The sequence below is a fragment of the Brasilonema angustatum genome (assembly GCF_059505445.1).
In genome coordinates this window covers 1-57,671 of the sequence record NZ_JCACKO010000155.1, presented here as the reverse complement: position 1 = coordinate 57,671, position 57,671 = coordinate 1, and the positions used below count along the sequence as shown (strand labels likewise).

51 protein-coding genes, 1 pseudogene and 2 CRISPR repeat arrays (1 of these 54 running past the window's edge) are annotated in these 57,671 nt (G+C 41.7%); of the genes and pseudogenes, 29 read left to right on the top strand and 23 right to left on the bottom strand.

What is annotated here, in order from left to right:
• From cas5d to AC5JM2_RS34410, 7 genes are all read left to right on the top strand, one after another.
• Positions 1-303, top strand: partial view of a type I-D CRISPR-associated protein Cas5/Csc1 gene (gene cas5d / locus AC5JM2_RS34440; RefSeq protein WP_495840477.1) — the 3' end only. Its footprint begins 465 nt before the window's first position; 303 of the gene's 768 nt are visible here — the last part of the coding sequence; its start codon lies beyond the left edge, outside the window; it ends in the stop codon at positions 301-303.
• Complete coding sequence (cas3, locus tag AC5JM2_RS34435; protein WP_495840475.1) at positions 296-2,581, top strand: type I-D CRISPR-associated helicase Cas3'; 2,286 nt, start codon at positions 296-298, stop codon at positions 2,579-2,581. The genes cas5d and cas3 overlap by 8 nt, the downstream gene beginning before the upstream one ends.
• Positions 2,582-2,593: 12 nt before the next feature.
• Entirely contained in the window at positions 2,594-3,475 is an 882-nt protein-coding gene (gene cas6, locus AC5JM2_RS34430; protein WP_495840473.1) for a CRISPR-associated endoribonuclease Cas6, read from the top strand.
• Positions 3,468-4,061: a CRISPR-associated protein Cas4 gene (gene cas4, locus AC5JM2_RS34425; RefSeq protein ID WP_495840471.1), complete on the top strand. Its 594-nt coding sequence runs from the start codon at positions 3,468-3,470 to the stop codon at positions 4,059-4,061. Before cas6 ends, cas4 begins: the two co-directional genes overlap by 8 nt.
• Positions 4,062-4,167: 106 nt before the next feature.
• A complete protein-coding gene (cas1d, locus tag AC5JM2_RS34420) occupies positions 4,168-5,172 on the top strand; it encodes a type I-D CRISPR-associated endonuclease Cas1d (RefSeq protein ID WP_495840560.1) in 1,005 nt (334 codons plus the stop codon).
• 21 nt (positions 5,173-5,193) lie between these two features.
• Positions 5,194-5,481: a CRISPR-associated endonuclease Cas2 gene (cas2, locus tag AC5JM2_RS34415; RefSeq protein WP_495840469.1), complete on the top strand. Its 288-nt coding sequence runs from the start codon at positions 5,194-5,196 to the stop codon at positions 5,479-5,481.
• A 211-nt stretch (positions 5,482-5,692) separates the two neighbouring features.
• A CRISPR array of direct repeats spans positions 5,693-7,548; the repeat unit is 37 nt; unit sequence GTTGAAATTTCTCTTACTCCCTATTAGGGATTGAAAC.
• A 224-nt stretch (positions 7,549-7,772) separates the two neighbouring features.
• Positions 7,773-8,021 carry a hypothetical protein gene (locus AC5JM2_RS34410; RefSeq protein ID WP_495840467.1) on the top strand — a complete coding sequence of 83 codons (249 nt, stop codon included), beginning with the start codon at positions 7,773-7,775 and terminating at the stop codon, positions 8,019-8,021.
• Between the two features lie 284 nt (positions 8,022-8,305).
• Here the strand turns inward: AC5JM2_RS34410 and AC5JM2_RS34405 are convergent, their stop codons facing one another.
• The 6 genes from AC5JM2_RS34405 to AC5JM2_RS34380 form a co-directional block, all read right to left on the bottom strand.
• Positions 8,306-9,292 (bottom strand): SGNH/GDSL hydrolase family protein, encoded by a 987-nt coding sequence (locus AC5JM2_RS34405; protein ID WP_495840465.1) that lies wholly within the window; start codon positions 9,290-9,292, stop codon positions 8,306-8,308.
• 561 nt (positions 9,293-9,853) lie between these two features.
• Positions 9,854-10,762, bottom strand: coding sequence for a DNA-methyltransferase (locus AC5JM2_RS34400; RefSeq protein WP_495840463.1), 909 nt, complete (start codon positions 10,760-10,762; stop codon positions 9,854-9,856).
• Between the two features lie 102 nt (positions 10,763-10,864).
• Positions 10,865-11,305, bottom strand: coding sequence for a cyanase (cynS, locus tag AC5JM2_RS34395; RefSeq protein WP_495840461.1), 441 nt, complete (start codon positions 11,303-11,305; stop codon positions 10,865-10,867).
• A 227-nt stretch (positions 11,306-11,532) separates the two neighbouring features.
• Complete coding sequence (gene glyA / locus AC5JM2_RS34390; RefSeq protein ID WP_495840459.1) at positions 11,533-12,816, bottom strand: serine hydroxymethyltransferase; 1,284 nt, start codon at positions 12,814-12,816, stop codon at positions 11,533-11,535.
• Positions 12,817-13,093: 277 nt separating this feature from the next.
• Complete coding sequence (locus AC5JM2_RS34385; RefSeq protein WP_495840457.1) at positions 13,094-15,826, bottom strand: TonB-dependent siderophore receptor; 2,733 nt, start codon at positions 15,824-15,826, stop codon at positions 13,094-13,096.
• Between the two features lie 283 nt (positions 15,827-16,109).
• Positions 16,110-17,111: a helix-turn-helix transcriptional regulator gene (locus AC5JM2_RS34380; protein WP_495840455.1), complete on the bottom strand. Its 1,002-nt coding sequence runs from the start codon at positions 17,109-17,111 to the stop codon at positions 16,110-16,112.
• 432 nt (positions 17,112-17,543) lie between these two features.
• On the opposite strand from AC5JM2_RS34380, the gene AC5JM2_RS34375 reads away from it, so the two are divergent.
• Together AC5JM2_RS34375 and AC5JM2_RS34370 are read left to right on the top strand one after the other, a co-directional pair.
• Positions 17,544-17,741 carry a hypothetical protein gene (locus AC5JM2_RS34375; RefSeq protein ID WP_495840453.1) on the top strand — a complete coding sequence of 66 codons (198 nt, stop codon included), beginning with the start codon at positions 17,544-17,546 and terminating at the stop codon, positions 17,739-17,741.
• A gap of 100 nt (positions 17,742-17,841) precedes the next feature.
• Positions 17,842-18,321 carry a Tic20 family protein gene (locus AC5JM2_RS34370; RefSeq protein ID WP_495840451.1) on the top strand — a complete coding sequence of 160 codons (480 nt, stop codon included), beginning with the start codon at positions 17,842-17,844 and terminating at the stop codon, positions 18,319-18,321.
• Between the two features lie 12 nt (positions 18,322-18,333).
• Here AC5JM2_RS34370 and AC5JM2_RS34365 read toward each other — a convergent pair whose 3' ends face one another.
• Positions 18,334-19,011: a response regulator transcription factor gene (locus AC5JM2_RS34365; protein ID WP_495840449.1), complete on the bottom strand. Its 678-nt coding sequence runs from the start codon at positions 19,009-19,011 to the stop codon at positions 18,334-18,336.
• A gap of 352 nt (positions 19,012-19,363) precedes the next feature.
• On the opposite strand from AC5JM2_RS34365, the gene AC5JM2_RS34360 reads away from it, so the two are divergent.
• A complete protein-coding gene (locus AC5JM2_RS34360; RefSeq protein ID WP_495840447.1) occupies positions 19,364-19,756 on the top strand; it encodes a hypothetical protein in 393 nt (130 codons plus the stop codon).
• Between the two features lie 399 nt (positions 19,757-20,155).
• Positions 20,156-20,818: an ABC transporter ATP-binding protein gene (locus AC5JM2_RS34355; RefSeq protein ID WP_495840558.1), complete on the top strand. Its 663-nt coding sequence runs from the start codon at positions 20,156-20,158 to the stop codon at positions 20,816-20,818.
• 347 nt (positions 20,819-21,165) lie between these two features.
• Here AC5JM2_RS34355 and AC5JM2_RS34350 read toward each other — a convergent pair whose 3' ends face one another.
• Positions 21,166-21,945 carry a fumarylacetoacetate hydrolase family protein gene (locus AC5JM2_RS34350; protein WP_495840556.1) on the bottom strand — a complete coding sequence of 260 codons (780 nt, stop codon included), beginning with the start codon at positions 21,943-21,945 and terminating at the stop codon, positions 21,166-21,168.
• A gap of 528 nt (positions 21,946-22,473) precedes the next feature.
• On the opposite strand from AC5JM2_RS34350, the gene rpsF reads away from it, so the two are divergent.
• The 3 genes from rpsF to AC5JM2_RS34335 all read left to right on the top strand — a co-directional run bounded on the left by rpsF (position 22,474) and on the right by AC5JM2_RS34335 (position 24,411).
• Positions 22,474-22,800 (top strand): 30S ribosomal protein S6, encoded by a 327-nt coding sequence (rpsF, locus tag AC5JM2_RS34345; protein WP_495840446.1) that lies wholly within the window; start codon positions 22,474-22,476, stop codon positions 22,798-22,800.
• 296 nt (positions 22,801-23,096) lie between these two features.
• Positions 23,097-23,651 (top strand): Npun_F5560 family protein, encoded by a 555-nt coding sequence (locus AC5JM2_RS34340; protein ID WP_495840444.1) that lies wholly within the window; start codon positions 23,097-23,099, stop codon positions 23,649-23,651.
• Positions 23,644-24,411 (top strand): hypothetical protein, encoded by a 768-nt coding sequence (locus tag AC5JM2_RS34335; RefSeq protein ID WP_495840442.1) that lies wholly within the window; start codon positions 23,644-23,646, stop codon positions 24,409-24,411. Before AC5JM2_RS34340 ends, AC5JM2_RS34335 begins: the two co-directional genes overlap by 8 nt.
• On the opposite strand, the gene AC5JM2_RS34330 is transcribed toward AC5JM2_RS34335, so the two are convergent.
• Entirely contained in the window at positions 24,398-24,751 is a 354-nt protein-coding gene (locus AC5JM2_RS34330) for an STAS domain-containing protein (protein ID WP_495840440.1), read from the bottom strand. The two genes, AC5JM2_RS34335 and AC5JM2_RS34330, sit on opposite strands and share 14 nt — an antisense overlap.
• A 456-nt stretch (positions 24,752-25,207) precedes the next feature.
• Here AC5JM2_RS34330 and AC5JM2_RS34325 point away from each other — a divergent pair, with 456 nt between their 5' ends.
• Positions 25,208-25,840: a DedA family protein gene (locus AC5JM2_RS34325; RefSeq protein ID WP_495840438.1), complete on the top strand. Its 633-nt coding sequence runs from the start codon at positions 25,208-25,210 to the stop codon at positions 25,838-25,840.
• Positions 25,841-26,340: 500 nt separating this feature from the next.
• Here the strand turns inward: AC5JM2_RS34325 and AC5JM2_RS34320 are convergent, their stop codons facing one another.
• Complete coding sequence (locus tag AC5JM2_RS34320; RefSeq protein ID WP_495840436.1) at positions 26,341-28,617, bottom strand: hybrid sensor histidine kinase/response regulator; 2,277 nt, start codon at positions 28,615-28,617, stop codon at positions 26,341-26,343.
• Positions 28,618-29,041: 424 nt separating this feature from the next.
• Between AC5JM2_RS34320 and AC5JM2_RS34315 the strand changes: the two genes are divergently transcribed.
• Positions 29,042-30,016 (top strand): cysteine synthase A, encoded by a 975-nt coding sequence (locus tag AC5JM2_RS34315; protein ID WP_495840434.1) that lies wholly within the window; start codon positions 29,042-29,044, stop codon positions 30,014-30,016.
• Between the two features lie 697 nt (positions 30,017-30,713).
• On the opposite strand, the gene trmB is transcribed toward AC5JM2_RS34315, so the two are convergent.
• Both trmB and AC5JM2_RS34305 read right to left on the bottom strand, forming a co-directional pair.
• The gene (trmB, locus tag AC5JM2_RS34310; protein WP_495840432.1) at positions 30,714-31,352 is read right to left on the bottom strand and encodes a tRNA (guanosine(46)-N7)-methyltransferase TrmB; all 639 of its coding nucleotides are present in this window, start codon (positions 31,350-31,352) and stop codon (positions 30,714-30,716) included.
• 62 nt (positions 31,353-31,414) lie between these two features.
• Entirely contained in the window at positions 31,415-32,122 is a 708-nt protein-coding gene (locus AC5JM2_RS34305; protein ID WP_495840430.1) for a PadR family transcriptional regulator, read from the bottom strand.
• A gap of 279 nt (positions 32,123-32,401) precedes the next feature.
• On the opposite strand from AC5JM2_RS34305, the gene AC5JM2_RS34300 reads away from it, so the two are divergent.
• Complete coding sequence (locus tag AC5JM2_RS34300; protein ID WP_495840428.1) at positions 32,402-33,502, top strand: metallophosphoesterase family protein; 1,101 nt, start codon at positions 32,402-32,404, stop codon at positions 33,500-33,502.
• Positions 33,503-33,519: 17 nt separating this feature from the next.
• On the opposite strand, the gene AC5JM2_RS34295 is transcribed toward AC5JM2_RS34300, so the two are convergent.
• Positions 33,520-34,746: an FIST signal transduction protein gene (locus tag AC5JM2_RS34295; protein ID WP_495840426.1), complete on the bottom strand. Its 1,227-nt coding sequence runs from the start codon at positions 34,744-34,746 to the stop codon at positions 33,520-33,522.
• 364 nt (positions 34,747-35,110) lie between these two features.
• On the opposite strand from AC5JM2_RS34295, the gene AC5JM2_RS34290 reads away from it, so the two are divergent.
• From AC5JM2_RS34290 to guaA, 4 genes are all read left to right on the top strand, one after another.
• Entirely contained in the window at positions 35,111-35,335 is a 225-nt protein-coding gene (locus AC5JM2_RS34290) for a Calvin cycle protein CP12 (protein WP_495840424.1), read from the top strand.
• Between the two features lie 293 nt (positions 35,336-35,628).
• Positions 35,629-36,225: a DUF3177 family protein gene (locus tag AC5JM2_RS34285; protein WP_495840423.1), complete on the top strand. Its 597-nt coding sequence runs from the start codon at positions 35,629-35,631 to the stop codon at positions 36,223-36,225.
• 123 nt (positions 36,226-36,348) lie between these two features.
• A complete protein-coding gene (locus tag AC5JM2_RS34280; RefSeq protein ID WP_169266246.1) occupies positions 36,349-36,648 on the top strand; it encodes a DUF7734 family protein in 300 nt (99 codons plus the stop codon).
• A gap of 250 nt (positions 36,649-36,898) precedes the next feature.
• Positions 36,899-38,521 carry a glutamine-hydrolyzing GMP synthase gene (gene guaA, locus AC5JM2_RS34275; protein WP_495840421.1) on the top strand — a complete coding sequence of 541 codons (1,623 nt, stop codon included), beginning with the start codon at positions 36,899-36,901 and terminating at the stop codon, positions 38,519-38,521.
• A 125-nt stretch (positions 38,522-38,646) separates the two neighbouring features.
• On the opposite strand, the gene cdf31 is transcribed toward guaA, so the two are convergent.
• Positions 38,647-39,537: a CDF family zinc efflux transporter Cdf31 gene (gene cdf31, locus AC5JM2_RS34270; protein ID WP_495840419.1), complete on the bottom strand. Its 891-nt coding sequence runs from the start codon at positions 39,535-39,537 to the stop codon at positions 38,647-38,649.
• 220 nt (positions 39,538-39,757) lie between these two features.
• A CRISPR array of direct repeats spans positions 39,758-41,161; the repeat unit is 37 nt; unit sequence GTTTCAATCCCTAATAGGGAGTAAGAGAAATTTCAAC.
• A gap of 211 nt (positions 41,162-41,372) precedes the next feature.
• A pseudogene (locus AC5JM2_RS34265) lies at positions 41,373-41,519 on the bottom strand (CRISPR-associated endonuclease Cas2); the annotation flags it as partial.
• A 74-nt stretch (positions 41,520-41,593) separates the two neighbouring features.
• Between AC5JM2_RS34265 and AC5JM2_RS34260 the strand changes: the two are divergent.
• A complete protein-coding gene (locus tag AC5JM2_RS34260; protein WP_495840417.1) occupies positions 41,594-41,944 on the top strand; it encodes a hypothetical protein in 351 nt (116 codons plus the stop codon).
• A 334-nt stretch (positions 41,945-42,278) separates the two neighbouring features.
• Here the strand turns inward: AC5JM2_RS34260 and AC5JM2_RS34255 are convergent, their stop codons facing one another.
• The 4 genes from AC5JM2_RS34255 to AC5JM2_RS34240 all read right to left on the bottom strand — a co-directional run bounded on the left by AC5JM2_RS34255 (position 42,279) and on the right by AC5JM2_RS34240 (position 45,758).
• Positions 42,279-42,515: a DUF4327 family protein gene (locus AC5JM2_RS34255; protein WP_041040790.1), complete on the bottom strand. Its 237-nt coding sequence runs from the start codon at positions 42,513-42,515 to the stop codon at positions 42,279-42,281.
• Between the two features lie 312 nt (positions 42,516-42,827).
• Complete coding sequence (locus tag AC5JM2_RS34250) at positions 42,828-44,423, bottom strand: glycoside hydrolase family 3 N-terminal domain-containing protein (protein ID WP_495840414.1); 1,596 nt, start codon at positions 44,421-44,423, stop codon at positions 42,828-42,830.
• Positions 44,424-45,063: 640 nt separating this feature from the next.
• Positions 45,064-45,465 (bottom strand): 30S ribosome-binding factor RbfA, encoded by a 402-nt coding sequence (rbfA, locus tag AC5JM2_RS34245; RefSeq protein WP_495840413.1) that lies wholly within the window; start codon positions 45,463-45,465, stop codon positions 45,064-45,066.
• Between the two features lie 86 nt (positions 45,466-45,551).
• Complete coding sequence (locus AC5JM2_RS34240) at positions 45,552-45,758, bottom strand: DUF751 family protein (RefSeq protein WP_495840411.1); 207 nt, start codon at positions 45,756-45,758, stop codon at positions 45,552-45,554.
• Positions 45,759-46,133: 375 nt separating this feature from the next.
• Between AC5JM2_RS34240 and AC5JM2_RS34235 the strand changes: the two genes are divergently transcribed.
• Positions 46,134-46,967 (top strand): DNA adenine methylase, encoded by an 834-nt coding sequence (locus tag AC5JM2_RS34235; protein ID WP_495840408.1) that lies wholly within the window; start codon positions 46,134-46,136, stop codon positions 46,965-46,967.
• A 7-nt stretch (positions 46,968-46,974) separates the two neighbouring features.
• Here AC5JM2_RS34235 and AC5JM2_RS34230 read toward each other — a convergent pair whose 3' ends face one another.
• Positions 46,975-47,457 carry a PD-(D/E)XK nuclease superfamily protein gene (locus AC5JM2_RS34230; RefSeq protein ID WP_495840407.1) on the bottom strand — a complete coding sequence of 161 codons (483 nt, stop codon included), beginning with the start codon at positions 47,455-47,457 and terminating at the stop codon, positions 46,975-46,977.
• Between the two features lie 292 nt (positions 47,458-47,749).
• Positions 47,750-48,967 carry a HetZ-related protein gene (locus AC5JM2_RS34225; protein ID WP_495840405.1) on the bottom strand — a complete coding sequence of 406 codons (1,218 nt, stop codon included), beginning with the start codon at positions 48,965-48,967 and terminating at the stop codon, positions 47,750-47,752.
• Positions 48,968-49,050: 83 nt separating this feature from the next.
• Between AC5JM2_RS34225 and AC5JM2_RS34220 the strand changes: the two genes are divergently transcribed.
• Entirely contained in the window at positions 49,051-49,281 is a 231-nt protein-coding gene (locus AC5JM2_RS34220) for a hypothetical protein (protein ID WP_495840404.1), read from the top strand.
• Between the two features lie 70 nt (positions 49,282-49,351).
• On the opposite strand, the gene AC5JM2_RS34215 is transcribed toward AC5JM2_RS34220, so the two are convergent.
• Entirely contained in the window at positions 49,352-50,014 is a 663-nt protein-coding gene (locus tag AC5JM2_RS34215; RefSeq protein ID WP_495840402.1) for an L-threonylcarbamoyladenylate synthase, read from the bottom strand.
• 234 nt (positions 50,015-50,248) lie between these two features.
• On the opposite strand from AC5JM2_RS34215, the gene larC reads away from it, so the two are divergent.
• Positions 50,249-51,610 carry a nickel pincer cofactor biosynthesis protein LarC gene (gene larC, locus AC5JM2_RS34210; protein WP_495840400.1) on the top strand — a complete coding sequence of 454 codons (1,362 nt, stop codon included), beginning with the start codon at positions 50,249-50,251 and terminating at the stop codon, positions 51,608-51,610.
• A gap of 99 nt (positions 51,611-51,709) precedes the next feature.
• Here larC and AC5JM2_RS34205 read toward each other — a convergent pair whose 3' ends face one another.
• Positions 51,710-52,402, bottom strand: a complete 693-nt coding sequence (locus AC5JM2_RS34205; protein ID WP_495840398.1) for a DUF6658 family protein — start codon at positions 52,400-52,402, stop codon at positions 51,710-51,712.
• A 969-nt stretch (positions 52,403-53,371) separates the two neighbouring features.
• Here AC5JM2_RS34205 and AC5JM2_RS34200 point away from each other — a divergent pair.
• From AC5JM2_RS34200 to AC5JM2_RS34185, 4 genes are all read left to right on the top strand, one after another.
• The gene (locus tag AC5JM2_RS34200; protein WP_495840397.1) at positions 53,372-54,286 is read left to right on the top strand and encodes a lysylphosphatidylglycerol synthase transmembrane domain-containing protein; all 915 of its coding nucleotides are present in this window, start codon (positions 53,372-53,374) and stop codon (positions 54,284-54,286) included.
• Between the two features lie 982 nt (positions 54,287-55,268).
• A complete protein-coding gene (gene ndhL / locus AC5JM2_RS34195) occupies positions 55,269-55,520 on the top strand; it encodes an NAD(P)H-quinone oxidoreductase subunit L (RefSeq protein ID WP_495840554.1) in 252 nt (83 codons plus the stop codon).
• 24 nt (positions 55,521-55,544) lie between these two features.
• The gene (locus tag AC5JM2_RS34190; RefSeq protein WP_495840395.1) at positions 55,545-55,853 is read left to right on the top strand and encodes a DUF3007 family protein; all 309 of its coding nucleotides are present in this window, start codon (positions 55,545-55,547) and stop codon (positions 55,851-55,853) included.
• Positions 55,854-56,724: 871 nt separating this feature from the next.
• Positions 56,725-57,369, top strand: coding sequence for a heterocyst differentiation related protein (locus AC5JM2_RS34185; RefSeq protein ID WP_495840393.1), 645 nt, complete (start codon positions 56,725-56,727; stop codon positions 57,367-57,369).
• Positions 57,370-57,671: the final 302 nt, after the last annotated feature.

Below are 57,671 nucleotides of genomic sequence, written 5' to 3'. Positions count from 1 at the left end.
GTTTTTGGTAATTATCAATTACCTGACTACATTCGTGTTGGTAAATTTTTAAGCAAAATTAAAGTGAATATTCTAGAGACATTTGATGTCATTCCATTACCAGAAGGAAATTACCAAACAAAGGCTTACTTGAACGTTGCTGATTTACCACCACAGACTGAAATCTTGTCTTTTGATTTAATTTCTATGCCTCCAGCACCAATACTTAAAAATCTTCATTTCCGGGGTGCTGCTTGGCAAGTTGGTGAAATAGTTGTACCAGCAGATTTACAATTTTGTGGCGGAAGCAGAATCAATGGTTAATCAAAGATTAGTTACTAAACTTGAACCTCGTAGTATTTTTGCTTGTGCATCATTACCCGATGAGCTTTCATTCATGAATAATGCACTTCAACATCAAGTTGAGGTTTTTGAAAAATCTCGCGATGTTGATATTATCCTTGACTTAGCACCGACAGGGACAGGTAAAACAAAAGCGGGATTCACAGTTTTATTGCACCAACCTACCAAAAGTGCTGTTTACATTGCCCCAACTAATGCTTTGGTAGAACAGCAACGTGAAGCCGCAGAGAAGTTTGTAAAAGAAGCTGGTTTACCTCATGTAGTCAAATCTGCTTCAGCCAGAGAAATTCAAAGTTGGTCTGATGATAAAGTGGGTAAGCGACGAGGAGAAAAACTGTATAACGTCTTGCGAAATCCTGCAACTATTTTTCCAGAAGTAGGAGCAAATAAACCAATTATTTTGGTGACAAATCCTGATATTTTTTACTACGCTACTTTCTTCGCCTACAACAAGTTAGATAGAAGCAATATTGCTAGTAGTTTTTACACCAAGTTTGGGACAGTCATTTTTGATGAGTTTCATCTTTATGATGCTAAGCAGTTGGTAGGGTTGCTGTTCTATCTCGCTTATTCCCATCTTTTTGGCTTTTTTAAGCATGGAAGACGGGTTGTTTTACTCACAGCTACACCAGAACAGGCTTGTGAATTAGCATTGCAAAGTTTAGAAAAGCAGGGTGTAAAAATCGCCAGAATAGATGGAGAGACTGGTAATGGTAAACTTTTACCATCGCAAACAACAGTCAATCTAGAATTAAGACCACAACCTGATACTAGGGAAGAGTGGCTAGCAGAGTTAGCGTTTGAAGTTGTCCAACGTTTTCGCGAAAGACCTAAGGAAAACGGTGCAGTTATTCTGGATTCTCTAGATAGTATTAATCGTCTCAAAGAATTGTTAAATCAGCAAGGACTGACTGATTATATCGGACGCATGACTGGTCCTGCACCTTTTAAAGATAGACAACGGGCAATGCAGTGTCAAATAATTTTGGCTACTAGCACTGTAGATGTAGGATTTAACTTTGAAAGAAATCCTACACCAAAACGACAAAATTTAGACTGGTTAATTTTTTCAGCCCATAATCGTGCTGCATTTTGGCAAAGAATTGGTAGAGTCGGACGTGTTTTGGGTAAATTTGAGACTCACATTGACTCAGAAGCCATAGCTTATTTACCAGCAATAGCTTGGGAACAAGGTTTAGCCTCTCTCGATATATCTGGAGGACGTATAGCACTTGAGCAAATATTGAAAAATCTTCCTTGTTTAGAGAAACCATTCTTACTTGCATATTGGCGTTCTGAAGCGTTTTTAGAAATTGCTCGTCCATTGTTAGAACTAGAAGAAGTCTTTCAAAATATAGCAGGTGCAGAATTAGTACCACAGCTTTTTGAAACAATAAAATCAATTTTAGGAGGAAACCGTACTTGGGATGACTGTCGCTTTAGAATGAAAGTTTTACGAGGTGCTGAGAACATTAGTCAAGCCTCACTCAAAGATGTTCAAAATAAATGGAAATTTACTCCTGGTGGTCAAGCTTTTGTGAAAACTTACATTAAAGCTAAATACCCTGAAGATTGGGATGACTTACAAGCCGGACGTGTGAGTTTAGAGGACTATGAAGAATTGTTCAAAAAAGATGAAGAAGCGGCAAAATATTTACAAGAATTTGCTCTTGTTTTCATGACCAGCTATGCGCCATTATTCTCTTTTAGAAATACTTTATTTGAAAGTCTCCCAATTCGTGATCCTCATGGTTATCTCTTAGATGAATCAGAAGAAACACGCCTCGATCCCATCCATCTTTTACGTCACTACGAATTTGTTCCAAATGGGGAACTTATAGAAGTCACTAGTCGGGCAAAGGAAAATTATGAACTGGTTTTTCGTCTGAGTTATCCTGACACTTGGCAAGAATTTGTTAATACAGAACTCAATAAATTGACTGCTTTCAAAAATTGCCGTATTGAACGACGTTTAGGAGTAGGAGGAGCAATACGACCCACGCCCTTGATTCAACTACTAGAAAAACATCTCATACCAGGGATGATTATAGCTGAAAAAGAGAATCAGTATATTATCTTCCAAATGCGAAGAGAAGGAATTGTTTCATATCCAATTGTCATTCAATGTAGCAATGCTCAAAAAGAATACAGATTTTTACCTGGGATTGCAGGAATTTTAACCATGACAATTAAGGGTAAACAATTGCGTCTTCCAGATGATGAACCCTTTATAGTTTAATAACTCTCAATTATGCCCCACAGTCTCGTCCTCAACCTCATCCCCCAATCTCCCATCTACCCCGAATTCCTCACAGGTAGACACTACCACGCCCTATTCCTCACCCTGATAAGTTCAGTCGATAAAGATTTAGCAGACTATTTACACGCATCCAACGCAGAGAAACCCTTCACCCTTTCCCCCTTACAAATACAACGCAATCATAAAACCCATCAACAGAAAAACCACAGCTTGCAATTTTCCCATCAACGCCCAATTCCCCCAGGTACACCCTGTTGGTGGCGCATCTCGCTATTAGACGACACACTCTTTAGCAAGCTGACTCCACTGTGGCTAAATCTTAACCCCAATCATCCTTGGCATTTGGGTTCAGCAGACTTGTATATTACTAGCATCTTTGGTACACCCCAATCAACACAACCTTGGGCAAATGCTTGTACCTATACACAATTGTACGACCAAGCAAGCGATCTGCGCGGAGCGCAGCAGCGAAGCGATCGCCCAAATCACCCTCTCAACTTCACCCTCGCCACACCCGTAGCTTTCCGCCAAGGAGGATACGATACCATTCTGCCAAATCGAGAATGTGTCTTCAACAGTCTTCTCAGTCGCTGGAACAAATATAGTGGGATTGAATTTACCAACGTCCCAATCGAGTCAATTTATCCAAGTTTTGTCAACATCCATACGGAAGTTATTCGTAACTATGACACCAAATTTATTGGTTGTGTCGGCGAAATCAGCTATCGAATTTTAGGAGATGTTGAACTAATTGCAATCAAACAAATAAATGCCCTTGCCGACTTTGCTTTGTATGCAGGAGTTGGACGTAAAACAACAATGGGCATGGGTATGACACGTCGCCTCTCATCAAGTGTTGAAAATTATGAATGATACAGAATATATTCCAATTGCTTCCTTAAATCAATATGCCTATTGCCCACATCGCTGCTGGCGGATGTTTTGTGCAGGAGAATTTCTTGATAACCAATACACAATTGAAGGGACAAGTTTACACGAACGCGTCCACACATTAGGGGAAGGACATCGTGATGAAACCTGGCAAGTTCGAGCGATTTGGCTCAAATCAGATAAATACAAACTTATTGGTAAATCTGATTTAATTGAATCAGAAAACGGTGAGTTGTATCCAGTTGAATACAAGCGAGGACGTAAGGGTGAATGGGATAACGATGAGTTGCAAGTTTGTGCCCAAGCTTTATGTCTAGAAGAAATCACAGGACAAATAGTGACGACTGCTTATGTTTATTACGCACACTCACATCAACGTCAAGTCGTAGAAATTACGGAAGAATTGCGTCAAAGCACAGTCGCCACAATTGAAGCTGTTCAGATGCTTTTCTTGACAGGTATTATGCCAAAAGCTATTAAGACAAAGCGCTGTACAGGATGCAGTTTGTACACACGGTGCTTGCCAGAAATTGTGGATAAAGTCGGACGGTATCAAGAAGTTTACTAAACGAGAACTTTGATATTTTGCATCACTTTTAATGAGCCTCGTAATTGATCGCCTCGGAATTAATTCCGAGGCGGACGACATTTCAACTCAAATCTTAACACTAACTATGAGCACACTTTACGTTACACAAGACGATGCTTTTATCGGCAGAATTGATGAACGACTACACGTCAAATACGAGAAAAAGACAATATTAGATGTCCCGCTTCTTAAAATCGATGGTGTCGTAGTCTTAGGACGCGCGACAATTTCACCATCTGCTATCAATGAATTATTAGAACGTCAAATTCCCCTAACTTTTCTGACAGGAACTGGTGGTTATTTAGGACGTTTAGAACCAGAAGTCACCAAAAATATTTTTGTCCGTAAAGCGCAATGGCAAGCCGCAGGTGATACACCCCAAGCAATTCATCTCGTCCAAGGCTTTGTACGTGGTAAACTCAAGAATTACCGTAACACTCTTGTCCGTCGTCAACGTGAATCCAACGACCTAGATTTATCCGGTGCTATTGAACATTTAGATCATGTCATTGCACCCATCGACGCAACTCAAAACATTGATTCTTTACGCGGGTTGGAAGGTGCAGGTAGCGCTGCTTACTTTGGCTGCTTTAATGAAATGATTCGCAATACACAATTCACTTTTCCCAAGCGCGTTCGTCGTCCACCAACCGATCCAGTGAATTCCTTACTCAGCTTTGGTTATTCCTTATTGCGTCACGATGTCCAAAGTGCAGTTAATATTGTTGGGTTTGATCCATATTTGGGATATTTACATTGCGATCGCTATGGTAGACCATCACTAGCATTAGACTTAATGGAAGAATTCCGTCCCCTCGTGGTAGATGCACTTGTGTTGTCTACGTTAAATAAGCAATTGTTGAAGGTTGAGGATTTTGTCACAGAACCTTTAAGCGGTGCTGTTTCCCTCACCAACGAACCAAGAAAAACATTTCTGCGGCTGTACGGACAAAAGAAATTATCCGAATTTAAGCATCCCGTTTTAGGACGCAAATGTACTTACCAAGAAGCTTTTGAACTTCAAGCCCGGTTACTAGCTAAATACTTAATGGGCGAAATCGAGAAATATCCACCCTTGGTTTTGAAGTAAGCCTGGAGATGAAAAGTCGCAATGAATGTTGTTGTGTCTTACGATATTTCTGAAGACAAGCGCCGCACAAAAATCCACAAAGTCCTCAAGTCTTATGGACAGTGGGTGCAGTATAGTGTATTTGAGTGTCAGCTGACTGATACTCAATATGCGAAGTTGCGATCGCGCCTACACAAACTCATCAAACCTGATACCGATAGCATCAAGTTTTATTTTCTCTGCGCTTGCTGTTTTGGTAAAGTCGAACGTATCGGTGGCGAACCACCCCGTGATGAGACGATTTTCTTTGCCGAATGCGCGGATGGGTAGGTGTAGAAAAAGAGGTTTGAAAAAAAATGGCTGGATTGCTTACAGGACGAGGATTTTGGGGAAAATTTATTTATAACCATCCGCGCTCCTTGCCTAGACAGGATTTCAGCCATTTGGCGTAAATTGATTTAGTTTTTCTCATGTTATGATCAGACCATCCGCGCTTTGGAACCTTGAAAACTTTATATGGTGCAGTTTTCTGAGTGCCGCAGTTGAAATTTCTCTTACTCCCTATTAGGGATTGAAACAAAGATGGCTATCTCATCATCAAGGTATTGCTTTAGGGTTGAAATTTCTCTTACTCCCTATTAGGGATTGAAACAAAAACGCCTGTAAACCCGTCATATTGTTTTTGAGGTTGAAATTTCTCTTACTCCCTATTAGGGATTGAAACCAACTGGTTTTGGTTGTGCTCCTGGTGTGTCTGTCTGTTGAAATTTCTCTTACTCCCTATTAGGGATTGAAACTTCCTATGAATGAAGAAGAAAAGATTTTTCAAGATAGTTGAAATTTCTCTTACTCCCTATTAGGGATTGAAACGGTGGAAAGTTCAACCCAAAAAAAGAATATGAAGGTTGAAATTTCTCTTACTCCCTATTAGGGATTGAAACAAGAAATTCTCCAATACTTCCTCCTTCCCCAAAAGTTGAAATTTCTCTTACTCCCTATTAGGGATTGAAACAGAACTGAATCTATCCATGCTACGAAAAACATAGGTTGAAATTTCTCTTACTCCCTATTAGGGATTGAAACATCAAAGGCGATCGCCAACAACCATAAAATATCGGTTGAAATTTCTCTTACTCCCTATTAGGGATTGAAACGTGGCGTTTGCTGCGATCGTGCTGGAACCGGAAAGTTGAAATTTCTCTTACTCCCTATTAGGGATTGAAACCATTTTTTTTTAGAGCAGCGATCGCACGTCTGACTGTACTAGTTGAAATTTCTCTTACTCCCTATTAGGGATTGAAACATTGAGTGCAGCTTGAGACGCTTGACCCTGTTGAGGTTGAAATTTCTCTTACTCCCTATTAGGGATTGAAACGAAAGAAGAAGGGGAACTTTGCTGTGTCAGCTGATGGTTGAAATTTCTCTTACTCCCTATTAGGGATTGAAACCAACAAATGTTCAATATAGCCAAAGGAACGTCAAGGTTGAAATTTCTCTTACTCCCTATTAGGGATTGAAACAAAAACTCAAAATCCAAAAGCTGACAACAGACGGGGTTGAAATTTCTCTTACTCCCTATTAGGGATTGAAACGTATACATTAAATTTCTCCGCCCAGATGCGTGCGGTTGAAATTTCTCTTACTCCCTATTAGGGATTGAAACATTTCGCAGAAGAGGAGTACGTGTTGTCATGTCTGTTGAAATTTCTCTTACTCCCTATTAGGGATTGAAACGGGAAACGGATTAGACGAGTTAGTTTGAGGGGTGGGTTGAAATTTCTCTTACTCCCTATTAGGGATTGAAACTTGTGGCTGTAGTAAGCTCCTTTCCAAAACTCTTGTTGAAATTTCTCTTACTCCCTATTAGGGATTGAAACTGACGATTGTGTGGACGCATCAACCCAGCTGATAAACGTTGAAATTTCTCTTACTCCCTATTAGGGATTGAAACAAGAGAAGAAATTAGAAATAAAGATTTAAATATACGTTGAAATTTCTCTTACTCCCTATTAGGGATTGAAACCAACCCAAAGGTAACGACTACTAAGGATGATTCTATCTGTTGAAATTTCTCTTACTCCCTATTAGGGATTTAAACGTTTCAAACCTTCCTCCTATTGTGATGCAAGGCATCATGAAGGTTGAAATTTCTCTTACTCCCTATTAGGGATTGAAACTTTTCATTCTCGGTTAATCCTTTATACCTTAAAAGGTTGAAATTTCTCTTACTCCCTATTAGGGATTGAAACAGAAACGTTGAAATCATGCGTATCACACATAACGGTTGAAATTTCTCTTACTCCCTATTAGGGATTGAAACTAGTTGTTGTAGCAGACTTCTCAAAGTACTTCTATCCAGAGTTGAAATTTCTCTTACTCCCTATTAAGGATTGATACCAAGTTGCATTCATACAGGTAATCTTCTTTTTTCTTCCTTAGCGCTCTTCGCGTCTATGTCCTGAGCCCTTCGGGCACGGCTTGAGGCCGAACGGACACGCTAGCCCCTAAGGGGGCGCTGCGCAAACGCTAACGTGGTTCGTTTATGAAATTATCTCTTTGAACGCAACTTAGTATGAAACATCAAGCTGAGCGAATCGACAAAGTAAAGGGAAACAAATACCATGTCATCCCCCGTACCAAATCTAGCTGACAACTGGGAGTTTACAGAACTATGGGTAGATCCAACTGCCTCACCTCCCTACGTCCTTATTCTTGTAGGCGACAGTTCTGGTTTAAGCTGGATCTATGATCCAAGTCAGAACTATCAGTTAGTGTTTAAGAGTGACACCTATTCTGAAGCAAAGCTCTGGCTACTTGAAGATAAGTACGAGCAAGTTCAAGGACGACTACTCGCACAAGTGTCACCTTAGGAAAGCATTTTGATCTAGTGCACACCAGATGAGCACAATTCATATCAACAATGCCTCAGCAAAAAATGTTGGGTTAATTTTTGGCTGTGAATGAATCAAGATATGAATTTCAAAATTTACATTGATGGACAGACGCTGCATGTAACGTTTCTATCGGATTAACAGGAAATTGAAGAGCGTGCTATCATAATTGATTCCCAAATTCAGCAACGCCATTATTTAAGTAAAGAGTAAAAGCAAGATGGATCAAGGTAAAAATAAGTTGAAATTTCTCCTTCCCCCGATTAAGAATTAAAACCCTTGTATTCAGCTTCATCTATTGCCGATCGCCAGACATCATAAGCTTGTGTGCTCAAATGAAGCCCGTCTGTAGTCAGTTCTAAACGCAAGTTACCCTGAAAATCTGCAAACCAATCATAAAGATTTAAATAATAAACTCCTTCTTGTCTTGCAATCAGGGAGAGTTGCTCATTAAGATGACGAATGTGGGTATTGGAAATTGCAGATAAACGAGTTGGTAAAATAGATTGAAGAAAAATTTTAGTTTTTGGGTGAGTCTGTCGCAACTTGCGAACAATTTCGCGGTGATTGTGTAAGATAATTTCATCTGTGGTACCCTTTCGCAAGTCATTAATTCCAACCATGATATAAATGAAATCTGGTCTGGTTTCACTAAAAACAGATACCCTTCTTAAAACACCAGCGCAAGTATCTCCAGATATTCCCTGATTCAGCCACAATTTATCTACAGGCAATTTTTCTTGAGGAAACCACAAACTTAAAGAATCACCCACTAAAATTCCCAAACGATTGTCACCTTGACTCTGAGTCATTGCTTTGGCTTCCATCGCCAATAAACTTTTCCAATCCTCATAGGTGAGTTGAGTCTTCCTCGTAGATATCAATGATAACTCTGTCCCGTCTTTAGGTAAACTTGGATAAATATGACCAGTTTTCAGTGCGGCTAATCTTGCATAGTAAAGTTGTTTTCCAGATCTAATTTTGTAGTCAGCTACTTGAGTTTTTGGATTGCTATAAGATTCTATACGCTTTGTCAACCATAAGTGACTCAATTCTGGTGGATTTATTCCGGCACTAGAGAATACTTTCCTGGTAATATTTTGGTTGGAAACATATTTTAAGTTCAAAACGACTCTGCTATTTTCTGAATAGATATTGGACAGATGTACAAGAGTTAATGCTGGTATTATCAATCCTGTCAACAGACCTACTGTCAACAGACAAAGATTTCTCGTCTTTACGTTTTTCATCCCCGCACCGCTTTTTCTCACTGACAGCATTAACTTGTTGAATTCAGAAAATTTTTTAGCTCACCGTTTCATTATTCTTCATTGATATACATATTTCTGTAAAGCGTTTCGAGATGATATTTACCATCTCTTCAAAATTTTTCCATATTGCTTTTAGCAGTTTTCATTTTTCTTTAGGACTTACGCACCATCTGCTAGAAACCCGGTTTCTTCGTTCGTCTTTGGTTGCGAAACAGACGATTTTTGGTAGAAACCGGGTTTTTTTGCGTAAGTCCTGTTCTTGAAAACTGCCCACATTATTAAATATGGTTACTTAGGGGCTAGTACCCCTGCCGAGTAAGTCAAAAGCATCTCCCTACACCCTTACACCCCTACACCCCTATACGGTTCAGTTAAGACATTTATTCGTTGAGACAGCAGGGGAGATGAAGAGTTAACGTCCATTACCATTAGTTCTTTCGCCTCTGCTCCTCTGCTCCTCTGCTCCTCTGCTCCTCTGCCCCCCTGCCTGCCTCAACAGATTAATTTCCTTAACTGAACTGTATTGCCCTATACCCCTAGTTACAAATCTTCAAATCTGTATCGACTACCGATAATATAATCTTCATTGATTTCAAAAGAAATCCATCGGCGTTGTAAAATTTCTGCAACAAAACCCGTTGTGTTGGAACCCGCAAATGAATCTAAAACAAAATCACCTTCATCAGTCAAAAACTTGATGAAAAATTCTGCAAAACTTTGAGGAAAACGTGCTGGATGAGGTTTAATTCCTCCTGCTTTACAACGCCGCAGATAAGCACTATTAGATTCTGTATTGGCAATTTCTAGTAAATTTGGTGGAATAGCACCCTTATTATCCTTTTGAAATTTGTCAGAAATATCATGACCGCTAGGGCGGATTTTTGCTTTATAGCCATTTTTCAGTAATTGTTTCATACTTTGACTATAAGGCTTTAGAACTTTTCTATTATCAGCTTTGGGGTGAGGCGTTTTAGATAACCACCAAACCACATTCACTGAATCTTTTACACGAATTCGTCTGATTGTGACCCACTCAGCAGGAGTTGGTAGTCGTGCTGGGTTATAGTGATAGAATTCTTGAGCAAGAAAAAAGCCAACTTCCTTACACAATCTCACTAAAAGTTCATATTGGTAAATACTCCTGACTGGATAACCAGGCAGATAAGCACCACCCAAATCTAAAATAAAAGAGCCATCATCTGCTAAAACTCTTTTAAATTCGTAGGCAAAAGGGAGAAACCATTCTATATATTTTTCTGCACTTTCGTTACCGTATTCTTTTTTACGTGTGAGTGCAAATGGAGGTGAGGTCAAGATTAAGTTAACACTGCTATCCTTAAGATATGTAAGTAATTTGAGGCTTTCACCTAAATATATTGCTCCATTTTTTTGAGAGTAGTAAGGTGTAAAATCTAATGTTTTTTGTGATGTTTGCTGTTCTTGTGTCAAGAGTTAGAACGTTATTCAATTAGGGCGTAAGCAGACTTATAGAAAGATTGGTTGAAAATTTTCTGCACGTTTACAAGGATGTGAACTTCCGCAGATGAAACATCACCACTTTTTGTATGGCAGAAATTTCCCAGACATGATGACTTTCACGCGATCGCCTTTAGAATCTTCTTCTTTTTCAATATTCAAAGTAAAGTCTATCGCGCTCATAATTCCATCCCCAAATTTCTCGTGAATCACCTCTTTCATCGGCATTCCATAAACCTGCATAATTTCGTAGAAACGATAAATGAGGGGATCTGTAGGAACAACAGGTCCCAAACCTTTGACAGGGTATTCAGTTAATTCCTTAAGATAAATCGTATCAAGCCCTAATGCTTCAACCAATAACTTCGCCTCTTCGTCAGAAGCACTGGCTTGACGGTAGAAAACAGATGCAATCCACACTTCGTCACGTCCCAAAATCTTTTCTAAATCAGCAAAAGTAAGTTCTTTTTCTTTTTTTGCAGCCAAAAGCGCTTGAGTTATTTCTGGGATAGACACTGGATAACTCCTGTAATTAATTGTTACTGTTTTGTGAAAAACGTTTGTAGCTTTTTTACTGCATTATAGTCTCATATTGGCTAAAAGACATCAAAAAATCATTGCTAAATAGAGACAAAAAAAGTTATGAGTTAGGGATTATAAATTAATAACTCCTAACTCATAACTTATAAATATAACAATTCCAAATGAATTGTGAACTCAAGTATCTTAACCTGAGCTTAACATCATGCTAACGCTGGAACAGGAATCATGATGTGAGAATACAAGGGGAAGCGATCGCACAACGCTTTGACTCGTCGCCGACAATCTTCAGCAATATCTGCTGAATCTGGATTTAATAAGCGATCTGCAATAATATTGCCAATCTCCGTAAACTCTTCAACTCCCAAACCACGTGTTGTCATTGCTGGAGAACCTAACCTCAAACCACTAGTCACAAATGGTGACTCTGGGTCAAACGGTACTGTATTCTTGTTGGCAGTAATCTTCACACCACTAACCAACTGGTCCGCTAGCTTACCTGTCATACCAATAGACCGTAGATCTACTAGTATGAGATGATTGTCAGTTCCATTTGACACCAACTTTAAACCTCGGTTTTGAAGTTGGGTAGCCAAAGCACGAGCATTATCAATCACCTGAGCAGAATATGCTTTAAACTCTAGCTTGAGGGCTTCAGCGAAAGCAACTGCTTTTGCTGCAATTACATGTTCGAGTGGTCCACCCTGATTACCAGGGAAAACGGATTTATCAAGCTTTTTACCCAGTTCGGGATCGCGGGTTAAAATTAAGCCACCCCTTGGACCACGTAAAGTTTTGTGTGTCGTTGTAGTTACAACATCACAATAGGGAATTGGGTCAGGATGAAGACCTGTAGCAACCAATCCGGCAATGTGGGCAATATCTGCCAGTAAGTACGCACCTACTTCATCAGCAATACTACGGAACTTTTCAAAATCAATGATGCGAGGATATGCAGAATAACCACAAATCAAGAGCTTTGGACGCTCCCTAAGCGCCAGCTCCCGAATTTGGTCATAGTCTAGTTCTTCTGTTTGCTGATTAACACCGTAGTGGCAAACTTGGAACCACTTACCAGATACGTTGACAGGTGAACCGTGCGTCAGATGTCCGCCGTGAGATAAATCCATGCCCATGAATTTATCACCTGGTTCCAGCAGCGTCAAAAACACTGCAAAATTTGCCTGTGCGCCAGAATGGGGTTGTACGTTGGCATGAGCAGCACCAAATAACTGTTTAGCACGGTCAATTGCCAGTTGTTCAATTTTGTCTATGAACTCACAACCACCATAGTAACGTTTACCAGGCAATCCCTCTGCGTACTTGTTTGTCAGTACGGAACCTTGAGCCGCTAGGACAGCAGCCGAGGTAAAGTTTTCACTTGCAATCAACTCCAAGTGATCGCGTTGACGCTGTAGTTCTTGGTTGATTAACTCCGCCACCGCAGGATCAGAGGAAGCAAGAAAATCTGAGTTAGTCAAAGTCACTTAAATCATCCTTATGGAAATTTGCACAATAGTCGGTAACTGTCTAGAGGCATGAGTTTGTAGTCTAAGAGTTCTTGACTAATGACTCATAACTCATGACATTGATTTATCCCGACTTACTCAATTATCGCCTGTCCAATAAATGGTTATGCAAAATTTTGAAGTTCTGGGCGGGTGCATACTCATTGCTCATTGGTGTCAATTTAAGCTGAAAACCTTTGTGTGAGTGCAAATGTTCAAAAACGGACACAGCATAGACGAAAACGCAAAACCAAAATCAAAACTGCACTGATACCGTACCCTGCACTGTAAATGGTGCGCCGTAATACACGCCATAATAGGAACTTTCAATATAGTTAACATCAAACAAATTCTTGAAATTCAACGCAGCCCGCCAGTTATCCCGACGGTAAAATATGGCGGCATCCGTCCGCAAGTAACTGGGTACGCTTAGGGTATTAGCTAAGTCTCCCTTTCTGTCACCGACAAAAAAGACACCGCCGCCAAATCCCAAACCTTTGAAATCACCTTGTTGAATTTCGTAGGTTGCCCATAAACTACCACTGTGTCGGGGTACGTTGTCGGGTTGATTTCCTTGATTACCGCTATTGTCTTTAGTAATTTCTGCATCGATGTAGGAATAGCTAGCAATAATGTTTAACCCCGGTAAAACTTGTCCTGCCAGATCAAACTCAATGCCACGAGAGCGTTGTTCACCAATCTGGATGCTGAATGTTGGATTATTCGGATCGGCTGTTGCCAGGTTTTCTTTGGTAATTTGGTAAGCTGCTAGAGTGGCGAAAAGTTTGCCATCAAGAAATTCCGCCTTTACCCCGACTTCAAACTGTTCACCCTCGGTTGGCTTAAACGTTTCGTTATTTGGGTTTCTGGAGGTCGCATCAGAAGGTTGGAATGAGCGACTCCAACTAGCATATAAAGAAACCGGCGGTACGGGTTGATAAACGACTCCCACACGCGGACTGAAGGCAGTATCTTCCCGATCAGTTGAAACACTACCTATCGAGTTTTCGTAGTTGGTTGCGGCAAAATCAAAGCGTCCACCCAGCAAAATTTTGAGCTGGTCTCCAATTGAGATCAGATCCTGGCCGTAAACCCCGACCAAATTATTAGAAGCAGACTCACTATTTCTGAACGTATCATATCGAATCGGTTGATAGACTGGGTCAAATATATCGATAGCTGGTACGCCAGCCGATGCTGTGAAGCTCTTGAGGTTGTAACTAGTCCAACCGAGCTCCACGCCGAAGAGTAAATCTTGCTTGATGCTGCCGGTTTGGATTTTCCCCAGGACATCTGTTTGCAAAAAGTAGCTCTGTGTGTCGGTCTTTAGCGAAGAACCAGAACGATTGAATGTCCGATTGTCTGGTTCCAGCCCTAAACCAAAGGTAAACCCCCGATCATTATTATTAAACGTCGCTGTGAACCCATTGCGGATAGACCAGTTGTCGCTAAATTTGTGTTGCAAGCGATAGCCAATTCCAGTCCACTCATCGAATGCTTTCAAGTTTGGGTCACCTAAAAACCGGGAGCGGGGGAGTTTTCCCAGGGGGTTGTCAACAAGAGTACCCGATGCCGGAAGGCCCAAGAAACTCACTTTGCTGAGATTGGAATATTGACCTTCCAGAGTCAGGTTAGTATTCTTACCAATATCAAAACTGATGACGGGCGCGACAAATTCTGATTCTGTGTTCACAAAGTCAACAAAGCTACCCAAGTTTTGATAGGCCGCATTCAACCGATAGCGAATCGTTTTGTCGGTGTTAACAGGACCTGAAATGTCGAGTGTTGGGCGGTAGAAATCAAAGTTGCCAATGGTGCCTTCAAAGTTGTAGTAAGGCGTTGACAGGGGTTGCTTGGTAGTGATGTTGACAATCCCTCCCGGTTCTCCCTGACCGTAAAGAACGGATGCTGGCCCTTTGAGAATTTCGATTTGTTCGACATTGGCAACATCCAAGGTTTCATTGTACCCAGCGCCGATGTAACGCTTGAATCCGTTGATAAACGTAGAACCACTTCTGCCGTTGTCAAATCCTCGAAGAATAAAACTGTCACCGACATAAGATTGAGAACCATAGCCTCCGGGAGTCACCCCACTGACGTTCTTCACCGCGTCCTGCACCCGCGTAATTTTTTGATCTTCGAGGACTTGACGGGGGATGACTTGAATTGAGGAGGGAACGTTGAGGATGGGCGTGTCAGGAGTTTTAGTCACACTGAAGGCTTTGGGTACGCGATACGAATCTTGTTCACCCGTCACTAGTAACTCAATTGGCTGATCACCTTGTGCCGACGGTTGAGTTGGTTGTGTCTGATTTTCTGGCTTAAGGGCAGGTGGTTGTTGCGTTTGAGGTTGCCCCTGTTGCGGGCTTTGTGCACTACTGGCAACACTGAAGATAAGACCCTCATTTGGACTATCAAACAACTCGACAATTGGTGCATTCGCCTCACCTGTTACTGTGACTCGGATGGTCTTAGCATCAAAGTTCGTAACTGTTATTTGGGTAATTCCCGCAACTGGTTTCGTACTGCCAAATCTAAATCCATCGCCCGAAGGTAGCCGCAGTTGAGCATTTGGAATATCTACGATAAAGTTATTACCAGCACTGCGATTGACTAATTGTAACGCCTGCCCTTTGTTTGTCTGTAAAATGATCTCTACACCTTTAGCGGTGGGGTTCGCTTTTACTCCGGTTACCTCCACGACTCCTGAGGTCGGTGTTGCTTGTGGTGTTGGCGACTGTACTAGCATTCTGGCGCTGGTGATCGGACGCTCTATCTCAGAGAGTGAGCGAATCTCTGTTATGGGTTTTACGGTTCGGGAATTGCTTACTAAACGTTGTTGTTGAGTCGAGTTTGCACTAGTTTTCGTAGATGCTATACTTTTGTCAACTGCAATTGTTGATTTTTCTTGACTTAATCCAGGAGTTGTGGACAACCCCAATATTGCCCCACTCAGTAATAGACTGGGAAGAAGCTTGTTAAATTTCATAGTTTTCCTCTGACTTCCTCACGCCACAAATAGTTAAATGGCTTTGCAATACCCCCTATAGTCCCAGGCGCTTTTCGTGCAACAACAGCGGGTTAAACGCGTTGTTGCACTGGTTCTCCATCAAAGGACAAAAATACATAGTTCCCTCGCCAAAGCATTGGAGAGGGTTAGAGTGGGGTAAGTCCAGGATTTCGGACAAAATCCGGCTTCTTGCAAGTAGTATCTAATTCAATAAAGCTGAGTATAGAGAATTGCTAGCAGTTGAGTCTATCCCAAAAACGTCTTATAGTCCCGAAAGCGACTTTTGTCCTGCTAAACATTCGCTGGGGGTGATGCCGAATTTGCGTTTAAAGGCGATCGCAAAGTGTCCTAAATGAGAATAGCCAACTTGGTTAGCAACCTCCGCAACGGTAACATCACCTTGTCGAAATATTTGCTCTGCCCGTTCCATGCGCTTATCTGTCAGATAGCCAAATACAGTCATGCCAAACAGCTGCCGGAATCCGCGTTGAAGAGTGCGATCGCTCGCCCCCACCATCTGCCCTAACTCTGGCAATGATGGCGGATTTTCTAGACGAGATTGCAAAATCTCCCTTGCATAATGAATCCGGGTAATGCTTGAAGTTTTTAGTCTAGATGATGATTGCAGACTACCTTGGTCTGCCAAAATCGGGGTAAGCTGCAACGTGATCATTTCCAGAGCTTTCGTCTGTAAATATATTCGTTTCATTATCCCTTTGTAGGGACAGTGTATGATTTGTCGTGCTACTGTCTGAGTTGCTAGATTGGTTTCCAGATAAAGCAGCGTTTGCCAGTCATTACCTTTGGCCAAAAAACCCAACTCTGAGGGGATGTGTCCATCCTCTCCAAAGAAAAACGTTGCCAACATCTCAGGAGGCATTTCGATATTGACCCCTAAAATCCGCTCGCCTCTGCGATACTCTGCCGTCCATCCCCGTTGTACACCGCTACCAGAAATGAGCATGTATCTTTCCCCAAAGTACTGCCCCTGGGAATCTCCTACCGTGCCTGAAAGAAGTACACCAAACTGAACGGGATGATCCCAGGTCGGAATCTTAACCAGCGCATCCTCGTGATTTTCGTAATCCGAAATCGAAATCACCAGTTTGGGATGTACCTCAATACTTCGCGCATAGCCCTTGCCCCTTATTTTAGGCATTTCAAATAACGATTCAAATGGCTCTCGCGCACGTTTGGGTACACGATTTTTGGCAGCTTCCACCCACAGTTCCAAATTATCTTTTTGCGTCAGGCTAATAGTCATGGTTATGACTGTCAATAATAATTTTTATCAACAAGTATAGAGCAGTGTAGTGACCTAAAATCGGGGTAGGCTAGGGCTTAGCAAGAATTCCCTGTCTTTTTGGCACCGAAAGTGTCAATTCTTCTTCATCAAGATATTCATCCAAGGTCAAAGAATTTATAAATTAATTTATGTATTACTTTTAACTACAAACCCAAAAAAAACAACGTACAATAAACTAAACTCAACATATAAATTTTGATCAGATTGTCATGATCCACATTCTTCCAAAGTGAGCATGGGAGGTTGGGCAAAGACAGACAAAAATGTAACAGATGTAACAACGTCCAGCATAACGGACGAACCATCCGCTACAGCATTTATTGCCATCCTTACCAGTTTTCTCCCCCTGGGTACATGTGGGTCATCCTCAGGATTGATAGGAGAAATAGGATGCTAGTAATTCTCATGGATAACCAAATTTTCGCTCCTCAACAAGTATGCCAATCTTGTTTACTTGCTGACGGAAGTGGTCAACCCCGGTGGCGTAAAGGTAAACTCCATTGTGGTCAAGCTATTCGCAAACTGACTGAACAGCAACCAGACCAGTATGAGTGTGTCATGGGTTTTCGAGTTGCTAATATTGAATGACCAACAACTATGCTTAATGGTAGAGACTTTATCCTCTACCTAATTAACTGCGTTATCCTTGGCATAGTAACATCAACATTTAACCACAGGAGAAATCAAGATGGCTTGGCGCGGAGGTAGCACAGTTCAAGATCGCCTTTTGTCTTGCTTGCCTTATCTTTTACCTTTTATTGAAGTTAGTAATTTTGCTCAGCTGCCTTTGTTGCGATCGCTCTACATACCTTTTATTCCTCTGATTCAACTGTATTATGGAATACCATTTGCTAGCCTCATCATTTTCTTTGCTTTATACCTTCTGGTTGTGAGAAACGAAAAAATTCAACACTTTGTCCGGTTCCATACCTTGCAAGCTCTTTTGCTGTCTATATTTGCTTATTTGTGCGGGGCAGTTTTAGAACTTATAGGTATTGTGCAACAGGGTGCCTCAATATCAGTACCTTTGTTTCAAAGTGTGATGTTTACCTTGATTTTCCTGGCAGTTGTCGGTGCATCAATATATAGTATTGTTCAAGCCGTAAGAGGACTCTACGCTGAAATTCCCCTGATCTCCCAAGCTGCTTATAGCGGAACTCGTGACTAGAGTTGTCAAGAATCAAGACTCTGGCTTAGAGAAACGATACCCAACTCCCCGTACACTCTCAATCCAAACCGTTCCACTAATCGGGTCAATCTTTTTGCGAATCCTTTGGATACATACATCAACGACGTTGGTATTGGGGTTGAAATCATAACCCCAGACATGTTCCAGGATTTGCATACGGGTAAAGACTCGTCCGGGAGAACGCATCAGATATTCCAGGAGATTAAACTCGCGGGTAGTGAGTTCTACTATCTGTTGATTACAGGTAACTTCGCGCGTGATACGATCTAATTTGAGCGATCCGACACACAACAAATTTTGGCGATCGCCCATACTCCGACGCACTACAGCATGAATGCGGGCAACCAACTCCTCTACAAAAAATGGTTTGGCGATATAGTCGTCCGCCCCAAGATTCAAACCTTCAAGTCGATCATCCAGTTCATTGCGAGCAGTCAACAAAATCACCGGTACATTACGCCCTTCTCGTCGTAGGTGTTTGAGGATAAATAGCCCATCCTTGCCTGGAACCATGATGTCGAGCACGATTACATCATACTCATTTTCCATTGCTCTGATATATCCATCATCACCGTTGTCGCAATAATCAACGACAATCCCCTGTTCCTTCAGTCCGGCTCGGACGAAGTTTGCTATTCTTGATTCATCTTCGACGAACAGGATATGCATGGTTTTTTGATGGTCATCCAAAACTTTGATGTTTTGAACTATCTATAAAGCAAATAAAGACTAATACCATTTTGGATTTTGGATTTTAGATTTTGGAGCCAGTCGCGTGGGCAAGTCTCCCGACTTGAGCGAACTGGCGTGATTGTAAAAGACTTACTGGTAATTGCTTGTAACATTCCATCTGTCGCATTCTTTTTTCAAATTGGTATAAGATTTTTGCCAAAGCCACAATAGCTGTATTTATATCGATTACAAAATTGTAATTCAGACAAGGGGCAAGCTGTCATCTTGGATTGATGTTATTGGAACTATAGACATCTCGATACCTCCAAGATGAAGAGGTTTATTGTTTATGAAAATTCATCAGTTGTTAGCAGTATCAGCTATTCCTCTTCTGATTGGAGCTTGTGGTTTGGCTAAAGCAGATCATACAACAGCCAGTCAGCCGGATTTACTGGCACAAGATTCATCGCAACCGAATGGGGAACAAAAGCGACCGAGGGGAAATCGACCCCGCCCAAATTTTGCAGCAGCAGCCCAGAAATTGGGAGTGACTGAAGCACAGTTGAAAGAAGCTCTAGGAGTGCCAGCCCAACCGCCGAGTAATTCAGGTGAGAGTCGTCCTCGTCGCCGTCTTGATATTAAAGGTGCAGCCACAAAGCTGGGTGTGACAGAACAACAGTTGACTGAGGCTTTGGGAATTCCACCTCGTCCTCCGGGCGATGGCAACAAGCCTAATTCATGAACCGAGTAAATTTCAAAGCTAATCTTAATTAGGGTTAGCTTTGCTGACTATTCCACATGCCGTGAAAAGTCAGATCTGTGGAAGCAATCCAAAACAGGACTTACGCAAGGGAAATGTAGTTGTGTAATTGCGACGTCCGGAAGCAATCTTATAGTCTTGTTCTTTCGTAACTCGTGCGTAAGTCCTATAAAATCTAAAATTCTCAAGCCTCCGGATTCATCCGTGAGATCAATCCAAAATCCGTCTTGAAAAGTTTGAGCGGAGGAAACCTCCCTCCGGGTTCGCCAGTCCCCGATCGTGACGGAAACCGCCAAGACGGGGGCTGGACTCACCGCTCAAACTTTTCGCAAAATCTAAAATCCAAAATTGAATTACGGAGTGACTAAAATGGCTGCAACTATGATTTGGATGGAATCGATTACGAAAAGTTACCGTTTAGATGAGATGGAACTTCCGATTCTCAAGGGAATTGACTTATCCATTGAAGAAGGAGAATACGTCGCCATTATGGGGATGTCTGGTTCTGGGAAGTCCACGTTGATGAACATTATTGGTTGCCTTGATCGTCCAACCGCTGGATACTATATTCTGGAGGGGCGCAATTTAAGCACATTGGCTAATGATGAACTCGCTTATATTCGTAATCGGCGCATCGGCTTTGTGTTTCAACAGTTCAATTTGTTGGCACGTTCCACCGCGCTTGAGAATGTTATGCTGCCAATGGTTTATGCCAATGTGCCAAAACCGAAACGACGCCAACGGGCAATTCAAGCTTTGACTAGGGTAGGACTAGCAGAGCGCTTGCATAACCGTCCTAGCCAACTTTCAGGGGGACAACAACAGCGAGTTGCGATCGCCCGTGCTCTTGTCAATAATCCTGCTCTTGTACTCGCAGACGAACCCACAGGAGCTCTAGACACCAAAACATCTCAAGATGTCATGGATTTACTCACTGATTTAAATAACCAAGGCATCACCATAGTCATCGTAACTCACGAACCTGATGTTGCTGCTCAAACCAAACGCACAATTCATGTCAGAGATGGCTTAGTCGTGACATAAAGTTACCATAATAGGTGTTCCACATTTGAGGTCATCCCACTAAGGTCAGGAGTTGACGTCTCTCCCGCCTAAAGGCAGGGAGATTCCTGTTTCTCAGACGCGCCTTAAAACTATCTATCCTTTGCAGGCAGTACTTAAACCAAAAACCCGTTCAATGTAAAGTCTCATGAACCAGGGGGTTTAAGGGTAAAATTGAAGCTACTGACACACCTCATATTCTAATTGGCACATATATAATTCATTGAGTGATTACCATCAAACTTAGTGAGCACGTTATACAAGCTTTTGAGCAATAGGTAAAGCTGGATTTACGTGTCCAGTAGTAATCGTACCAATTAGAAAACGAGCTATTCAATACTAGCTCTGACAGTATTTTCTAAGCGACCAATACCTTCAATTTCCACACGAAGGCGATCGCCAGGATTTAATGGTCCTACCCCTAATGGTGTACCTGTTAGTACAACGTCCCCCGGAAGTAGCGTCATTACCTGAGAGATGTAGGAGACGAGAAAATCTGGGGGAAACACCATCTGGTCAATACAGGCAGATTGTACAGGAGTTGCCTCCTGATTCAAAAAAGTCTGCAATCTAGCTCCGGGGTTGATTTCTCGGACAATCCACGGTCCCAAAGGGCAGAACGTATCGAAACCTTTGGCTCGCGTCCATTGACTGTCCCGTTTTTGTAAATCCCGCGCTGTCACGTCATTAGCAATGGTGTAACCCCAAATCTTTGTTTGAGCCTCCTCAGGTGTACACTTGATAGTGCGATCGCCAATCACTAGGGCTAGTTCTCCTTCATAGTCCACTCGCTGCGAGTGCGGTGGATACTGAATTTCTTCCAGTGAAGCGATGATAGATGTAGGCGGCTTGAGAAAGAGCAAAGGCTCGGTGGGTACTTCTGTTCCCATTTCTGCCGCATGCTCTGCATAGTTTTTACCTACCGCTACAATTTTAGAAGGAGCGCAGGGAGCCAAGATTTGATAACTTTCTGGTTCCAAAATTAAATCGGTGAGTTGCCCTTGTAGCCAAGGTGCAGCATCTAGCACCTGTACCTTAAAAGACAGTTGTAGCAAGCCATAGTATACTTGCCCTTCTAGATTTTGAACTCGCACATACCGCTGCGCCATAACCATTAGATTAGTATCCTTTTGTGGAATCAAACCGCCAGTGTGTAATATTTCAATGAGCGATTAAGCTCCGCATAAAAATGAAAAGCTGGTAAGATTATAAAACCTGAAGGGCTTAGAGATTGACCGCGATTTGAACGCGGCAATAAATATATTGAAATACGCGGCGAGTTCTGTCGTGTGTGCCTGTGGACGAGGTGCTGCCGACAGTCTCGGTTGAAGCAGGAAGTTTTTGCTCTTCAAATGTTAGTAAAAATGGAACGGAAAGTACAAAAACCATATCTTTTACCAAAGACAAAGATATAGTAGTTGGGAGACGCCCTCCCCCAAGCAATCCGTATAGCTCGCTCGGAAAAAGGATAAACAATTCCTAAAAGTGAGCAAGTATCCCGGCAACCCCATTGCACGAGAGAACGTCAAAAAGTTCCTTGCTGCTTTGTAATGTTGATTGGTGTTGGTATCGTCAATCGCGACTATCAATACAAGTTAACTATCGGCAGCCATGTAGTCCATGAGGAGATAAAAACCATGCAAATCGTTTACGAAACAATGTACATCCTCCGTCCTGATCTGACTGATGAACAGGTAGAGCAGGCGATCGCTAAATATGAGAACTTGCTGCGGGAACACGGAGCAGACAATTTCCAGATTCAAAATCGAGGTAAACGTCGTCTTGCTTATGAAATTAATAGGCAAAGAGATGGCATCTACATACAAATGAATTACACTGGACCTGGCAATGTGATTGCTATTATGGAGCGCTCTATGCGTCTGAGCGAAGAAGTGATTCGCTACCTGACTATCAAGCAAGAGGTCAAAGAGGTACAAGCTCAAGCAACAATCCCCGCTGCTTAGAAGCTTTTGATTCATTAATTCTTCACGCGGCTCTGTTGCCCTCAAGTTTGGTGCTCAAGCCAGAGGAAATGAGCCGCGTCAGTGTATTTCAGGTATCTAGGATTTTTTTACACAATCTTCAAACTAATGGTATAATAGTTAGCGCCTCAAGCTACCGTATAGACAAATCAGATGAAGCAGATTTTACAAAAAAATCTCGCTAATTTTACTTATAAAAATATGTCAATTGACAAATGTCTAATTGCCGCAGTAGTAGATGAAAAACGAAAAGTTCTGAATGGGAGCTGTAAGCCACTGTGAGTCAAAATGATACCTCTATTCAAGACCTGTATGCAGAAGCCTCGAACCTACGCCAAGAATTGCAGTTTCGGGATCAGCTAGTACAACAACTGTCTCAAGAACTCTTCCGACTGGTTAAGGGCAACACTAACTTTATGCCCCAAAGCGAAATGTCTGAGCGTGATCAAACTCAGCTGCAAGAATTACGAGAACAATTACAAGCTGTAGAGCAGCAAGTGAGTTTTTATCAAGAGCAAATCTCAGCGCGTGACGCTGAGATTTATCAACTGCGGCAGTCCGTGCAAGAATTGAGCGATCGCAGTCGGATGCTTGAGCAAGTTGTACAAGAGTTGCCTCAAATCTATCGTCGTAAATTTGAGGAGCGCATGACTCCTGTTAGAGAAAAAGTAGCAATTCTACAACGCGAGAATCGCCAACTCCAGGCAGAACTTCAGAGTGTAAGTTACCGTCTGGCGCTGAAAACCCGTACCGATTCTCACGGTGGGATAGATTTGCCAAATTTTCCTCGGGTAGCCTCCCCTCAAAATAATATCTCTACAAGCAATGCGTAAAGTCTTAGTAGTAATCGAATCCGATGGGAGAGAAATCATACAATCTCCCACCGTAAGCAGGATGTTATCTGCAATAGAGATGGCGATTGCTGAAGACGGGACGCAAGCAACCTCCGTACAAGTGGTTGCGGTGAATAATCTGACTTCTATTGACCAACGACTGGGATTCCAGCCCTGGGATTTACAAACGTCTTCCGAATTGCAGGAGATTATTTATTGCCCTTTAACCCTCTGTTTGCCTGAAAATCTGGTAGTGCCGTTTGAAGGAATTATTAAAGCTTGTCGGGATATTCCTGGGTTACGTCACAAATTAGCACAACACATGCAAGTAGCCATTGGCGATGGTAGTTATTGGTTGCCAGTGGTTCTGACGGCTTATGGACCTCTGTATGGTGAGGCTATTACTTTAGCAGAGGAATTCAATGGAGAAAAATTACCAGATAATTTACTGGCGTCTGACTTAACTTATTACCAACCTCTACATTTATCAGATGTGTTGCGTCAAAGCTTGTATTACATGGCACATAATCTCCTGCAATTTTTATTAGCACCACCGGCTACATATTTGATACAGTTTGGACTGAAAAAAAGTGAAATTTATTTTGACCGTCTTTGGCCATTTCCCACTGCACCTGCTTTGAGTAGCGTTGGTGTTCAAAAGCCAGATTTATTCACCTGCCATTGGTATTGCCTTACAGCCAAGCCGCTACTCGACTTGAATATCATTCCCATCGCCCAATCTGGTTTCAAGCGACTGTAACTAAACTTTTTTCTTGAATAACGGTGAAAATGTCTTCGTAATTGTGAAAGATTTCAAATACTGAATCTAGCTGAGTCAGTTCCAAAACTAACCTAACGGGATCTTGAACATTGCAAAGAACGAAGCGACAACCACTTTGACGTGCCAACTTTAAGCTTTTGACTAGGGAAACTAAGCCAGAACTATCCATGAAATCAACTTTGACTAGGTCAATAACCCAGAGTTGATTACGCTGAGGAACTATGGCGGACATTTTTTCGCTAAGAGCGATACCACCCTGTAAGTCTATACGTCCTTCGGGTTTAAACAAAACAACTTGACAATTTGATGTGATAGTCATGAATCTTACTGGGTAGTTGAAACATTGTTACAAAAAATGCAGAAAACAGACACAACTGCTGATCTTCTCTTAACCGTAAAAAATGCTGCTTAATTCAGTTTCCTGGAAACTCGCAGCGATTGGGTTAAGACAGAGAATTTCAGTATTTATGCCGTATAATTTGTCCTGACTTTACCCAATATAGGCATAACCATATGATAATTTCGGTAACAACCGTATCTTTTACCAAATTTTTACAATTTCCTCATGAAAATATAAATTTTATATAAAAAGAAATTGTTTAAGGCTAGTAAGTGTACGGATGTGGTATTTTAAGCAGCAAGAGTCAAAAATCAATAGCAACTATTAATTTTTGACTCTGGATTCGGAATTTTGTAGAACGACGCAATTGACACCTAGCCCACAAAAGAGTCAACATAGAATAAAAGTAAAAATTTGTAAAGATAACGGAGCTGGATGTCTCTTGAATTTATATCACTAGAAAACATCCAGAAAGTTGCTCATGAATATGGATATTGGGCAATTTTTTTGGGAATATTGTTGGAGAATTTAGGGATTCCTCTTCCAGGTGAAACCGTCACTTTGGTTGGGGGCTTTCTTGCTGGCAGTAAGGAACTTAGTTACTGGCTAGTTCTGGGTGACGCCATTTCAGGTGCTGTTATGGGAGGTATCTGTGGTTATTGGATTGGTAGAACTGGCGGCTGGTCTTTGCTTGTGCGCCTAGGTAGATTGTTTAGGGTTTCTGAAGCTAGACTTTTGATTATAAGAGAACAATTTAGCGAGAATGCTTCTAAAGCAGTGTTTTTTGGACGTTTTCTAGCTTTGCTGCGAATTTTTGCCGCACCACTTGCTGGAATTGTTGAGATGTCCTTTGGCAAATTCATGATATACAACCTCGCAGGATCGATCGCCTGGGCTAGTGTTATGGTGACACTTGCTTTCTTTGCTGGAAGAATCATTTCCCTGGAACAATTAGTTACTTGGGTTAGTCAATTTGCAATTTTAGCATTGCTGATTCTAGCTGCTGTGATTGCTGTGCCCATATGGTTGGAGTCGCGGCAAAAGGAAGGTGAGGAGATAGGGAGATGAGGAGCCACTGCCTTGGGGAGCGTAAGCTCCACAAGGAAACCCTCCGTAGGTGAGTAGTATCGGCTCCGTCCTTGTAGCAAGTGGTGTACCAGGCTGCGTTGCTGTGAGGCAGTGCGTTGGGGAGGCAGTGCGTTGGGCGGCTATGCCGACTTGAAGCATGTGCCGTCGGGTTTCCCGACTTGTAGACGCCGGAGGCGATGAGGGGGTCGCAGTCTTGGACGCCACTTGCTTCAAGCCGGGAAACCCGTCCAACGCAGTGGCTCCGCTTCCCGTCGATTGCGAACCCCCGCTCTATGGCGTTCCGCCACGCCTTACGGCTATCGCAGCGTGACCGAAGGTCATCCCCGGAGGGCTTCCCGCTTTCTTAGCAACTGCCGAACCCGTCCGGGATAGATGCAACTCTACACCGACGTTTCCCGCTCTCCTCAACTGGATTCTCGTTAGGCGTTGGGTTGGCTTCGTGCATGCAAATTACTGTGGAGTTGTTGAGTTTTCTCTTCTTATTCCAAAAGACTAGATATTGCACCCATTAAATCTACAGGGTTAACTGGCTTGGGCAAGAAAATGTGAAATCCTGCCTCCAGTGCTTCAAGTTTGTCTTCTTCTCTGCTATAAGCAGTGAGTGCAACAGCGGGAATTCTCTGGGTTTGCCCCACCTCCTTGAGCCTGACTTGACGAATCAAAGCATGACCACTCGTTTGTGGCATTCCAATGTCACTAATGAGTACATCAAATTTGAAGTCTTTCATAACTTGTAAAGCTGCATTGGCGGATGGAACAGCGACCACCTTTGCGCCTGCACCTTGCAAAATTTCTTCGAGTAGTTCCAAATTATCAGTATCATCATCGACCAGAAGGATTTGTACGTCATTTAGGTGTGAGTGATCAGAAGTTATTTCACGAGTGACTTTTCGCTGTTGTGTATTCACTTCTACAAGTGGCAGCTTGACAGTAAAGGTTGCTCCTTTTGCTTTTCCTTGACTTTCTGCTGTAACTCTACCCCCGTGCAATTCCACGAGATGCCGAACAATCGCTAATCCCAAACCAAGTCCATTATTGGAACGTGTCATTGTGCTATCAGCTTGACGAAAGTGTTCAAACACATAAGGTAGAAACTCAGAATTGATGCCCTCACCAGTATCGCTGACTTGAATGACTGCCCAGAAGCCAGTGTGTTGCCAAGAGTTGTTTGAGCCGAAGTTTACTCCGCTCAGAACCTCGGAAGGTTCTGAGCCTTGAGCAGCCACTGTGTTGGAGTGAAGCAGCCCTGCAGGTGGATATTCCGCCCTAGGGGACTGTGTTCGCGTAGGGTATTTGGAGGAAATCCCAAGGGAGCTTGGAAGCAAGCACCCCGAAGCCCCCCAACCCTTAGGAATGGAAAGCCCCAAGTCTTTTAACTCCAACTTTAGTCGGTTCAAGTCGCGGAATTCATCTAGGCTGCCTCCTTCGTCGGAAGCCTCAAGCTCTCGGTTGTCGTAAGTGGCATAGGATTCTTGTTGTTGAGTTTTGAGTGGTGAGTCACAAGAGTTTGACTCAGCGCTAATTGACAGCCTCACTTTCACTCGTCCTTCCACTGGGGTGAACTTTATTGCATTGGAAAGTAAATTCCAAACAATTTGATACAAGCGATTTTCATCTCCCATCACTACCGCGACTGAGCACTCTTGTACGGATTCCAAAGTAATGGATTTTTCTTCTGCTGATAACTTTATAGTATTGAGCGCGTTCTCAATCACACTGACTAAATTGATAGGAGATATAGATAGCTGCATTTGCCCTCGCATTAAGCGAGAAGTATCAAGAATATCATCAATTAACTGGTTCTGTTGAAGGGCACTGCGTTCAATAATTTCTAAACTATGATTTCTAGTTGCTTCATCAAAGTTGCGGCTACGTAATAACTGTGCCCAACCTAAAATTGCGTTTAAAGGAGTGCGAAGTTCGTGGGAAACAATCGCAAGAAATTCATCTTTTAAGCGATTTGCTCGCTCCAGTTCTTCTTCCCGCTGCTTGCGCTCAGTGATGTCCAACACCACTCCAATCATGCGCATAAGCTGACCTGTATTATCATAAAAAAAATTACCTTTACCTAAGATCCAATGAACGCTTCCATCAGACCAAAGAACGCGAAATTCATTCTTGTAGTCTGTTTTTGCATTCATGGCAGAAGTAACAGCTTCAGAAACTTGTTCTCTGTCTTCTGGATGAACGCAGGAAAGAAATCCTTCATAACTTCCTAGAAAGCTTCCTGATGGTAAACCAAATAATTTTTCATGATTTTTAGACCAAATTACTTGATTTGTTGGTACGTTCCAGTCCCAAGTGCCCAGATGAGCAGCTTCCATTGCCAGGTCTAAACGCTCTTCACTGATTCGTAATTGCTCAACAGCAACAGCATACTCGTCAAGTGATGTCTGCTTTTCTAAACTTTCCCTAATTGCAATCACAAGCAGATCTGGCTTTCCCTTTAAGACATAATCACTTAGCCCAGACTTTATCCCTAAGACAGCAATTTCTTCGTTGCCGCTATCAGTGTACATAATCACAGGACAGTTTGGATATTTAGTTTTAATGGTTTTTAAAACCTCTAAGCCATTAGTCCACTGTAGAGAGTAGTCAGTAATTGCAATATCAAAATCACCTACTGCTAGCGCTTCCTCAAAACTCTTAGCATGAATAATTGAGGTAACTTCTATGGAAGAAAACTCTTGCTTGAGTTGCTGTGTTATCGACAAGTGCACATCAAACTTGTTATCGATTAGGAGTATGCGAAGCATGATATTTGCTATCTACAAGACTTAGCTTAGAAACTTAAATGTAAATTTTCGTTGACTAGCGAGGTATCACCCCCTTTTATATCATCTCCTGTAAGATATCCATAAATATGGGCTAAGATTGAAGATATCAACAATTTTTTTACCAGTACTTACACGTATAATAACTGCCCTCTTGTCTCCTAAATTGTGACAAATGTAAAAAAACGTGAGAAGAATGTTTATAAAAATTTCAGCATGGTACAGCTGCTGTACTTTAGCTTAGGATTAACAGTAGACTGCAGTGACTGATTGACGTTTGAAAATTTTTGAATGTGTAGGGCTAAAGTCTGAATCTTAGAACAAAGACCTCTCTAAAATCAGTATAGGGTCAACAAGGTCTCACGCCTGATGACCAAAAGTATAGTCTCCACCAAGAAGTTTAAACATGGATATCAGAAACGGCTTTGTAGATACTGTAGGTCAAACACCACTTATTCGTTTAAACAGCTTTAGTGACGAAACTGGGTGTGAAATTCTTGGTAAAGCAGAATTTCTCAACCCTGGTGGTTCCGTGAAAGATAGGGCAGCACTTTATATTATTCAAGATGCCGAAGAAAAAGGTTTACTAAAACCTGGTGGCACAGTCGTAGAAGGAACAGCTGGTAATACCGGCATTGGATTGGCACATATATGCAACGCCAAAGGTTATAAATGCCTGATTATAATTCCTGACACTCAATCCCAAGAGAAAATGGATGCTTTGAGGGCATTAGGTGCAGAAGTTCGCCCTGTGTCAGCTGTACCCTATAAAGACCCCAACAATTATGTCAAACTCTCTGGTAGAGTAGCTGGCGAAATGGAAAATGCTATTTGGGCAAATCAGTTTGATAACTTAGCAAACCGCCACGCCCATTACGAAACCACAGGGCCAGAAATTTGGGCACAAACAGATGGTAAAGTTGACGCTTGGGTCGCTTCAACAGGCACTGGTGGAACTTTTGCTGGTGTAGCAATGTATTTGAAAGAAAAAAATCCAGCAATTAAGTGTGTTGTAGCTGACCCAAAAGGCAGCGGACTTTACAGCTACATTAAAACAGGCGAAATCAATATTGAAGGTAATTCTATTACTGAAGGCATTGGCAATAGTCGTATCACCGCCAATATGGAAGGCGCGCCTAGTGATGACGCTGTCCAGATTGATGACAACGAAGCTATAAAGGTTGTTTATCAGTTACTACGGAAAGATGGCTTATTCATGGGTGGTTCTACAGGTATAAATGTCGCAGCAGCTGTTGCTTTAGCAAAACAAATGGGACCAGGACACACTATTGTTACTATCTTATGTGACAGCGGTTCCCGTTACCAGTCACGCATCTTCAACCATGAATGGTTAGAATCAAAAGGTCTTTCTCCAAATTAGTCAGCCTCTGGGGAGGAATTGTAAGATTAGTCAACAACCCAGGTCTAAAGACACTGGGCTTCTAGCCTAAGACTTTGACTACAGTTGACCAGACTAAGTTTTTAATTGAACTACGTTAACGGCAAGAGTTAAAGACCTACCAAGGGATGCGAAGCTAGTTCCTTGCTCTAGAACTGAAGGATTAAACAGATTTATTGGGTTAAGTCAGTGTCTTTCAGAAAGTACCGACCGTTAACATTGTCGAAGCTAACTTTACTCCCGCAAGGGAAGGCTCTACGGAGCAAAACCGTTATGCGTACAGGGCGAACAAATTGGAATGGTAACTGTCCCATTGAAAGTGTATTACAAAAGCACACCAATTTAAGTAACCCCAAGGCGGTAATGGAACAAGGCGACTAAAGTCGCTCGTGTCGTTTTCCTCTCAGGTCTAAAGACTCTGAGTTTCCCACCTACCGCAAGGTTCTATGAAAATTAAATACAATTTCTTTACACCCAAATTGGGGATGATCAAATTCTGGGTCAAAAGCAACCACTGATTCAGGCGATGTGCGTAGCGTCAAGCGTTCGGCTTATCCAAGCACTCTAAAATTGCGGTGGCGCTACACACTACCGCAATTTCGAGTTAATCAGTGGGCAAGTCAAAACCATCTGTGCACCCTAAGTGAGACGTATTACCAAATCAAGAACTTCTCCCCGTTCATCTCACTTTTTCAAACAAAGCACGATAAACAGGTTCACCCTTGTTGATTGTCCCTATCTCTCGTTCTGTGGAAACTGGTAGCGGATTTTGGGCTAGCCATTCTCCTGTACCAAGTCTTTGAATAGCGGGATGATTTGTAAAGCGATCGCACATCTCCATCGCCACAAACTCAATATCCGATTGCAAAAATACAATACCCCCAGGTACTATAAATTCTGCCAGTTCTGCAACTAATTCTGGTTGGACGACTCGCCGTTTTGCATGGCGGTTTTTAAACCAGGGGTCGGGAAATTGAATTGTGACGCGTTGTAGACTTTCTTTAGGTAAGGAAGAGAAAAGCGATCGCAATGAGTTATTCACATTGCAAAACACATAATGGAGATTTGTCAGTCCCAACTCATCCCGCCACTTATTCGCTTCCACTACCAAAGGTTCCCGAATTTCTAAACCTAGAAAATTCCAGTCTGGTTCAATTTTCGCCATACTTAACAAAAAGCGCCCTCGTGCAGATCCAATATCCAGATGTAGCGGTGCTTTTGGCTTGGCGTAAACTTTTTCCCAGTCTAGGGGATTGATCAGTGTTTGATACTTTTGCGCAAGCGGATTAACGTGTTGACGGACTCTAACAAATGCCAAAATTGACTCTCCTTTTCACCAAACCCAATATCTGTCAATCAAAAACAATCAAAAAAATACGGTTATTCCTGATTGTCTCTTAAGCTGTCGGGTTCTGTAAGGATGCGCCGCACCTCATTTTGGGAGTGTTCAATCACTTCGCGGACACGACGGACTGTCTTTTGATCATCTCGGTTCAGGGCATTTCGTAAGCCGCCCCATACTGTCCGCATCAAGTGTTCTAATTCGTCCTCCAGAAAACCGATTTCGGCTCGAATGGCGTCAGATGTCTTAGGTTCAGTAAATCGCGCCCAAAAAGCTTCCACTTCCTGCGCGTGAACCTCCAACTCGGTTCGACCAGTATCGGTTAGATGATAGACGCGCCGCGCGGCTTCTTGATCGGCACGCACCAGCCCCATATCTTCTAGATATTGCAGGGTTGGATAGACTGTGCCAGGGCTAGGGGCGTACTGTCCAGACGATCGCTCTTCCAGCGCTTTGATAATCTCATACCCGTGTTTGGGTTCGTCGCGCAGTGCGTCAAGAAGTAGGTAACGCGCCTCACCACGCCGGACTTTGCCCTCTCCTCTTCTGGGAGGTCCTCCTCTGCCTCTGCGTCCGCCTTCTCCTCTGTGAGGATGGTGTCCGTGTCTGTGCTCATCATGTTCGCCCTCTGGATTGGGAGGTCCTCCTCTGCCTCTGCGTCCACCTTCTCCTCTGTGAGGATGGTGTCCGTGTCTGTGCTCATCATGTTCGCCCTGTGGCTCATGTAATCTTATTCGGTCATGCATAGGATAATTTTCTTTTTTGTTCAACATATCTTATTTGTATCGCGATATATCGCTAACGTCAAGTATGTTGGTTAGCTGCAACAAAATTAGTTAGACAAACCAGAAAAATCGCCAATATTTCGCTCAAATTCTGCCTTTTTCTTGATCAACAAGAAAAATTGACAGATTTTATGTACAAATGTTAAGCGAGATCACTGGCAAGCAGCGTGGCAAAGCAAGGGTTATACTCTTTCTAAAAAGAGTTTTTTACACCCTACTTTTGAGATTGTCATAAAATCAATGATTTCAAATTTTCGCTTTGCTGTAGTTAGCGACTTACACCTTGCGCTTCCCCATACAATCTGGAATCATCCCAGTCGTTTTCATTTGGTGGAAGTTAGCATCCCCGCCTTTGAAAGTGTACTAGAACATTTAACACAACTTAATATAGATTTTCTTTTGCTTCCAGGAGATTTAACCCAGCACGGCGAACCAGAAAATCATGCTTGGTTGCAAGAACGCTTAGCACAGCTTCCCTTTCCTAGTTATGTTGTTCCTGGTAATCATGATGTTCCTGTTGTAAAGGCGAATGAGCAATCCATTGCGATCTCAGATTTTCCGCACTATTACCGCAAGTTTGGCTACGAGGATACTGACCAACTTTACTACACTTGTCAGTTACTGCCAGGTGTTAGGCTTATCGGTTTGAATTCTAACTGTTTTGACGACGAAGGACAGCAGATAGGACGGTTAGATACTCAACAGCTACAGTGGTTAGAAGAAGTTTTAGCTGGGACTGGTGATGAATTTGTCTTAGTCATGGTGCATCACAATGTTGTTGAACACCTGCCTAATCAATCACGCCACCCAATGGCAAATCGCTATATGTTAGGAAATGCAACAGAACTATTACAAATCCTAAAGCGGTACGGCGTTCGGCTGGTGTTCACAGGACACTTGCACGTTCAAGATGTTGCTTATGAGGATGGTGTATACGATATAACAACAGGTTCTTTAGTCAGCTATCCTCATCCTTACCGGATATTAGAGTGCCACCAGGATAATTACGGTAATGCATGGTTGCAAATTTTATCGCATAGAGTACAATCAGTTCCTGATTTCCCGAACTTGCAACAGACATCTAAGAAGTGGATGGGCGATCGCAGTTTTCCCTTTCTCGTCAAGTTCCTCACTCTGCCTCCCTTAAACCTGCCAATGTCCCAGGCAACAGAATTAGCTCCCAGCTTACGCGAGTTTTGGGCAGATATGGCGAATGGAGATGCTGTGTTTGATTATCCCAACTTTCCACCAGAACTGCGTCGCTACTTTGAGAAATATGGTGCTGTAGCCCCTAGCGGAACCCCATCCTTTATTGATAACAACACTACATTGTTACTTTAGTGGACAAGGAAAAATCTCTAACTTATTCCTGAGTCTTTGATCGCACGGCAAATTCCAAAAACAGAGGTATAATTGTGTAGCAAAGTACTGCCACCCACAGGACCGATTTCACCGCCACAAAAGAAGCCGGCTATTGGAATATCTTTGAGATAACGCCTAAAAAGCTCAGAATCAAAATTAGGTTTTTGGTAGAGTCCTTCACCACGTCCCACACAGGAAAACATCAGGGCACCAACTGCAGACGGTTGTGCAACTTGTTTTGTGTAATAACTTTCTAAGAGAAATTCCAAGTCTTCAGCAGAAGTTTGAGCGTCGCGTAGGTGAAATTGTAGGCGTTGTCCTGGTCGAATATAGTCTGCGATCGCAATTGCCCCGGCTGTTGGATCGACTCCGAGGATGCTACGAATCAAAAAGTCTCCCTGGTGCAAATCTTGCTTGAATCCATCCATCGCCAACCCAACAAATAAAGAATGTTGTGCCAGGATTCGGTCTTCTTCACTTAAGTTGGCAATCAGATCTCGCAAGATAAGCAGTGGTATTCGTTCATCCAGTTCCAGGATGATATTGCGATCGCTTTTTGTAACTTGGTGCAGTTTCCCAATCGGTCGGCATCCTTGTGCCACAATAGTTTCCAAGACAATATTACCACTCAAAGCGACGCCAATTGTCCCTTCAGTATACACTTTGTCATTGTAAAATAAGGCGATACGACCTCCCAAACCGGCTCCACTTGCTTGTCCTCCCACTGTCACCGACCCAGGATAAGCAAAGTCTATCCCTTGTAGTAAATCGTTAATTCCAGATGAGAACGAGCCAGACAGCAATATAAACTGTGGCGCTGGTGTTGATGGCATACCGATCAAATCAATCCAATCATCTGGCGGGCTATCTAAATCAGGTAATTCTTCAGGAACAATATGAAAACCTTTTACACTTACTTCGGGCAGATGCGCTAAGGTCAAACTGAGGGCAGGTTCTGCTTCCAACTCTTCGGTTTGTCCGCGCCCAGTTGTCCCAATAACACCACCACCGCTACAACCAATAAGCACAGGTACAGAAAGTCGCTCAGCAAGTAAGGGTAAAAGCCGAGAATACTCACTTGTAAAAGCAGACGAAATGAATACCAGCCCTAAATCAGCAGGTGCTGTTAACGACGAGACAGCTTGTTGTACCACATCTGCAACAGCTGCTTCCAAAGAAGGACGGGTTGATAAAGCGTTTGCCCACTGTATTTGGTCTGCCATGAGTTTTCCATTCTTTTTTTTGAGGCTAATCGGTTTTTATTTTTATCCTATCAAGAACCGACGAGAAGACTCCTGCTAGACTCATAGTAGTGCTTCGCACGAGCCATAGCTTAGGCGATGTGGTGAACTGCCGACCAAAATAAATTGTATAATTTATCTTTATAGCCAAAATCCAAAATCTTAAAAGATAAAGACGAATAAAAAACCATTAATACGGTTTACTGTAATAGTTATGGAGTACATTCCCTCACTTACTGGTGAGACAACTTTTGGTCAACAACAGTAAAATGGGAAGCATAGTGCAAAAACTGTCATTTTTGAATTTTTTCTATACTTGTATTGAAAACACAACAAGACTAGGAACATGAGCAACATACAAGAGACAATCGAACAAGAACGTGAACAAGCTCGTGCTACCTGCGATACCTCAGGTAGTAACTCTGCTGAGTGCGCTGCCGCTTGGGATGCAGTAGAAGAACTACAAGCCGAAGCTGCCCACCAAAAGTCTAATCAAAAAACCAAAAACTCTCTTGAAAGGTACTGTGATGATAATCCAGATGCAGATGAGTGCAGAATTTACGATGATTAAAAACTGATTCGTCCAGCACTTTATTTATGGTACGTTTGCAAGTAATCAGAATCAGTTTACTGGCTATCTTGCATTTTAAATACCTCGTTGTACAAAATCTCACTTCAAACCCATTCCATTTTCTGTAGAAAATTGGAAATGTGCGTAGGGGGTGAGATTTTCTTTTTATCCCTCATCTAGATAAAGGGTTGGGAATGGCTGTTTCTTTCTAAAGAAAAAAGTACAAGGCTAATGAGTAATATCATATACTTATTGACTATTCACTATAATTGTTGATTTCTCATAAAAAAATTATGAATAATGAACTCTGGTTTCGTCCGTTTGTCTGGATGGACTACCGATTAGCAGTATTATTCGCGGTAATTATCCCCATTATTCTGCTAATTTGGGCATATGTAGAAAAAGCCGAAGCGATACAACGTTTGCTCACGATTTACTGGCGAGTCGCGAGTTTATTGGCAATCACCATCTACTTAATGATTGCTGGCTTTGGAGTGAGTTTTATCTCAGGGCTGATGGGTCTGATTCTGATTCCTATTTCTCTGTGGTTCTGGGTGGATCTCAACGATGAAATTGAATATCTGTCAAATGGACCTTTAAAGCTGCTTTTTACCTCCTGGCGCTGGGCTACGACGGTGTATTGTATTTTGAGCGCAATTGCCTTTATACCTTTTGTGGGTTGTGCTTTTTCCTCAAGCGCGATGGCAACTCCTTATTGTCGCGTTTGGCTTGAAGCTCCATTACTATTTAAAGATTATTTCCATCCCAACTCCAAACCTGGCTTTCTCGGCTTTCTGGGTATCGTTGGTTTAATTATTTATGTGCTTTACTTAAGTTACTTCGTTGTCGTTAAACTAGGTAAGCAGGGACGCTCAGCAACACCGCAGTAGTTCTGAGTAAACACAGGGGTGTAGGGGGATCACGGGAAAAAGGTGTTTCTTTCATTCGTAGCGGGTGCTGCGCTGCCTATAGGGCTACTCTTCAGAAACATTAATAGACACGTCATTTTTAAAATGAACAATTCTATCAGCAAGCGTCTAGAACAATATACCGTCAAACGTCCCCAAGAAGTCCTGCTTGTCAGTGTGGAAATTGCGGGTGAGGAAGACCAAATTGCCATTTTTAAAGGCTTTTCCAGTTCTTTAACGCGCCCAACTGCCTTTGACCCCGATGTTCCTGTGCTGCAAGATGAAGCAAAAATTATCAAAATTGACCGCGTAGCCAGTCCTTATAATCCGGAAGCACCCCGCTACATTCAACAAGGACTTTCTTGGGACAATATGCAAGTCCTGTTGTCACAAATGGGAGTTTGATAATAGCAAAATTATGTTAATTTATTATAAATAATCTTAAGATTCACCAATCAGGCTATAATATTTTACCAATCTAGGGTAAGTTTTTCTTCTTAATACCATTTACACATAACTATCGGCTAAGCAGACGCACTCAAAGTCGCGTGTGCAGAGGGTTTCTACTACCATCACAGCCTGACAACGCAGAGAAATGGTATTGTTTTTAACCTGATAAGCGACAATTTCTTCTTACACTCACATCTTCCCTGCCATGAACACTGCGGTGACTCTACCAACAGAACAAGCGCCTGAAAAAGTTGAATCTTTAAGGCCGCTTAATCGCCAAATGATTGTTATTCTCGATTTCGGTTCTCAGTATTCTGAACTGATTGCCCGCCGAATTCGTGAAACCCAAGTATATTCTGAAGTCCTTTCTTATCGCACCACAGCTGAACAACTACGTCAACTCAATCCTAAGGGGATTATCCTTTCTGGAGGTCCCAATTCAGTTTATGACAATGGTGCTCCCCGGTGTGACCCAGAAATTTGGAATATGAGACTTCCGATTTTAGGTGTGTGCTACGGTATGCAACTGATGGTGCAACAGCTGGGCGGGGAAGTGGCAAGAGCTGATCGAGGTGAGTATGGTAAAGCATCACTCTATATAGATGATCCCACAGATTTGCTCACTAATGTTGAAGATGGTACGACGATGTGGATGAGCCACGCAGACTCTATCACTCAGATGCCAGAACAATTTGAATTACTGGCACATACGGAAAATACTCCGTGTGCAGCTATTGCTCATCACGACAAGAAACTTTACGGCGTCCAATTCCATCCAGAAGTAGTGCATTCTGTTGGTGGTATAGCTTTAATCCGTAACTTTGTATACCATATCTGCGAGTGTGAACCGACTTGGACAACTATCGCTTTTGTCGAAGAAGCTATTCGAGAAATCCGCGCCAGAGTTGGCGAGAAACGTGTGCTGTTGGCGCTTTCTGGAGGAGTCGATTCTTCAACCTTGGCATTCTTGCTGCATAAAGCTATTGGGGATCAGTTGACTTGTGTTTTTATCGACCAAGGCTTTATGCGAAAATATGAGCCAGAACGACTGATAAAACTGTTCCAAGAACAATTTCACATTCCGGTAGAATATGTCAACGCTAGGGAACGCTTCCTTTCTTCACTGTCCGGCATTACTGACCCCGAAGAAAAACGTCGTATAATTGGGCATGGATTTATCAGTGCTTTTGAGGAAACATCCAGACGCCTCGGACCTTTTGATTATCTAGCTCAAGGCACGCTTTATCCAGACGTTATTGAATCTGCTAATACCAACGTTGATCCACAAACTGGAGAACGGGTGGCGGTGAAAATCAAAAGCCATCACAACGTTGGTGGATTGCCCAAAGACTTGCGATTCAAACTGGTGGAACCGTTACGGAAACTGTTCAAAGATGAAGTCCGTAAAGTAGGACGTGCTATTGGTTTACCAGAAGAAATTGTCCAACGGCATCCTTTTCCTGGACCGGGTTTAGCGATTCGCATTATAGGCGAAATTACTGCCGAAAGGTTAAATATTTTACGTGATGCAGACTTAATTGTGCGTCAAGAAATTAACAAACGTGATTTGTATCACGATTACTGGCAAGCATTTGCTGTTTTACTACCAATTCGCAGTGTAGGTGTTATGGGCGACCAACGTACTTATGCTTTCCCCATCGTTTTGCGGATTGTCACCAGTGAAGATGGTATGACTGCTGACTGGGCGCGTGTGCCTTATGATGTCTTAGAAGTGATTTCTAACCGGATTGTGAATGAAGTCAAAGGTGTTAACCGAGTGGTTTACGATATCACCTCCAAGCCGCCTGGAACTATTGAGTGGGAGTAATTTCAAATGCCCACCTGATTTGTTTTTTGCACCAGCAAGTAGCCAAGTGTAAAACCTCACCCTGCCCTATCGGGCATCCCTCTCCTTGTTAAGGAGAGGGAAAAATTTTTACGCAGTAGTCAGGGCTAGAAGGAAACATGGTTCGACTGGTAAGCAGGTGGTTCGACGTGAATCAAAATTCTAACTGGACTGAAACGTTCTTCTAGTCGCTTTTCAACTTCCTCGGTGATACGGTGGGCAGTTTCTACCTCAGGTGCATCGACTATTAAATGCATTTCGATGAAGACTTGACGACCGATCACACCACGAGAAGCAATATCATGACAGTTAACGACTCCAGGAACAGAAAGTGCGATCGCATGAATCACTTCTGGGGCGATCGCCATCCTATCAACAAGCCAAGGTAAATTTTCTTTTAAAACAGTCCAGCCACTCCAAAAGACTAACAAAGCCACAGGAAAAGCCAAAGCCAAATCTAGCCACTCAAAACCTAGCCACACACCAATCAAACCAGCAATCACAGAGATTGTTACCCAGATGTCACTCATAGTGTGTTTGGCGTCAGCAATCAAAATTGGGCTTCTCACCCGTTGTCCTATACGACGTTCGTAAAACGCCACGAAAATATTTACACCCAAGACAACCAGTAATAACCCTAACTCTGGTGGTGATATTGTGATGGGCTTACCACCACCATTGATGATTCGTTCAACCGCCCCCTGGAGAATTTCAAAACAAGCTATACCTAAAAAAGCAGAAATTCCCAACGCCCCTACTGCTTCAAATTTTAAATGCCCGTATGGATGATCCCGATCTGGTTTTGGGGAAGAAAACCGACTGGCAATCAATCCTAATATATTGTTGGCGCTATCAGTCACACTATGTAAAGCATCAGCAGTCAAACTCAGAGAACCTGTCAAGTTTCCTACGACAGCTTTTAACACCATGACAAAGATATTCAGCACTAAGGTAATAATTAAAACCTTTCGCACTTTTGCGCGGTTATCTTGAGTCATAAAGTCTTTTTTTTATCAGCTTAGATAAATCTAAGTTTAGATCGCAAAGTGTCAAAAATCTTTCAAAGTCTTACATGATAAGGATTTACTTTATTGTTAAAGGAACGAATAATTGGGTTTTGTTGGGAATATTTTTAGCTAATTTTTCGTCAATTTCTTTGAACATTAGCTATAGCTTTTTGATGTAATTATATTTTTTATCATTAAAAGTTTTTCAATCGGTTCAATCCCTAATAGGGAGTAAGAGAAATTTCAACCTACTCGTAGTTCAAAACGAGCGTTCACCTCTTCTTCCGTTTCAATCCCTAATAGGGAGTAAGAGAAATTTCAACTTTAATTTGTTGGATGGCTGCATCATCCCAAATTAGTTTCAATCCCTAATAGGGAGTAAGAGAAATTTCAACTAACAATGACAATAATAGACTGATAGGAAACATTCGTTTCAATCCCTAATAGGGAGTAAGAGAAATTTCAACCACTTGCAGCCCTTGCGCTGTAGTTGACCAAGATATTAAAGTTTCAATCCCTAATAGGGAGTAAGAGAAATTTCAACCTTATGGTATCCAAGACTTAAAGCTGAAAGCCGACGTTTCAATCCCTAATAGGGAGTAAGAGAAATTTCAACCTAAATAATCATGCGATTATAGTTAAAGTTACTTGGAAGTTTCAATCCCTAATAGGGAGTAAGAGAAATTTCAACCAACAATCTGCTTCGACATTACCCAACGCAAACCGTTTCAATCCCTAATAGGGAGTAAGAGAAATTTCAACTTCTGTTGATAGTCGTAACGCTCAATTCCTGTAACGTTTCAATCCCTAATAGGGAGTAAGAGAAATTTCAACGTTCAATTCCTTTGGTTTGAGGTGCAATTATGGAGTTTCAATCCCTAATAGGGAGTAAGAGAAATTTCAACGACCAAAGCCAATACTGATGATGACAGTGAACTAGAGTTTCAATCCCTAATAGGGAGTAAGAGAAATTTCAACTTACCTAGCAGATGGGACAGAATACACTTTAGTTTCAATCCCTAATAGGGAGTAAGAGAAATTTCAACTGCGATCGCAATTTGTCCTGTTGCTATTTTTGGTTTCAATCCCTAATAGGGAGTAAGAGAAATTTCAACAATTTTTGTGGGCTACTACAACTGTTACTGTTAACGTTTCAATCCCTAATAGGGAGTAAGAGAAATTTCAACGGATCTGGGCAAGTAAAAGTACCAACTATTAATTCAGGTTTCAATCCCTAATAGGGAGTAAGAGAAATTTCAACAGATAAAAATTCAGTTATACAGAGATTGACTATAGTTTCAATCCCTAATAGGGAGTAAGAGAAATTTCAACCTCATAGGTGGTTTGCAAGGTTGGGAGAGAATGTTTCAATCCCTAATAGGGAGTAAGAGAAATTTCAACCTGGGAATGTTCCTCAAGAAATGGCGATGGTTCATGTTTCAATCCCTAATAGGGAGTAAGAGAAATTTCAACAATATTAGTCGCTATATATGCAAAAGCTTTTCCTGTTTCAATCCCTAATAGGGAGTAAGAGAAATTTCAACTTGGATGCCTACAAAAGGAGATGTGGTTGTTGTGGTTTCAATCCCTAATAGGGAGTAAGAGAAATTTCAACTGCGGCAGTTAGAAAGCTGCACTATATAAACTTTTCAAGGTTCTAAATCGCGGATGATGTAATGATAGCACTAGAAAAAGTAAATTGCTTGACAGCAAATGGCTGGAATCCAGTCTGGGCAGGGGGCGCGGATGGTTGTAAAAGATTTTTGTCTGAAATTCCTGTCCTGTAAGCAATCCAGCCATTTTTTTTCAAACCTCTTTTTCTACACCTACCCATCCGCGCATTCGGCAAAGAAAATCGTGTCATCGCGAGGTTGTTCGCCGCCGATACGTTCAACTTTACCAAAACAGCAGGCGCACAGAAAATCAAATTGCATGCTATCCGTATCAGGTTCACTTTGTTTGTTCAAGCACGAACTCCTCCCTGATCTCCCCAAATGAGTGTTCACGAATCATTTACGATTGCTATAGAAGTTTTTATCAGTAGCTCATGTCCGAAAATCGTCTGACACTGAACTTAGTAGAAGGTTCCGTCTCTTTTAGTTTTTCACCTCAAGCCGCACGAGAATTTAAAGCAGCACTGGATGAGTTGATGCAAAGCCTCAAAGCTGTTGCTGCTAAAACCACCCCTGGTGGTAAACCCAGTCCCCAGCGTCCAATGGAATATCGTTACACAGGAGAGGTATTTTTAGAAATTTTTTGTAATCCCAATATTTGGTCTACTCCGTTTGCAGCCAAAGTATTGCTAACTGTCCGCGATGCGACTATTCGCTTGACAACAGAAGCCGAACTGACGCGCGTCATAGAAGACATCAACCAGTATCTCGAACAAGTCGGGTAACTTAACCTGTATATTGTCAGATATACAAAACTTCCGGAGCACTTGCTGAAATTGAACTGCTCCGGAATTCACATATCTAAATGTGGCATTAACACCCTAAAATCTCTATACCCAATGTTCAGCAACACTTCTAGGGCTACTTTGACGGGTGGTTGCAAGGCGAATGTAGATTAAGAATCTCCAGAAAACACTTTTGTATCGAGGGAAGATGGGATATTTAAGATTTTGGACTGGAAAAGGTTCATAAAAAGCAGAGATTACATTTCAATTTGAGGGTTAAATCCCTTTTTATCAATTTCTATATCCCATTCCACAATCAAAAATGAAAAACTGATTAGTCGTTTTCCCACTGTTCCCGACCGATCAGATCGGCAATGCGATCGCGCAGCAAGAAATCACACTTTTCTAGCTCACATTCAATACATACCCACTCTCTAGCCGGGATGTATTGGCACAAGGTATAAATCGGCTGCTGTCTGCTGACCAAGCCCTTTTGCACCAGTCGGCGTGCTTCATCTTGTATCACATCTAGAGAATAGTAACTGATAGAAGGCACCGTATTCACACTCATGGTTTTTGCTCACAATTTAACACTTAATTGATTTCCCAAAATCCCTTAGGAACAAACGTTGATAGATATGGAAAGCTAGTCGTCGGGGTTTTGTAGTTTTATATACGGAACTATTTTCATTTTGACGCTATACATCCTAAAATTATATGAAGAAATGTTACGAAAATCAACGAGTCCTGACATTTGCTTAAATTGTATTGCACGCTAACACATTAAGAGAGTTGATTGATCTTGCTGACGTTGTTAAGGCTGTTTTAGTGGCTGCTAAAAAGCACGGTCTGGCAAGAGAAAATGTTTTTCCAGATAGATTCTCTACATACCAAAGAGGGTGCGTAGAGCGCACTCTTGTGCTGCTGACATTTGCCCATAAGAAAATACACCAGGAACATCCTTCGGAAGTAAAGGTATAAATTGTTGCCATACATATGGACTACCGTATAAGACAAAAGCTTGTAAGTCCTTGGTTGTTAACAATTTCTTAAGTAAGCCTTCTGCTGCCTTAGTAAGTCCTGCACTCCCACGAAATGGATTTCCTCTAATAAAGACCTGTAGTAAAGTCGGATGATTTTCCTCCAAGTTGCTGGTATTTTGAGTCTGATAATCAACAATTTGAATTTTATATCCCATCTTCTTCGTACGTGTAATTACTGGCGAAAATTTGTCTAAAAAGCTACAATTTAAGCTCTCATCAACAACGATTATATTGTATAAATTCACTTTTTGCTTATTATTAAGTTTTATGACATTTATAACTTGCTCTAATGCTAACGCGGAGCCATGAATGATTTGGCTTTGCTGCAAAATCTCACCAACAATCTCAAGAGAATCCTTTTGAGCCGTGCGCTCGATAAAACCTGTAGTAGTGACTGGTTCAGAAGAGATTTTGCTCTTCGCTTGCCAAATACGCTCAACAGAGTCGCGAATGCGCGATCGCGAAATCCGACCACTTTCAACAGCGCTACATACAGCACTAATAGCCTCTTCGGGATCAACAGGCATGAGTAAAATATCAGCACCAGCCTCCACAGCCATCACAGGAGCAACCGAAGCTCCATAGCGGTTGGTAATAGCACCCATAACCAAAGCATCTGTGGTGATCAAGCCTTCAAAGCCTAATTTTTGCCGCAACTGCCCTGTTAATATTTTGTGTGACAAGGTCGCTGGTAGTTCTGGATCTAAACTGGGTATTAATAGGTGAGCGCTCATGACTGTATCTACACCCGAGGCGATCGCCGCTGCAAAAGGTGGTAATTCCACTTGTGCCAGTCGCTCTAAAGAGTGCGGGATCACTGGTAAATCCAGATGAGAATCAACAGCCGTATCGCCATGCCCTGGGAAATGCTTCGCCGTTGTCAGGACAGAATAACTTTTTGCACCACGAATAAAGGCGCAAGCCAACTGACTAACCTCATCAGGCGTTTCGCCAAAAGCGCGAACATTAATCACAGGATTATCAGGATTATTGTTCACATCCACCACAGGAGCTAATACCCAGTTAATCCCAATGGCTAAAGCTTCTTGTGCAGTGACGGCTCCCATTTTTTGGGCATAATCCAAACCCAACTTTTGATCCTTGCGGAAGATAGAGGCTAATGCCATTGGTGGCGGAAACCAAGTTGATCCACTAAAGCGCTGTCCGACACCTTCTTCAATATCAGCAGCAATCAGTAAAGGAGTTTTCGCCCATTTTTGTAATTGTTGTGTCCTGATAGCTAATTCCCCAGCACTTCCCCCCAGTAAAATCACTCCACCAACCCCTAAGTCTTGCACCCAGTGTTGGAGTTTTGCTGCTGGTGGTTCCCAGACAGGATACTGAATTTGGTGATCGAATAAAAAGCCCGAGGCACGAACAACGATCATCTGAGCCACCTGTTCAGCCAGGGAGAGTTTGTCTATATCGGGCAGCATAGGCAGTTACAATTACAAAATTCAAAAAGAGAAAACCCAACACAAAAAGCAGGAGTACGCACAGCTATCTTATAGTTTGCTAAGCAAATATCAATGGCTTTTTTCTTTAGACATGGCATGTCAAGTCAAAATCTCATTTTAGAGTTTGCTAAGCAAAAATAGACGTTTAACAGTCCGATTGGATCAGACGAAAGATATTGTCCCTATGTTAGATGTAGGGAAAAGAATTTGCACCATACCCGAAACCCCACAATTAACCCTCTGTTAACTGGCTGGTCTTTAGTTTTGTAAACTACTCTGCCTTTTAAAATAAGCACAAACTCTTAACAGTGAACAGTGAACAGTGAACAGTGAACAGTGAACAGGGAGAAAAATAACTCCCTCATTCCCTCATTCCCTCACTCCCTCACTCCCTCATTCCCAGCCTACGGCTCGCTGCTCTAACATTCCCTCATTCCTTGCCTTACTCCCTCACTCAAACGTAGTCTGTAACCTGTAAATTGTTGTAACTGCCCTCTCAGTGAGCTTTGCATTAAGCAAATTTAAACAGACACGACTAGTCGTGTCTGTTTAATGTTTAGCTGACGTACTTTAATTAATTGTTGTTTACGTTACTTAATCCTCCGGACATAAATCTTTATTATTCAACGAAGTTATCTTTATTTTCTTCTGCCGGATTTTCTAGTTGACGTTCTAGCTGAAGCTTGTTTAAAAGCGACAACACCTTTGTACCACGTTCTATAGATCGATCTTCAAGAAACACCACCTCTGGTGTGCGACGCAGACGCACTCGTGCACCCAGTTCACTGCGGACGTAACCTGTCGCTGACTTTAATCCAGCCATTGTTTCTGCTTTGGCTTCCTCTGTGCCATAAATACTGACGTAGATTTTTGCATGTTGCAAATCTCCAGATACATCAACGTCAGTCACACTCACCATTCCTGTCCCCACACGATCATCCTTGATACCGTTGAGTAACATTTGGCTAACTTCCCGTTTAATCAACTCAGCAACGCGGGAAACGCGGCGATCTGTAGCCATAAAATTCGTCTCCTCACAGAGGATCTACTACACATTACATAAATACGACTTTGTTAGGGGAGTGAACCTCCCACCAAAGTCATAGTCTAAATTGTACTCAAACCAAGCATCGCACGCAGCGTGAGAGTAAGAAAAACCAGAGCGCCTAAAAACAAGCCCAAAATAGGTATTAAGGTGACTGGGCGTTTAAAAAGAGGTATCAAAGGCGCATAAGCATTCAAGAGCACACCCAAAAGTGTTGTAATGAAATAGCTAGCGTAGCGAGAAATATTTTTCCAGAATCCGTCAAACATCTAGATTTAGACTACCTTGTTATAGACGACACGTTTTTTTGATAAGTTTATTTCTTCTCATTGTAATCTGACATGAGAGAATTACTAAGTTGCTCAACTTAAGGAAACATAAAATGTCCGCTGCAAGCGGAACTATGTTAACGAAGTAATCGCAAATACTCTCTTGTACATTATTTTGAAATCTTGAGCTACTTAAATTAATCTAAAGATATCGCATTTCTAAATAATTCATGCATGATATTCTCTTTTCCTTTCTTGTCTTAGCGAACTTCGCGTTTTTGTGGTTGGTTTAAATTAATGTTACAATCGTAAATATAATTGGTATATAATATAATTATTGACACTAATTAAATAACTATATTAATTAATTTTTAAATGTTGAGTCAAGTTGATAAAAAAGATTTTCCGCGTCCATTTTTAAAATGGGCAGGTGGAAAAAGCAGACTAATTCCAAGATATGATACCTATTTTCCTAATGAATTCCAAAATTACTATGAGCCATTTCTAGGAGGTGGAGCAGTTTTTTTCTATTTGTATACTAGGCCTAAGCAAGCGATTTTAACTGATATTAATTCAGAACTCATTAATACTTATGATTGCGTCAAAAATCATCTAGATGAATTAATTAATATTCTCCAATATCATGAAAAGCAACATAATAAAGATTATTACTATCAAATGCGAACTACTGTTGAGGATAGTGAAGTAAAAAAAGCAGCTCGTTTAATATATTTGAACAAAACTTGTTTTAACGGTCTTTACAGAGAAAACTCCAAAGGCAAATTTAATGTACCAATGGGCAGATACAAAAAACCTAATATTTGTGATTCATCTAGCTTACGTTCAGCATCACTTGCTTTGCAATCAGCAGAGATAAAAGTCAGAGGTTTTGAAGAAGTGCTAGATGATGCTAGCAATGAAGATGATTTTATCTACTTTGATCCACCGTATTATCCAGTCAGTACCACCAGTAATTTTACATCATATAGTCGTTATAGTTTTCATGAAAAAGAGCAAAATAAACTAAGAGAAGTCTTTGGAGAACTCGCAAAACGTGGCGTCAAAGTGATGCTATCTAATTCAGACACTTCATTTATTCGCGAGCTTTACAAAGATTTTCATATACATACTGTGTTAGCTGGGAGATCAATTAATTCTAATGCAAAAAAACGTGGCGTCATTAACGAATTGTTAATTACTTCGTATTAAAGATGTATTAAAGGTTATTGTTAGTCCAAGCAACAAAACTACTTAAATTATGAACTGCTAATAAATTTTGATTATGAGCTACTTGGTTTTTTAACCAGTTAATTGAGCCTGGTTTCATTCCTCCACCGTCAATCAAAACAATAGCTGGTGCAGGGTAGCAATTCTGGATGTTCAAATTAACGTAAGGAAGTTTTTCATCAACTGAGCCATTAATTTGCTGCCATTTACATTCAATGATTAAACCAGAAGGAGTTGTTGCTGAACCAATGATGTAAAAGTCTACAGAAATATCAGTACCATAAATTCCTGATCCAATGTAAACCTGTCTTGCGTATCGTTTTGGAAGACTTGTGCAGCTTATAAGATATCCCAAACGCTTCTTCTTTACGAGATTAGAACCGACTAACTCATACCCATGCCCTAACAAAGTTCCTTCTACAGTTTTTTCCAAGACGTTGCCAGACTGATTTGCTCTGCCACCTTGAGTCATTGCTCTCCAAATATTGAAAAGAAAAAGCTGACTATAAATTATAGCTTTGATTTTAAGAATAATTTACTTTTGGCGGCAACATTTGAGAATTATTGAACTCTGCAACTCTTCCTTTGTCCCCCATTACCCTCCTCTATTTCCCAATAGATCGGAAATAGAGAAGGAAAGGTGAACAGCAGATTTTTGAGTTAGAACAACGAATAGATTATCTATGTTTAACATTAAACAAATAGGATAAACTCTAGAAAATTGAATAAGACTAGCTTCTTGGTTGATACAATTCACTACAACTTTAGCCTGCCTGCATTCCTGTACTACCGTTGCGGATAGTCCATGCAATTTCTAACATTTGAGTCCAGCGCTTTTGTAGCTGTTTGGGAGTACATTTGATTGTTCTGGCGATCGCTTGATCACTGTGTTTTGCAGTTTTGAGCTGCAAAATTTGCTGTTGCTGTTCCGAAAGTTGACTGACAAATACTTCCCACTGTTGGGAGGATAAACCCAATTTCTGTTCTAGCCCTGCGCCTAACCATTGATGTACCAACTGCCACTGGTGTTGCTTAGCAAACTTTTCTACATGATACTTAAAACGCTGTTGTAGATAATCGCGCTGGCGGGTGGTTAAACCGAGAATTTGGTCAATTTCTGGTGCTGAGAGATCCTGCAGTTTTAAAGATAGATAATCTATGCAGTCAGTTTGACCGTGAGCTTCTAAATATTTTACTAATTCTGAGATGACGCGATCGCGCTCGGAATCTTCAGCAGGATCAAACTGAGATTGTGCTGTCATCTGAGAGCGAACTTGTTGAACCGCGCTCGTGCGCTGATAAGATTCTGCTTCTTCGCTCTTAGCCGACTCAACAGCTTGTTCAATATCTACAGTAGTTTCTTGAGGTAAACGACGAGCAAAACTTTGAGCACGTAATATAACCAACTGTTGATTACCGCCAGGCAGATTGATGCGACGTTTGGCATATTGTTCTGTAAACGCCATATATTCTGCGAGTTCTAGTTGAGTACGTGGGGTATAATCTTCCGGAAGTTCGTTTTCACGCCGGAAAGCTTTGATAGCTTCCAGATAAAATGCTTGTAGGAAATCTTCAATCAAGTTGTAACGAGCTTCAAACCCTAAATCAGAACTTGATATGATAATGTGCCGGTAAACCATCGCCCCCAATTGGCTATGTAATTCTACACGACCTTTTTTTGAACCCAATTGGTAGTAACGCAGGCATTTTTGCGAACGATGCCTTGCCAAGTTTAACAGCCAAGACTTAATTTGTCCTGATGTTTGGATGCGCGAACTTTTGCTGCAGATGCGTTCCACTTCTTTTGCTATGCGCTTTGCTATAGCTTGCACCGACGTAGGTGTTGTTTTCACCTGAGATTGCATTTCGTTGCACAGCAGTTGCACCAAAGCATCACTATTACAAACTTGCAATTGTTCCGTCGAAACGTGGTGGTTTAAAGAAGGTGTGGATATGGGTAGGTTGGGAAGATTTGGTTTCATGACTTTTCTAGAATTGGTATTGCACCGTACAACAATACTTAGACAGCACTACCAAGGCACGCCCCAGTAAGCAAATCTCTTTCATGGTTTTTATCCATCAAGAGTCGCCGTCAGAATTGTTCACACAATATGACTGTAAAACAACCGAAAAAGTTACAGTATTAGCGGTGTGTCGGTTTTTTTACAAACCACTAAAAAGCGACAGATACATGGATATCCGTCATGATTCCCAAGTACCCCAAACCCTTACTGCACCAAGATTTTTCACACTTCAAATCATACCTAATCCCAATCTTGTAGGTATGACAATCTAAAAACTGGAGTCATTTCTACTCTGTTTTATGGAATTGACAACTGGGGGCGTGAAGTTAAATATTTATACTTTTATACCCATGCAGCGACTTTTTCCCAGCCTAAACCTTGCCGCACTATCGTTGGTATTTCTCCTGTCATATCTAATATAGTAGAAACTTCATATTTGGGTTCCTCCCCAGTGTCCACAATCACATCTACCAATTTGTCCAAACGGTCAAATAATTCTATTCGGGTTAGGTAAGCTTGTGCTTGTTTGTCATTATACTCATCATCTATATCATCATTAGGTGGTAAATGTGCTGAAGTCGAAATAATTGGGTTTGCCAGCGCTGACAATAAAGCTATACACATAGTATGATTTGGCACTCTAATTCCAGTGGTCTTCCGCTTCGGATTTTGTACCAGTCGTGGCACCAACTTTGTTGCAGGTAACAAAAACGTATACGGTCCTGGAATTAAGCTTTTCATCATCCGATAAGCATTATCGCTTACATAAGCATAAGTGGCAACATTAGAAAGCGAGGGACATAAAAATGTCAGTGGTTTATCATTTGCCAACTGTTTTATTTGTCTTACTCGCTCCACTGCTGATTTAGCATTTAAATCACAACCAATAGCATAAACTGTATCCGTAGGATAAAGCATCACTGCGCCACGTTGCAGTTGTGCTTGTATTTCCTCTATACGCCGGACTTGGGGATTATCAGGATGAACTTGAAAAATTTTTGCCATAGAAATAAAAAAAAGACCAGTAGTTAATCGTTAGTGGTATTTTTAGCACTTAACAACTCGCAACTAACAAACAATTAATAATTAATGACGGAAAAAAGCACTTAGAACGCAGAACGGGCTGCGGCCTTGCAGTCTACAGAATTGAATGTTGGGTACAAGCCCCCACATCGGTTCGTGGAATCAATTATTTTATCCAAAATCCAAAATTCCTAATCCAAAATTGTTTGACTCATTATGACTAAAATTGCGTATCTTCAATGTCCCACAGGAATTTCCGGTGATATGTGCCTGGGATCTGTGGTTAGTTTGGGTGTTCCTTTAGAGTATTTAACCGAAAAGCTCAACGGGTTAGGGATTGAGCATGAGTATCAATTGAGAGCAGAATTTGTTCACCGTAATACTCAACAGGCTACCAAAGTTCATGTGGATTTAGTAGACCACCATCATCACCACCATCATGAACACAATCACCATCACGGACGCCACTTGCCAGAAATTGAGCGGATGATTCAAAAAGCTGGGTTACCATCACGAGCAGAAGCTTGGAGTTTGGCAGTATTCCAACAGCTAGCAGTCGCAGAAGGGGCAGTACACGGTATTGCGCCAGAAAAAGTTCATTTTCATGAAGTGGGTGCTGTTGATGCCATTGTCGATATTGTTGGCACTTGTTTGGGTTTAGATTGGTTGGGTATCGAGAGCAATGATCAAGGATTACCTTTATTATTCTGCTCGCCGCTACCTACTGGTGGGGGAACAGTTCGAGCTGCGCACGGGCAAATGGCTGTACCAGTACCAGCAGTCTTGAAGTTATGGGAAATGCGCGGCTGTCCAGTTTATAGTAACGCTATCGAACGGGAAATGGTCACACCAACAGGAGCTGCGATCGCAACAACTCTTGCTGTAGACTTTGGTTCTCCACCTCCAATGACCATCAAACAAGTAGGACTGGGTGCTGGTTCAATTCATTTACCTATTGCTAATATTCTACGCCTATGGTTAGGTGAAGCAACAAATTTAGCAATAAATGGGGCAACGAATGTCACAGATAAATTAACTGTGGGTTTCACAGATAATTCATCCGCAACAAAATTCATTGCCAGTGATGCTAGTCCAGCTTTGGAAACTGTCTGTGTTTTAGAAACCCAAATTGATGACTTAAGTCCACAGGCTATAGGTTATGTGTTTGAGGCATTATTTGCCGCAGGTGCTTTAGATGTCTTTACCCAGTCTTTAGGCATGAAAAAATCTCGCCCAGGAATTTTGCTGAGTGTGATTTGTCATCCAGAAAATCTACACAACTGTGAAGCTGTTTTGTTTCGCGAAACCACCACTTTAGGAATTCGTCGCTCAACTCAGCAACGCACCACTCTCCAACGAGAAATTCAACAAGTGGAAACTGAATACGGTGTTGTGCGCGTCAAGGTAGCATGGACAGGACAAGCAAACAAAAAAGCGATAACTAACGTCCAACCAGAATATGAAGACTGTGCAGAACTTGCGCGAAAACACAATATTCCTTGGCGAGAAATTCAGCGGCTAGGGCTACAGAATTGGTACGCGCAAACAGCAACAGCTATTGGCGGTGAATTTCTCTAGTCTGTTTAACACGACAGCAAAAAAGCCCGCCTATGCGGGCTTGGTTCATCTGCTCACAGACTGAAAGTTATGAGCAAATAACAACAGGCTATTAGCTAATTAATTAACAGCATCTTTGATGGCATTACCAGCCTTTTCCAAGATGTTACCAGTGTTTTTGGCCGCCTCTTGAGTTTTATCATCAGCAGTGGTCTTGGCATCTGTTAACTTTTTGTCCACTGCATTGCCAGCATCTTCTGCGGCACGCTGAGCACTTATCTTTGTGTTTTCAGCAGAACGTTGAGCAGTTTTTGCTGTACCCTGAGCAGCATCGCTGGCGTTTTCTTTGATATTTTCAATACCTCGCTTGGTTCCTTCAGCAAAGTTCTCAGCCCCACTCTGAACTTTTTCTGTGATCTTTCCAGTTTCTTTCTGAATATTTTTGCCTACTTTTCCTGCATCTTCACCTACGCGGCGAATATTTTCTCCTGCATCACTCGAGCTGTTCTGGATGTTTTTTTCCGCATTTTTTTTGAGAGCCTCAGCTTCAGCTTTGAATTTACCTTCACTGGTTCTGGGATCAAGATCGCTAAAGTTATTCATCCCGCCTTCAGAGCCAGAATTTACATTGGCTCCTTTTGGAACATATGTTTCAGAATTAGGAGGTGCAGATTGGTCTCCTACAGTTTGACGAGGCGCTGTTGCAGCTACAGAACTACAAGCTTGTGTAATAAACAGTATCATTCCCGCCACAAAAACTGTTATAAGTTTGATTGGGCGAATGTTTTTGAACAGTGCAACGATTTTTTTCACAGTGCGACTCCTTTTGCTTGTATGACAAAGTTTAACATTAACCAAGAACTAACTGCGTATTAGCTTATCAACAACGTGACTTTTCACGACATGTGGAAAAGGTTATTTTGGGCGCTTTCTAAAACCTGATTTTTCCGTCACTTATTCTCATTAATCAAACACTATTAGCAATAATGTTGTGAAAAAAACTACGCTGTTTGGTAGTTTGAGAACTTCAGGTGAAAAGTCAGATCAATAACAGCCCAGCTAAAAACACTATCACAATCTGGCGCAGCCGCAGTTTTTTTATAAAATTAAGTTAAACTATTCACCTATTCCTCCCGTCAACTACAAACAAGAAAAATACTTTCTTAATATTTGAGCAACGATTTCTTCATAAGATTACAAAGAGAAAAACAAACAATGCCTCTAGCAAAAGTCACATTTTATTACTGTCTTTGTCTAACTTTAGAGGTATATCAGTTATCATAATTAGCATCTGATTTGCAGGTGTTAATTTTGTCTCATTTTATGAATGTATGAATATTTAGTTACCAAATTATGCTAAATGAGATAAAAAATAAGATGCTTTGATTTGCAAATTAATTAATGCTTTTTATATTAAAATCAGCTAAGTTTAAGAAGCTAAAATAGCTGCGATATCATCAGATAATATAGTTTTTATCTAATTAGACAAATAAAACAGTGAAAAACTTAAAAGTAAAAAATAACTTATTTTTTCTTATATAAATTTTAGTCAAAAAAGCTAAATATCTCAACAAAAGCTTTCACAAGTTGTGCGGGAAATACTGGTACACATAGCTAAGATACCATATGATTTTATGTAGTCAGTCTGTGAGCAAAGTTATAAGAGTAGTCAGGTAGATTAGGACATGAACTAATGAAAAAATACTGACACCAGCAGACAATCACACGCCTGTTAAGCGTTAAGCGTTAAGCGTTCCCTGCTACATAAAGTAAATTACCAAAATGATCAAGCAAACTTTACGCTGGCTAATTTTAGGTGGAACCTTATTTTTTCTGGTAAAAGCCTTTAAAGATAACTGGCAAGAAGTCGCTACCATCCATATTGACGCAGTGGGATGGGCAATCCTGGCGATCGCCACAGGTATCACATTGGTAGCACACACTTGGGCTGGTTGGGTATGGACTTGGGTTCTTCGAGAGTTAAATCAACCAGTCCACTCTTTCGAGTTTATTCAAGTTTACCTCAAAACAAATCTTGCCAAGTACATACCAGGTAATATCTGGCATTACTACGGAAGAATTATAGCAGCAAAAAATGCAAATGTTTCTCCAGGTGCAGCAACTCTTAGTGTATTGCTAGAACCTCTACTGATGGCAGCAGCAGCTTTAATTGTTGTTCTACTCACTAGCCAATTTCTAACCGAAAAAACTACCATCATTCAACTCATCCTACAACTACTGGGTTTGTTAGGAGTGCTTTGTGTTTTACATCCCAAATTTTTGAATAGAGCGACTCACCTCTTGCAGCGTATAAAGGTAAAAAAATCTGCTTCCAACACCCAGCAAGGAGTTAGCTGGAGTCTAGAACGATATCCCCTACGACCTTTGATAGGAGAATTAGGCTTTTTGGGACTACGCAGCGCAGGGTTTATATTAACTTTATTTGCCTTGAGTCCTTTAAACTTTAGTCAAATTCCTTTATTAGTTGGTGCTTTTAGTTTTGCGTGGTTACTAGGGTTAGTGGTTCCAGGAGCACCTGGTGGCTTAGGGGTATTTGAAGCCACAGCGATCGCACTCTTGCAACAACATTTTCCAACTGCCGTAGTTCTAAGCGCAACTGGTTTGTATCGTCTGGTGAGTATTTTCGCTGAAACTGCTGGTGCTGGCTTATCTTGGATCGACGAACGCCTCTTATAGTCCTCAGTTTTGAGGAGCCAGCACCATTTTATTCTTGGATTATTTTTTTATTCTGAATCTCAGATCTCCCTAGAGATAAGCTACAAACTATGCCTAGCCTATCCCTAAGGAGTATTCTGAATTCTGAACTTGGAATTCTGAACTTGGAATTTTGAATTTTGAATGGGGGTGGAGGGACTTGAACCCACACGACCGTTTAGGGTCAACGGATTTTCATTCTCTCGCAGCTTTCACTACTGCCTAGTTGGTTCAATAACCCGATAAGGCTTTGAGAATTGGACTCTCCCTTTACCCTCGACTTTACGTTAGGGTAGCTCCCGTCGAGTCTCTGCACCTTCCGCATTGGTCATTAATCATTTGTCCTTAGTCATTTGCTAGTAACAATTAACTAAAAACGAAAGAAAAAAGACAAATTTGGCTTGGCTCAGGATTGCCATATCTGTTATCAGATTTAGGTTTCCCTGAATTTGAGAGCAGTCACTTGTTGGATTTCTCCATCAAGGCTCAGTTATCTAAGTCCGTAGCGTCTACCATTCCGCCACACCCCCTGACATGTTTGGGAGTCAGTTGTTTTGTGGAGGTAATAAAGAACCTCCTCATCTATTCCAGCATTAAATGTGTTATTTGTCCAATTTTGCACTTTTACACTGGAAAATTTGAGATTCTTGAGTCGAAATCGAGCTTTTAGGTTATTCTAACTTGGCTCTTACTTTCGTTGCCGCACCTTTTGGGTTCGCTAGTCGCCGACCTTCGAGTTACCCTCAAAGTAGCGCGCTTAGCATTACAGATGTTTGCTCAAGCATTTCTCGTGTGCGTTGTACAGCACTGGTTGTTTACTTTAGCATAATTTTTGGAAAATAGATCAAAAAATAAAAGTAAAGATGGAAGTAATTTTTTAAATCTTTATTATTCAATCTTAATTCCTCCACTAGGGCAACAATACTTCCAACAGCCAAGGCATTCAGCCTATCATGGAAAACAGATCCACCAACAGGTCTTTTCTACTGAGAGCCAAGAAATTATGGTTGTAGCGCTACTGTATCTGATTTTAGCTGGAGCTTATCTTTTGGTCGTACCAGCCGCTGTCCTGTTTTACTTAAACTTACGGTGGTATGTGGTTAGCTCTGTGGAACGTGCCTTCATGTACTTTTTAGTATTCTTCTTCTTTCCAGGTTTGTTGCTCCTGTCGCCGTTTGTAAACTTGCGACCCCGACCGCGACAAATTGAAGTTTAACGAAATTGGTAGGTCATAACTCTCATGCGACGCATTGATGCTATCGGAATTGGCTTTGGCATTTTTGTTGCAGGCGGCTTGGCATATGTCTTACTGAAACTAATAGGCATAGATAGCTCGAAAGCTGGTATTTGGAGCCAAGTCTTATTATTTGTTGGTTTGATTGCCTGGTTGTTGAGCTATGGTTTCCGTGCGGTGGGAAAAAAAATGACCTACCACAAACAACGGGAACAATATGAAGAAGCCTATTTGCAGAAGCGCTTGGAAGAACTTACTCCCGAAGAACTCGCAAAAATTCAAGCCGAAATAGAACAGGAACAATCCCAGGTGTAAATTTGTTCTTTGTCCTTCATTAGGAGCTACTATTGGCGCAGTAGCTCCTAATCACAACTATCTCAGTTGCTGTGTGACCGTTTTGAACAGAAAATATTAAGCGCAGCCCCCTTCTCAAGTCGCCAGACTTAAGCTTTCGATCCTGTGGGTTCAAGTTGCTCTCGATAAACACAGGGTGTAGGGATGTAAGAGAAAGAGTGTTTCTTTCATCCATAATGAGTGCTACGCTGCCTGTGGGTCGCTTTTAAGAAACACGGGGGTGTAAGAGTATAGGGGAGCCAGTACTTGATGAGGGTCTCCCTCCGTAGGTATCTGGCGTGAAAAAGGTGTTTCTTTCATTCGTAGCGGGTGGCGCGCCGCCAGTGCCCCTGCTCCTAAGAAACACGCTTAAGGCTTAACGCTTAACACTGAAGAAGGGAAAGGGTGTTTCTTTTATTCATAACGGGCGGTGCGCCGTTGCGGACAAAATAATTTGGTAGTCCTGTATAGGAATGATACTGGCGACGCATAACCTGCTCAGTTACAGCCTCAGAATCATTACAATACATCACCACCAATAATTTGTCTCAAAGCAGGGATAACAACAACTTGATATATGCTTAATAAGTTAAACCTGGTTAAGTTAAGCGAAGTAGATTAAAAAAGTTTAACAAGGGGGTTTTGTTACTTTCCTTGGTAGACAATTTCATCGATATCGTCTTGAATATATAAAGCAGATATCGAGTGGTCAGATGGTAAAAAACGATTCTATTCCATGACTGATAATTTGGGTATGTATGATGTAACCAGTAGGGTAAAAGTTTTATGATGAGTGTGAGAGAGTGTCAGGTATTAATTATTGTAGTTTCGTGGCAGTCTAGAGGAAAAGGCGATGAGTGAGAGCATGGCATTTATCGGCGGAGTCGCCGTCGCTGGGCTAGCGGCTCTCGTGTTATTAAAGGGAGCAGGAGGAAACCCTCTACCTAACTACACAGTTGGCTCACAACTACCACCAGCTGTGGTAGCACCTTCAACAGTCATACCGCCAACTGCAACTTATGCTGGGCAGCCATATCCTAATCCAGTGCCAGTCAATCCAAACAACGAAGAAATGCGTGTACAGACGGAACGACTGAAGATGGAAAATGAAGGACTCAAGAATGAAAACAATGGTCTCAAAACCCAAGTTCAACAACTCCAGTCCCAAATCCAACAAGTTTATAACTACCAAGTCCAATTAAATCAACAAAACCAACAACAAAATGCAGCCCAGTTACAGCACCAGTCTGAAAATCGCTGGTGGTCTTCTCCTGCTGTTTGGGCAGTAGGAGGCATAACTCTCACGATAGGTGGTGGTATTGTGGTCGCTGGTGTCTTGGCTTTGTTCTCACCAAAAGAGCGTCCCACTCGTACCGTACAAGTTATTCATCCCTATAACGGTCCCACTCCACCCCTTGCCCCTGTACGTCGCGCTGAATTTCTCCCCCCTCGTACCGAAAGACGAGTTGAAGCACAAGAATATGATGATATGTATTAAAAGTTTCAGTAGTTAACAGTTAACGCTGAGTTATAAACCCTTATACTCATTAATCATAGGCTGTTAAATTAGTCTACCAGTTTGTGGTACTCAGACCGAAAACTATTTTCACCCCAGCGTTCTTGCTTTGGAGTTATCAAGGTCACATCCGCCGTGAGAATGCTCTGGATTAAAAAGGTAAAGAAGAGCGCTTAATTTTAGGAATACGGCGTCTTTATCTTTACTATCGAGCATAGTAAGTCGGTATTAATAACCCAAGTTGCTAGTTACCTCCCTGCGCTGCGCGCAGGGGTATCGCGTAT

Excerpts from the sequence above, each read along its gene's own strand:
- cas3 (WP_495840475.1), top strand. The coding sequence starts at position 296 with ATGGTTAATCAAAGATTAGTTACTAAACTTGAACCTCGTAGTATTTTT.
- cas6 (WP_495840473.1), top strand. The coding sequence starts at position 2,594 with ATGCCCCACAGTCTCGTCCTCAACCTCATCCCCCAATCTCCCATCTAC.
- cas4 (WP_495840471.1), top strand. The coding sequence starts at position 3,468 with ATGAATGATACAGAATATATTCCAATTGCTTCCTTAAATCAATATGCC.
- cas1d (WP_495840560.1), top strand. The coding sequence starts at position 4,168 with ATGAGCACACTTTACGTTACACAAGACGATGCTTTTATCGGCAGAATT.
- cas2 (WP_495840469.1), top strand. The coding sequence starts at position 5,194 with ATGAATGTTGTTGTGTCTTACGATATTTCTGAAGACAAGCGCCGCACA.
- AC5JM2_RS34410 (WP_495840467.1), top strand. The coding sequence starts at position 7,773 with ATGTCATCCCCCGTACCAAATCTAGCTGACAACTGGGAGTTTACAGAA.
- AC5JM2_RS34405 (WP_495840465.1), bottom strand. The coding sequence starts at position 9,292 with ATGAAAAACGTAAAGACGAGAAATCTTTGTCTGTTGACAGTAGGTCTG.
- AC5JM2_RS34385 (WP_495840457.1), bottom strand. The coding sequence starts at position 15,826 with ATGAAATTTAACAAGCTTCTTCCCAGTCTATTACTGAGTGGGGCAATA.
- AC5JM2_RS34380 (WP_495840455.1), bottom strand. The coding sequence starts at position 17,111 with ATGACTATTAGCCTGACGCAAAAAGATAATTTGGAACTGTGGGTGGAA.
- AC5JM2_RS34375 (WP_495840453.1), top strand. The coding sequence starts at position 17,544 with ATGCTAGTAATTCTCATGGATAACCAAATTTTCGCTCCTCAACAAGTA.
- AC5JM2_RS34370 (WP_495840451.1), top strand. The coding sequence starts at position 17,842 with ATGGCTTGGCGCGGAGGTAGCACAGTTCAAGATCGCCTTTTGTCTTGC.
- AC5JM2_RS34365 (WP_495840449.1), bottom strand. The coding sequence starts at position 19,011 with ATGCATATCCTGTTCGTCGAAGATGAATCAAGAATAGCAAACTTCGTC.
- AC5JM2_RS34360 (WP_495840447.1), top strand. The coding sequence starts at position 19,364 with ATGAAAATTCATCAGTTGTTAGCAGTATCAGCTATTCCTCTTCTGATT.
- AC5JM2_RS34355 (WP_495840558.1), top strand. The coding sequence starts at position 20,156 with ATGATTTGGATGGAATCGATTACGAAAAGTTACCGTTTAGATGAGATG.
- AC5JM2_RS34350 (WP_495840556.1), bottom strand. The coding sequence starts at position 21,945 with ATGGCGCAGCGGTATGTGCGAGTTCAAAATCTAGAAGGGCAAGTATAC.
- rpsF (WP_495840446.1), top strand. The coding sequence starts at position 22,474 with ATGCAAATCGTTTACGAAACAATGTACATCCTCCGTCCTGATCTGACT.
- AC5JM2_RS34335 (WP_495840442.1), top strand. The coding sequence starts at position 23,644 with ATGCGTAAAGTCTTAGTAGTAATCGAATCCGATGGGAGAGAAATCATA.
- AC5JM2_RS34330 (WP_495840440.1), bottom strand. The coding sequence starts at position 24,751 with ATGACTATCACATCAAATTGTCAAGTTGTTTTGTTTAAACCCGAAGGA.
- AC5JM2_RS34325 (WP_495840438.1), top strand. The coding sequence starts at position 25,208 with ATGTCTCTTGAATTTATATCACTAGAAAACATCCAGAAAGTTGCTCAT.
- AC5JM2_RS34320 (WP_495840436.1), bottom strand. The coding sequence starts at position 28,617 with ATGCTTCGCATACTCCTAATCGATAACAAGTTTGATGTGCACTTGTCG.
- AC5JM2_RS34315 (WP_495840434.1), top strand. The coding sequence starts at position 29,042 with ATGGATATCAGAAACGGCTTTGTAGATACTGTAGGTCAAACACCACTT.
- AC5JM2_RS34305 (WP_495840430.1), bottom strand. The coding sequence starts at position 32,122 with ATGCATGACCGAATAAGATTACATGAGCCACAGGGCGAACATGATGAG.
- AC5JM2_RS34300 (WP_495840428.1), top strand. The coding sequence starts at position 32,402 with ATGATTTCAAATTTTCGCTTTGCTGTAGTTAGCGACTTACACCTTGCG.
- AC5JM2_RS34295 (WP_495840426.1), bottom strand. The coding sequence starts at position 34,746 with ATGGCAGACCAAATACAGTGGGCAAACGCTTTATCAACCCGTCCTTCT.
- AC5JM2_RS34290 (WP_495840424.1), top strand. The coding sequence starts at position 35,111 with ATGAGCAACATACAAGAGACAATCGAACAAGAACGTGAACAAGCTCGT.
- AC5JM2_RS34285 (WP_495840423.1), top strand. The coding sequence starts at position 35,629 with ATGAATAATGAACTCTGGTTTCGTCCGTTTGTCTGGATGGACTACCGA.
- AC5JM2_RS34280 (WP_169266246.1), top strand. The coding sequence starts at position 36,349 with ATGAACAATTCTATCAGCAAGCGTCTAGAACAATATACCGTCAAACGT.
- guaA (WP_495840421.1), top strand. The coding sequence starts at position 36,899 with ATGAACACTGCGGTGACTCTACCAACAGAACAAGCGCCTGAAAAAGTT.
- cdf31 (WP_495840419.1), bottom strand. The coding sequence starts at position 39,537 with ATGACTCAAGATAACCGCGCAAAAGTGCGAAAGGTTTTAATTATTACC.
- AC5JM2_RS34260 (WP_495840417.1), top strand. The coding sequence starts at position 41,594 with ATGTCCGAAAATCGTCTGACACTGAACTTAGTAGAAGGTTCCGTCTCT.
- AC5JM2_RS34255 (WP_041040790.1), bottom strand. The coding sequence starts at position 42,515 with ATGAGTGTGAATACGGTGCCTTCTATCAGTTACTATTCTCTAGATGTG.
- AC5JM2_RS34250 (WP_495840414.1), bottom strand. The coding sequence starts at position 44,423 with ATGCTGCCCGATATAGACAAACTCTCCCTGGCTGAACAGGTGGCTCAG.
- rbfA (WP_495840413.1), bottom strand. The coding sequence starts at position 45,465 with ATGGCTACAGATCGCCGCGTTTCCCGCGTTGCTGAGTTGATTAAACGG.
- AC5JM2_RS34240 (WP_495840411.1), bottom strand. The coding sequence starts at position 45,758 with ATGTTTGACGGATTCTGGAAAAATATTTCTCGCTACGCTAGCTATTTC.
- AC5JM2_RS34235 (WP_495840408.1), top strand. The coding sequence starts at position 46,134 with ATGTTGAGTCAAGTTGATAAAAAAGATTTTCCGCGTCCATTTTTAAAA.
- AC5JM2_RS34230 (WP_495840407.1), bottom strand. The coding sequence starts at position 47,457 with ATGACTCAAGGTGGCAGAGCAAATCAGTCTGGCAACGTCTTGGAAAAA.
- AC5JM2_RS34225 (WP_495840405.1), bottom strand. The coding sequence starts at position 48,967 with ATGAAACCAAATCTTCCCAACCTACCCATATCCACACCTTCTTTAAAC.
- AC5JM2_RS34220 (WP_495840404.1), top strand. The coding sequence starts at position 49,051 with ATGGTTTTTATCCATCAAGAGTCGCCGTCAGAATTGTTCACACAATAT.
- AC5JM2_RS34215 (WP_495840402.1), bottom strand. The coding sequence starts at position 50,014 with ATGGCAAAAATTTTTCAAGTTCATCCTGATAATCCCCAAGTCCGGCGT.
- larC (WP_495840400.1), top strand. The coding sequence starts at position 50,249 with ATGACTAAAATTGCGTATCTTCAATGTCCCACAGGAATTTCCGGTGAT.
- AC5JM2_RS34200 (WP_495840397.1), top strand. The coding sequence starts at position 53,372 with ATGATCAAGCAAACTTTACGCTGGCTAATTTTAGGTGGAACCTTATTT.
- AC5JM2_RS34190 (WP_495840395.1), top strand. The coding sequence starts at position 55,545 with ATGCGACGCATTGATGCTATCGGAATTGGCTTTGGCATTTTTGTTGCA.
- AC5JM2_RS34185 (WP_495840393.1), top strand. The coding sequence starts at position 56,725 with ATGAGTGAGAGCATGGCATTTATCGGCGGAGTCGCCGTCGCTGGGCTA.